The organism is Cupriavidus sp. FW305-27 (assembly GCF_058787995.1).
Genome location: NZ_JBYTAG010000008.1, coordinates 1 through 57671, shown reverse-complemented (window position 1 = coordinate 57671; position 57671 = coordinate 1). Strand labels below are relative to the sequence as shown.

Here is a 57671-nt window from a genome sequence, read left to right as displayed (position 1 = left end):
ACGGCGGCCCTGGTGGTATTCCTTATGCACTTGGCGGCTGGCTGATCTTCTGCGTCTTTGCATACCTGGCATCGCGCCCCAGGCTGCGGCTTGCATTTATGGCATATGGAGTCGGGCTATTGCTATGTGTCTTCGACATGCTTAAGGGTGCGCGCGGTATTCCGATGGCCCAGATCATTTGCCTGACCTGGCTCCTGGTAACAACACAACAAATCAAGGTGTCCTTGTGGAAAGCGGGCTGTGCCGCAATGGGCCTGGCGGTAATGGCAGATATCGTGGGCCGCGTGCGTGTGGGTATGCCCATCGGGACCGCCATTTCGTCTGACCCGTTCGAGGCCCTCCTTGGTTTCTTCTATGGACAGGGCGTCAGCCTGATCTTCGTGGTTTCGACGCTGAAGAACCTGGCATCGTTCGCCCCCGTAATCGATGGCCTGCGCTCTACGTTTGCGCTGTTCGCGGATGGGTACCATCGCATGCTCGGTGACCTCCCAGTGGGACAAACGCTGGACTTCGCCCACCAAACGGCGAGCTTGGCGCACCGCGTATCTTTCATCGTCGACGCCGAGATGTACTTGAACGGAAAGGGCATGGGAGGCTCGGCGGTAGCCGAATCCATGCTCTATTCTCCGTTGTTCGGCCCGTTGGTTGCCGGACTGTTCACAGGCGGCTGCCTGCGGCTGATATACCGGGCGGCCAAGGCATCGCCACGCGGCCTCTTTGTCTTCGCGGCCACACTACCCTTCTTCCTGCTGCTGCCGCGCGAGAACCAGCTGTTCTTCGTGGTCCCGTTGCTCAAGGCACTGCTGTTCGTCGGAATCGTTTACGTTATTGCCAAACTCCATGTCAGACAGCCAGCCTAAGGTTACGGTAGTGGTGCCTACCTACAAGCGCGCCCATCTGCTCCCGGACACCATCCCATCTTATCTGCAGCCGGAAGTCGCGCAGCTTGTCCTGGTGGATGACTGCTCGCCCGACAACACGACTGAAGTGGCAAAGCAGCTCATGCAACGCTACCCGCAGATCACCTATCTGCGCAATGAGGTCAACGGCAAGCAAACCACTTCAAAGAACCGGGGCAAGGCGCTGGCGCAAACGGAATTCGTCTACTTTGGCGACGACGATTCCATCCTGAGTCCGGGGGCACTCGGTATCCTGCTCCAAACCGCCACCGAGACATCGAGCGATATCGTCGGCGCCTCGGCGCTATACCTGCGCGACGACAAAGACAGTGAAGCCGCCGTCCTGGCACGCCGCAGGCTGGCCGGCAATGTTGACGATATCGTCCAGCTGAACCGGCTGCAGTTCGACTTTGCCGCCGTGACGCGCCAGCCGATGGAGGTTCCCGTGTGCCACGCGTCGTTCCTGATTCGTGCCGAGGCTGCCAGGGCCATCGACTTCGACACGGGCTATGTCGGCAACTGCTATCGCGAAGAGACCGACTTCCTCGTACGTTGCCGCGCGCGCGGTCTGAGGATTTCCTATGAGTCGCGCGCCGTGCAGATCAATCTGCCGCCTTCGCAGGCCACCGGCGGAGCGCGTGGGCGCGGACGCCTGTCTTACGAAGGCTACGCTCTGTACAACACAGCGCGATTCCTGCTGAAGAACCGCAAGACGCTGAAACAGGCGGACGCCCGTTGCAATGTCGCACTCATGCTCGGCTGGTACGTTGGGGGTCGGATCAGCGCAGTGCTTTCTCGCGTCAACGGGGCGATCGCCCGCCGAGCTTTCCGGCGGAGCTAGGCCAGGTAGATGCCCTCTTCCACCGCCGTTGGCGGCGGAAGACAGTCATGGCCGCGACGCACTAGCCAGGAGTGCCTCGATTTTCTCGGCAACATTCGGCGGCACAGGATCTTCCACTCGCCGAAATGCCAACCCCCGATCCATGCCCGGCAGTGCCGCAAGCACGTCCACCGCAATCTTCACACTACTCGAAACAGCGGCTAGCACGGCATTCATCCATTGTTGGCGCCTCGCGAATGTTTGGAGCTGGACCTGCAAAAGGGCCCGGCGCGCAATAAGCGTAGAGCGGACGCTGTAGTGGCCTTGTCGATATGCGAGCAGCGTTTCGTCCAGGCACGCGAACCGGCTTTCAGTGCAACTTCTCAGCAGCAGCTCCTGGTCCTCTGCCCGCCTGACTTCAGGAATGCGATACCGATGCTTGCGGAACCAGGCCACCCGTCCCATCCATGTTGGGTGAGGCAATGGGAAGCCGCGCCACGGACGCGCACAGATTGCTTCGTGCGTTTGTCGGAACGGATGAAAGCCAACGATGGACCCGTCATTCCTGAAGATCGCCACGCGACAGCCAAGCAGGTCGATATCCGCATGCCGTTCCAGGAAATCGAACTGGCGCCTCAACCGCTCAGGGAAACTCAAATCGTCGGCATCCATTCGTGCAAGGTACCGACCTCGGGCCAGATCGAGTCCCTGATTCAGTCGTTCAGCCAGACCCAGCTGCCTTCCATCTGAAATGAGACGAACGCGCGGGTCCTTGAGCCCTTGTATGAGCGTTACCGTGTTGTCGGTGGAGCCATCATCAAGGACGACCAGTTCAAAATCGTCGAATGTTTGATCGAGAATGGATCTCACCGCCGAGACTATGGTCTTCGCACCATTGCGAACAGGCAGCAGCACGGTGATCGAGATAGCTTGCTCAGGCATCATTGTCGCTTTCATACTCGGCGGTGCCAACCCATATCGCCAGCGATGGCGTCCCACATCGAAGACAGCCCTTGGTTGAAATCCTCCTCAGGCTTCCAGCCCGAGCAAGCATGGAGTTTGGTGCAGTCAAGCACGTTAGCCGACACGTCAAACCGCCGTTCCGGCTCGAAACGGATTCGCACCGGTAGATTGCATTTCGCAGCCAGCGGCTCGATGGCGCGCAGCACTTCGCGATTATTCCGGCCAATACCGGAACCAAGGTTGTAGACCTGGCCAGCATCGCCGCCTTGCAGTACCGCCATGATGCCTCGCGCCACGTCCGCCACGTGGATGTAGTCGCGCACGGTCCCCGACTCGCCGAATACCGTCACTTCCTCCTGCTTGAGAATGGAACCCATCGCCGTCGCAATAAAGCCTTGACCAGTAAACGGCCGCTGACCGGGACCGTATGCATTGGCGGGTCGCACGATGCTTACCGGGACGCCGTGCACTCGATGAAACATCAGGGCGTACTTCTCCTGCGTGAGTTTCGTGATTCCATAGGGCGAGACCGGGTTGGTGACGCTGGTTTCCACCAGTGGCAGCGTGTCGGCGTGTCCATAGACCGTGCCGCCCGAGGACACGATCACCATCTTGCGCAATGCCAACTGGCGAGCGGCTTCCAGCAGCCCGACCGTTGGGGGAAGATTGGCGAGGATATCGAACACGGGGTCGGCATAGCTGGTCTGCGGCACGGTGGCATATGCGAGATCAACGACCTCGTCGACGTCAGCAAGCCGCTCGCCCCAGGCAATATCGCCCTGCCCCACAGAGAGGTATCGAGCCGCGGCCGGCAAGGTAGCAGGGCGCTCGGCACGACGGCCAAGCACCAATACCTCCCGCCCGGAAGCGAGCAGCTCGCGAACGAGCCGGGCGCCGATAAATCCGGCTCCGCCAATCACACAACAACGCATGGTCGCTCTACCCTCAATACTGGTCTTCGTTCGACTGAATCGTGGCGTTCATCCGCCAGAAGGCTCTGAGATTCTTTCCGGCACTTGCACCGCTTCCGTACCGCGCAAGATCGCCTCATAGCGATCGGCAATGCGCGCCCACGTGAACTGCTCCTGCCAGCGATTGCGCGCCACTGCGCCGAGTTCCTCGAGTTGTGCCGCAGCCTCCATCAGGCGCTTCATCTCGGCACCGAACTGTGCGGCGTCGGCGCGTGTGTAGCCACGCTCATCCTTTGGCGCGGGACAGATCACACCACCGCCGGTCCAGCGCGCAATCTCCTCAGCGTTACCAACGGGCACAGACAGGAACGGCGTGCCAGCAGCCGCGGTCTCGAACAGCACAAGCGGCGAATATTCAATGTTCGAGGCAAACACGAACAGGTCGGCATTCATGTAGGCCTGCACCAACTCCTGCCGCCCCAGATCGACCTTCAGCACCTGCTTGTTTGATTGCCGGCTGGCCCGCTCCACCCAATACCGGATCGGATCCGCTGCCTTGCGCATGCTTTGCGGCAGCCAGTTGAGGTGACCCGCCGCTTCCAGCTGCGCAGCGGCAAGTGCATACACGCGCGCTCGGACGCCAGTCCAGCCTTCGCGACGGATGACGCCGAACGAGCGCCATGCAAGTCCGGAGACCCGACGGACACGCCGCCCGAGAACACCGAGCGCTCTCTTCGCAGCGATGGCAACAGCGGACGATGCGTCGGCACCGCCCATTCCGGCTGACGGTTCGGTAATCACCACGGCCGGTGCCGGCGGCGGATTGCCATTCAGGATCAGCGTGACCTTCCGGCGGCCATTACGCAGCCTGGCAAACGCTTCGGCGATCTCCTTGTGTCCCTTGACACCCGTGATGCTGCCGACAGTCAAGAACACAAAGCTGTCAGGGGGAATGTTGTGCCGGCTGCGAAAGGCTTTGTCCTTCTCCACCGAAAATTCGACCTCGCAAGCTCCGTTCGGCAGGATGCTGCAATGCTCCAGACAATGCTGTCGCGCGAAGTCGATATCGCGATAGCGCTCCGCGTAGAAGATCAGATGATCGAACTTCCGAAGTACATTGGGCAAGGCCTCGAAGTATTCGGCATAGGCTGGCTCGTACAGCCCGGAAAACCCACAAGGAATGAACACCTTGCGCGTGCGAATGCGATCAAGGACTGGCCACAGGGCGTCGAACGTCCACTGCTGGGCTGCCTTGATCATGATGGCATCACCATCGAATGCTGTCACGAAGTCGCGGTAACGATCCACTTCGCCATGCATGCCGCGCACCGTGTTGCCGGTCACGCCGAATTCTTCGATGTGAACGCCGTTATGCTCGGAGAAGTCCCGTTCGGCCAGGCGTGTCGTAGCAACCGTCACGTGGTGACCGCGTTGCACAAGCCGCTCGGCCAACTGACGCATGACTTCCTGGACCCCGCCCACGCTGGGGTAGTAGAACTCGCAGCAGAATAGTATCCGCATTACATCGTCCCCTGATTTCGGGTCAGCGAGGCAGGATGCCAATCCGGCGTCCGAAATTGCGCACCGCGCGTGCGATTGGCCGAGCCCAGTTCATGTTGTGCTTCTGGATCAGGTATTGATGCCGCAAGCTCTGGATGCGAGCTTCCGTTCTCTGCGGCACGTCCGACTGCGGAGATTGCGCCGCAAGTTTCTGTCCGGCACTGCGCACGGCCTGGCACATGCGCTCGATATCAGGCCGCGGAGACAGCCGATGCAGCGCCGAATGCGTCAACGCCGCGACATCCAACACGTCCCGCGACGGTTCTCGCTGACCCAGCACGGCGGCGATATTCTCGGCACAGATCAGCACCAGACGCTCCACAAACGGGTTCGGGCCCGTACGTGACATGCTCGCCGGCACTTCCCGATATACCAGCAACCGCTCGGCCAGATTGGCCACGCGCCCCTGGCGTGCCATGCGCGACCAGAGTTCATAGTCCTCAGGCGGCTGACGTGCCGGGTCGGTGGTATATCCACCCACCGCCTCGACCGTGGACTTGCGCATCATGATCGAGCTATGCACGAACGGATTATTGAACAGAAGCTCGAAGCTCAGCGCGCCATGATCGGTCGGATGGTCGTGAGCGCGTTCAGTCGCCGAATCACCGACCCAGATCTGCGCAGCGGTGCCCAGCAGGCCGTGGTCCGGATATTTTTCCAGGAAATCCACCTGGCGAGCGAAGCGTTCGGGGTGTGACAGATCGTCCTGATCCTGACGCGCAATATAGCGACCACGCGCCAGACCAATGCCCCGGTTGAGCGTTCCGGCCAGGCCCATGTTGTCCTGATGAAACAGCCGGATGCGTGGGTCGCTCAGCGATTCGAGCACGCTGGCCGAGTTGTCCTTCGAGCCATCGTTGATGATGATGAGCTCGTAGTCGGTAAAGGTCTGCGCCAGGATGCTGTCCACAGCCTTCTCGACGTCGGTGGCGCCGTTGTAGACCGGCAGCACCACACTGATCAGGGGTGTCGTCATAGTCGGATCCACGAAGCTGGAATCAGGTCGCTCGTATCGTGCGATGCCCCGCTGAACCAATGATGCGGCGCCACCACGATCTTGTCCGCATGCGGGTTGAGCCAGGCCCCCCACCAGCTGAACGAGCTGTTGGCAATCACGTGATGGCGACAGGCCTTCATCAGCGCCATGTCCCAGACACCACGGTCAGCACCGTTCACATCAACCAGCGTGACCGCATGGTCAAGCTTAAAGTTCTCGCTGACCCAGGCATGATCATCGGAGAACACAAAGAAGTGCGGCGCCGAAACCCGCGCGGCAACGTAGTCAACCGCTGCACGGTAATAGTCGAGCGAACACACGCCGTGATACTGCGCCGTCTGCGGATTGTTCACATAGTCGCCGCGACGAATGTGCAGCGACACCGCACTGGCGCCCGCTTCGCGAACCTGTGCGGCGATCTTCTCGTTTGCCGCATCGACCGGCTCCCTGAGCATGAACTCCTGCCGCAGCAGATCGGCAATGCCCGCGAAGTAACGCTCACTCTGCCAGTAACCATCCAGGTAGACGGGAGGCGTGGCCTGCTCGATGCGCGCGTCGTAGGTGAACGACGCTTCCTTGAGCTGGTTCGCGGGACGGTCGAATCCAAGCACCTTGCTGACGCGATTGAACAGTGTTGGCGCCTTCGCCTTGACGCCAGCACAAGCCAGCTCTTCTTCCGTGGCCAGGCGCGCCTGGATCGACAACTCGCCCAGCTCGTAGCGGCGCAGGTCGTAGTGCGCGAAACCGCTGGCGTCCAGCAGCAGCGGCACGCCAAGACGATGTGCAACGGCACGGCCCGTGGCGTACTGGAACATCTGGTTTCCGAGACCGCCGATGAGGTTGGCAATGACAGCTTCCACAAATTACCTTTCAGTCAGTTCTCCAGCGCTATCGCGCCAGATTCTTCAGGCGCCATTCACGGGCCTTCATGACGGCGTAGACGAGCGGATAAAAATGCGTTCCCCGTACCGCTTTGAGCATATCGTTCGTGTAGCCTTGGAAAAATGTCAGAGGGCACGATCGCTCCAACAAGCTTTCCGGGACAACGATCTGCGTCGGTGCCCCACGTTGATCCGTGCTACGCGGATCGCGCTTGAAGAAATGCACTTCTGACACCACATCCACACCTGCCATACTCATGGCAGCAAGGTTAAAGCACATATCGCCACCCCAGTCGAGCGTAAAAGGGAATCGGCGGTGCGCCTCCTTGCACAGTGGCGTCCTGTAGATGCTGTAGATCAGGTTAGCCTTCCCATGAAACTCCGGAGACCAGACGTAACGCGCTATCGTCCTGAAGTTCGGCTTGCCCGTAAAAAGGGGGATGTCAGGGCAACGCCTGATGATCTGGCCGAATGTATCGATGACTTCCAGCCCGGTGAACGCCATCCCGAGACCGGGATCGCGCGTAAGGCGACCGATACAACTTGAAACGAACTCGGTTCCCCATACGTCATCCGCAGCGGCCCACATGAAATAGGGAGCATCCGCCCGGTCGAGCACAAATTTGAAGTTGAGTGGCGCGCCGATATTCTCTGGATGCCGGATATAGTTGATCCGGCCGTCATTTCGGGCAAACTCCCGACAGATCTCTTCAGTGCTGTCCGTGGATCCATTGTCGGCAATAAGCAATTCCCAGTCCTGGAAAGACTGTGACGACAATGATCTCAAGGCATCTCCAATGAACCTTGCTCCGTTGTAAACGGGCATGCCGATCTTGAGGGAAACTGAGTTACTTTTCGACAATTTATATCGCCTGCCTTTAGCGTTGTTCACTGGCGCCGCCAACGCGCCTTATCGACAAAGATTGAGTTGATTCTTGTATCCGCGTACAGAAGATAGCCGCGAGATTCCAGATACTCGCCAATCCCCCCGATCTTTACCCCGTCAAAGTTCTCGCTGAAGGTTATCGTTTCCACGCAGACAACGACAGGCCGGTAGCGATCGAAATCGATCGCCCTGACAATCTCCAGATCCAGTCCTTCAACGTCAATGGAGATAAAGTCCGGCGCGGCGCCGGCAAAGTACTCCTGGATGATGTCGTTCACATCTCTCAGTGGCACCTCGATCACGTCCGCAATCTCGTGCGTGCCCATTGCCACACACCGGTCCGCTTCCTCTCTGCTGAAGGTGTTAAGGGTTGGCACCGACATCACATAAAACGGCAGCACCCCCGCACTTCCCACACCAACACCAACATTCAGGTTGATGTCGGAGGGCCTTTCCACGAGAAATCTCTCGTGGAGTGACGGATCTGCCTCGACATTGACGCCACGCGAGCCGGTCCGGTAGAAATGATGCGTATTGCTATAGCGCCTCGGGTGATGCGCACCAAGATCCAGATAGGTTGGATGCTTGATCTGGATCGCCCCGAAAATGAAGTCGACAATCATGTCCTCGCCGGATTGCGAGAACGATTCTTTCATTTCCTGCTGCGCCGCCCGCCGCGCTTCGACGTCTGCACGCTCAGCCCGTGCCTGCGCTTGCCTGCCGTCCGGCCGAATCAACTCCCCCAGCGCAGCCAGAAATGGCTTACGTAACACCTGTCTGCGCTCTCGCGGACCGCTACCCCGCGGGTTCGAGTCAGCCAGGTCACGGATGCCTTGCCTGAACCACTCCGGCATGAGATCGTCGTTGACCTCCCGGCGCGGTTCCAGGTCGCAAAGCACTTCGGGGAAGACTCTGAGGTGACCACGACAGACACTTCGCAGCAACGTTGCAGGGAGGTCCGCAAGCTGCCGGCACTCTTGATAGAAGTCTCGCAGCCACGAGGTCCGATGTACGCCCAGCAGAACGGCAGCAGTAGGCGTCTTCATGAATGCCAGCAGATTCTGGCGACGAGGCCTGCCTCCACCCAGAACTGGCATCGGCACACCTTGCCCTGCCACGCTCGCCCCAGCCATCGCCGTACCGTGGGAACCCATTTCGGCAACGCAGCGCTCCAGAAACTGCGGGCGCCATCGCAGATCATTGCAGGCAAGCGTGAAAAACTGGCCGGTGGCATTGGCAAGCAGCACCGAAAATGCCGTCTCGGCGTCGACTTCGGCCTGGTTCTGGCAAGGCACGTACTGGATGCGACTGTCTTGTGCCTGGCTGGCCCGCAAGTAGTGAACGAGCGCCGGCCCCGGCACCGATCCGCCGGTTACAAGAATCTCAAGATTCTGATGCGTTTGCTGCCGCAAAGCCCCCAACAGATCGTCAAGGATCTCAATGGAGGTTGAGGCCAGAATGCCCACGCTGATCAATGGGCCTGATGCAATGGTCACCACAAGGATTTCTCTGTAATTAGGCCGGTTCTGAAAAACGTCCTCATCGACCCGCGACCCGCTTCAGGAAGCCATCGGGAGCTACCGTAATAAGAAGCTTGTTTTCGATCGTCCGGTCTATTTCAAAAGCCAGTGGCGCGCCATCGTCGTCCTCACGCCCTTCCGCGCCGAGCCGACGCAGGTATTCGTAGACGGCAGTCTTTGGGTTGTCCCCCTTGCCCCACGGCCGGTCGGCAGAGGCCGCGTCTGGCAAGTCTTCGACCACCGTATCGAATACCACGCAATAGCTGTCCATGCTGGTCAACGGTGCATAGGCCTCCAACTCCTGCAGCACGTGATCATGGGTATGGTTCGAATCGAGGCACACCAGCACCCGCTCGTATCCCTGGGCCATATCGTGCACCTTGCGCACGATCGCCGGATCCACCGACGATCCCTGAATCATGTCGATACGATGGGACATCGGATGGGCCTCCATGGCCTGCCGGTTATGCTGGCGGATATCGATATCGATGCCGATGACACGACGGCGGCTTGCCTTCGGATCCAGGACCGTTCCGTTTTCCACGGCCTCGCAATAGTCGAGCAGCGCGAGCATCGATGCGCTCATGATCAGCGAGCCGCCATGTGCAATGCCCGTCTCGATGATCAGGTCCGGCTTGACCCGCCAGATGATTTCCTGCATTGCCACGATATCCTGCGGATACTGGATGATCGGGCGCGACATCCAGGCATAGTGGTACGAATACTCGTACATATTCGCCAGGTTGAACCACTGACGCGTCAGCTGCCGCAGCGATTCATCCGCCGCACCTTTTTCGATCAGCTCTGCGTTGCGTCGCTGGAATTCTTCAATCGGCCCCATCTTTCACCTCTTTGATTGATATACGCACTTCATATTTCTTGCCTCCGTCGTGGAAATAGCAGGAGGGATTGCCCGCGAAGGTCCGCGCCCGGAGAAGATTCAGCAGCTCGCGACCCTGGTAGCTCTTGTCGAGGAATATCTCACTTGCCGGATCCAGTTCCTTCGCCAGGTGGAAACTCCCGGCCTTCAGGTCTTGCGGCCGCGCAGCGTAGTTACCGGTCATCAGGTCTTCGTAGTGCGCTTCGAACAGCGCAACCATCGCGCGTTTGGCGGCGTGATAAAGCGAACCGCCATCGTCTTCCCAGCTCTTCTCAATCCGGCTTTGGAAGAGAATATCGCCCTGGTCTACGGCTTCATTCACCAGATGCAGGGACACGCCAAACGGGGTGTCCTCTACGATAGTCCAGAAGTTGTAGTGCTTGCCGCGGTTATATGGCAGCCAGCTGGGATGGAAATTGACAACGCCGCGGCGAGGTATCTCTATCAAGCTCTTCGGCAGAATTCTGGGCCACCAGGCGAGGATCATCAGGTCGACATCACCCAGTAGTTCCCTCGCCGTGGCGTCTGTAATCCCGTCGGCGCAGATCACCCTGCACTGGTGCGTCCGGCACAGCGCAGCAATCTCGTTGTCACCCGTCGTGACAACGTAGCGGATATCTCGCGGGTGGTTCTCCAGCACGTAACGAACGGCCGCAAGACCGACGTCCTGGTCTGCCAGAAAACCCACTGTACCGTCGCGGGGGAGCTTATCGGTCATGGAAATTCGTCAGCACCGTTGCCACCCGCTCCACCTCCACCTCACCCATGTCGTGGTAGCTGGGGAGGTTAATCGCTCGCGGGGAGACGCTATGCGCAACCGGCGTGTCGACATCGGTGGGCACGCCCTCTACGCCAAGCTTGCTCAGCGGCCAGAAGAAAACGCGGCCATCGATATTCTCCTCCTTGAACATGCGAAGCAGCGCATCGCGATCAAGACCAGCCTGCTGGTCGAACACCAGCGTCGGCATCCAGTAGCTGTTGGTCGTGCCGGCATGCTCGACATTCATCCGTGTTACCGATGCCAGAGGAGCCAGCGCTACCTTGTACAGCGCAAAAATGTGCCGCTTCTTCTCCACCAGTTCCTCAATGCGCTCAAGCTGTGCGCAGCCTATGGCGGCCTGGATGTTCGACATCTTGTATTTGAAGCCCACACGCTCGGACCAGAACTGCCGGGTCTCGCCCCGTGCCCGGCCGTGATTGCTGAGCGTGAGCACCCGCTCGTACAGCGCCGGGTCATTCGTCACGAACATCCCACCCTCACCGGTGGTCAGGGTCTTGGTGCCGTGGAACGAGAACGTGCCAAAAGCGCCGATCGAGCCGGCACGCTTGCCGCGATAGACCGATCCAAACGCCTCTGCGGCGTCTTCAATCACAGGAATGCCATGGCGACGACCGATCTCCAACAGACGGTCCATTTCGCAAAGGCTGCCGTATATATGCGTGGCGATAATGACCTTCGTCCTGGACGTAATGGCCGCCTCGACCTTCTCCGGATCCAGGCACCACGTATCCGGCAAGATGTCGACAAGGACCGGCGTCGCACCCAGGTGCACGACCGGTGACACCGTCGCAATCCAGTTGATATCCGCGAGAATCACTTCGTCGCCACGCCCGACGCCCAACGCTGCCAGCCCCATGTGCATCGCCCCTGTACAGCTCGACGTGGCAATGGCGTAAGCCGTACCCAGGTGCTTGGCAAAACCGCGTTCGAACTTCTCGATATACGCATAGCATTGATCGCCCCAGCCATTGGCTGCGGCGTCGGTTGCGTATTTCAACTCGAGTTCAGTAATCGAAGGCTTGGTGTAGTAGATACGGGACACGAGATTCCTTTCAGAAGACCTGCATCGCTGGAACGGCCACCGCGAACTTGCCACCCCACTCGCGGATATACGCAAGCTGGCTGGTCACTTCGTCGGCGATGTTCCAGGGCAGGATCAGTACGAAGTCCGGCTTTGCTTCCGCCAGGGCTTCGGGGGGTGCGATCGGAATGTGGCTACCCGGCAGGAACTTGCCTTGCTTGGACGGTGCCGCGTCACACACGAAAGACAAAAGATCGGGCTTGACGCCTGCATAGTTCAGCAGCGTGTTGCCCTTGGCGGCCGCGCCGTAGGCAGCAACCGTCTTGCCCGCGCGCTTTTGCTCGATCAGGAAGGTCAGCAGGCCATCCTTGACCGCATTCGCACGCGCCTGGAACGACTGGTAGACCTCGCCGCCAAATTCGCTCAGGCCGCTCTGCGCTTCGGCCGCCAGGATGCGGGCCGGAGCCTCGGTATCCTGGCGTCGATCATCGGCATGACATCCATAGACGCGCAGGCTGCCGCCATGGGTGGGCAGTTCCTCGACATCGCAAACGCGCAAGCCGGCCATTCGGAAGATGGCGGCTACCGTGGCAAGCGACAGGTACGAAAAATGCTCGTGGTAGACGGTATCAAACTGCACCTGCTCCACGAGACGCATCAAGTGCGGGAATTCCAGCGTGATCGTGCCGCCTGGCTTCAGTGCGGCCTGCAGACCCGCGGTGAAATCGTTGATATCTGGCACGTGAGCGAAGACGTTATTGCCGATGATCAGGTCGGCGCGCTTGCCCTGCTCCACCAGCTTGCCGGCCAGTGCCTTGCCGAAGAACTCCTGCAGCACCGGGATACCAAGCTTCTCGGCGGCCTGCGCGGTGCTTGCCGTCGGTTCGATCCCCAAGCAGGGGATGCCGGCCGCCACGAAGTTGCGCAGCAAATAGCCATCGTTCGACGCTACTTCGATCACCAGGCTCTGGCTATCGAGCGCCAGCCGTTTGGTGACCATGTCGGCGTAACGAGCCGCGTGCTCAAGCCAGCTGCGCGACACCGATGAGAAATACGCATAGTCGCCGCTGAACAGTTCGTCGGCGCGCGCATAGTCTTCCGTCTGCACAAGTCCGCACTGGTCGCAGACAAACAGCTTCAACGGAAAATAGGTTTCTGGCGCGCGCAGTGCTGCCTCGCTCAGGTAGGCATTGCTGGGCGGTGCGAAACCAAGGTCCAGAAAGACGTTGGTCAGGAGGTTTCCGCAATGGCGGCACTTCATAACTTGATTCCGGAGTAGTCGCTGGTCAAAAGAGGATGCGAGCGGTCGCGCTGCGACAGATCGGCCACGGGCAGCGGCCACTCGATGCCGAGTTGCGGGTCGTCATGGCGTACGCCGCCTTCAGCCTGCGGCGCGTAATGCGCGGTATGCAGGTATAGCAGTTCGGACTCAGGCTCCAGCACCTGGAATCCATGTGCGCAGCCTTCGGGGATCACGAACATACGTCCGTTCTCCGCCGACAGTTCTACGGCATGCCGCCTCAGGAAAGTGGGCGATCCTTGGCGCAGATCCACTGCCACATCCCATACGCGCCCGCGCAGGCATCGCACCAGCTTCATTTCCGCATGGGGCGGCAACTGGTAGTGCATGCCGCGCACGGCGCCGACCTGCGCGGTGCGCGAATGGTTGGCTTGGACAATATGCCGTCCACCGAGCACGTCGGCCAGCTCCTTGTCGCAGTACAGGCGCTGGAAGGCGCCACGGTGATCAGCAAATGCCTGACTCGTGACGACCATCACGCCTTCGATCGGTGTCGCTTCGATATTCATGGCTGACACCAAGCCAGGCCGGCATCGCGCGCCGCCTGCACATACCGGTCGAGTTGCTGCGCGCTGATCACGGCGCCATCCGCCAGGTAACCGCGATACCAGGCGACCGTTGCCGACAGCGCATCGTCGAAGCCCCACACCGGTTGCCACTTGAGCCCGGCTCGTGACTTGGCGCTATCGAGATACAGCAACCGCGCCTCATGAACGCTGGCGTTGTTGGCGATGTGCCAGCGCATGGCGGGCCACAACGAGGCGATACGTTCCATGACCGCCTGGACTGGACGGTTGCCTTCTTCGGCGGGACCGAAGTTCCACGCTTCGGCCACGTCGTGCTGGCGCGCGAGCAGACGCTGGCCCAGCAGCAGGTAACCACTGAGCGATTCGAGTACGTGTTGCCAGGGGCGTGTAGCGGCCGGCGAACGGATCTCGACCTCCGTGCCATCCGTCACAGCACGCACCACATCGGGTATCAACCGGTCTTCCGACCAGTCGCCGCCGCCTATCACATTGCCCGCCCGTGCCGATGCCAGAACCGGCGCATCCGATCCGTGGAAGAACGACGCACGATAGCTGGCGACAAGCAGCTCCGTGGCAGCTTTCGACGCGCTATAGGGGTCGTGCCCGCCCAGGCGATCATTCTCGCGATAGCCCCAGACCCACTCGTGGTTCTCGTAGCACTTGTCGGATGTCACCACCAGAACGCCCTGCACCGACGGAGTCTGCCTGCAGCATTCCAGCAGGTTCGCCGTTCCCATGACATTTGTGGCCCAGGTGTCGACAGGCTCCCGGTATGAGCGGCGCACCAGCGGCTGCGCGGCCAGATGGAATACGATTTCGGGCTGCACATCCGCGATCACGCGCGCCAGCGCATCCTTGTCGCGGATATCCACGTGATGCGAGGCGATGTCGAGGCCGAGCAGGTCCCAATGGTTCGGCGACGTCTCAGGCGGCAGCGCGACGCCGGTCACGTTGGCGCCGAGTCGCGACAGCCACAGTGCCAGCCAGCTGCCCTTGAAGCCCGTGTGCCCGGTCAACAGGACGCGACGGCCACGATAGACATCGCCAAACTCGATCATGCCCACACCTTCCACAACGGATTCGACTCCCACATGTCTTCCAGGTGGTTCTTGTCGCGCAGCGTATCCATGGCCTGCCAAAAGCCGTTGTGCTGATATGCCATCAGCTCGCCTTCATGCGCCAGGCGCTGCAACGGCGTCGATTCCCAGCTGGTACGGTCGTTCTCGATATAGTCGAACACCTTCGGCTCAAGCACGAAGAAGCCGCCATTGATCCACGCGCCGTCGCCGGCCGGCTTCTCCTGGAAGTTGCTGACGGTCGAGCCGTTCAGGTTCAGCGCGCCATAGCGGCCGGGCGGCTGGATGGCCGTCACGGTGGCCAGCTTGCCGTGCTGCTTGTGGAACTTGAGCAATGCGCCAATATCGAGATTGGTCACGCCGTCGCCATAGGTGAAGCCGAACGTGTCGTCGCCAACGTAGTCGCGCACGCGCTTGAGACGACCGCCGGTCAGCGTCTCGGCACCGGTGTCGATCAACGTCACGCGCCATGGCTCTGCATAGCGCTCGTGCACTTCCATGTGATTGCGCGCCATGTCGAACGTCACGTTGGACATGTGCAGGAAGTAGTTGGCGAAGTATTCCTTGATGACGTAGCCCTTGTAGCCCAGGCAGATCACGAAATCGTTGATCCCGTAGTGGGAATAGATCTTCATGATGTGCCACAGGATCGGCTTGCCACCGATTTCGATCATGGGCTTTGGCTTCAGGTGCGATTCCTCGCTGATGCGAGTGCCCAAGCCGCCCGCAAGAATGACGACCTTCATGCCGATGCTCCGATTTGCCATTGCAGGCGCGGGCGGATCACGCCGGGGATGGCCTGCATGTAGCCGTTGCGATAGGTGGTGTCAGAGAGGTCGTCGGCCACCTGGAATATAAGTGCATTCGGAATATTGGCGTGCACCTGCTGCCCAAGGTTGAACGATGTGATCGCAATCTGTGCAGAGTAAATGCCGTCGTTGAGCAAATGCGCAGGGACGACACACTCGGCAACGTATCGCCCCGCGTCAACCTTGTTCACCTGGTCGTTTGGTGGCGATACGATGCAAACCATTAGACCGTCGAGCGTACGAATGTGGAAGTTCGGCACGAACTCGTTATCGCATGCATGTTTTACCGTGTACGTCATGCGAATGGTTGCGGCAGAGCCAATAGGCACAACACCGGCTTCGTGCGCGCCGCTGGCTACCAGTTCGACCGCATCCACCTGCACGAGGTCGTCGCCGTTGTCCCTATCCGGCACGAACGTCGAGATCAGTTCGGGCCGCGTTTCTTCCACGCCCTCCGTGCTTTGCACCATGTACTCATCAACCACTTCCTGCGCAGGTCCCATGCGCTTGATCTGCCCCCTCTCAAGGTAGATCGCGCTGCTGCAGAACTGGCTGATCGCCGATGCGGCATGGCTGACAAACAGGACCGTCCGCCCTTCTTCACTAAAGCGCCGCATCTTGTTCATGCACTTCTTCTGAAACCGTGCATCGCCCACCGCCAGCACTTCGTCCAGAATCAACACCTCGGGATCCAAGTGTGCAGAAACGGAAAATGCCAGCCGCACATACATGCCGCTGGAATAGTGCTTGACAGGCGTATCCAGGAATCGCTCCACTTCGGAGAACGCCACGATCTCGTCGAACTTCTTCCGAATCTCGCTGCGCGGCATGCCCAAGATAGCGCCGTTCAGAAATATGTTTTCCCGGCCAGTTAATTCCGGGTGGAAACCGGTTCCCACTTCCAGAAGGCTAGATACGCGGCCACGTATCGTGATTCGCCCATGTGTCGGCTCGGTAATACGGCTCAGGATCTTGAGCAGTGTCGATTTGCCTGCGCCGTTGGCACCGATGATGCCTACGCGTTCGCCCGTCTTCACTTCAAACGAAATATCGTTCAAGGCGTAGAAATCTTCGGTGGGCTCGACTTCGCCGTTCGGCAGGACAGGAACCTGCCTGCCATTACGGCCCAGCATGCGAGCACCGATCGATCGCACGCCTCGTTCAAGGGCGGCGCGAAGAGACTCATCACGATTGGTGCGCTGGTGCGCAATCGTGTAGCACTTGGAAAGATTCTCGACGTGAATGGCAATGGTCATATTCAGATTACATCCGCAAAAGTGGATTCCGTTTTGCGGAAATACCAGATTCCGGTCACGACCAGCGTCACGCTCATGACCGCCGAGATCAGCAGACCTGGCCAGTACATGCTGAAGTCACCGCCAAGGATCGACCAGCGGAAGCCATCGATGACACCCACCATCGGATTAAGCGAATACACAAGACGCCATTTCTCGGGCAACACCTGGCTGCTATAGCCAACCGGCGACACATACACGCCAAGCTGCAGCACGAACGGAATCAGGTGGCGGAAGTCGCGGAAACGCACATTGAGCGCGGCCGTCCACAGTCCCAGGCCAAACGAGACCAGAATCGCCAGCAGGATGAAGAGCGGCACGAACACGATTTGCCACCCCGGCATGAAGCGATGCCAGGCCATGACCACGAACAGCAATACGAACGTAATCAGAAAATCCACGATCGATACCGTGATCGACCCAACCGGCACAATCAGCCGTGGAAAGTAGATCTTCGAAATCAGATGGGAGTTGCCGACCAGGCTGTTGCTGCATTCGCTCAGCGCACTCGCGAAGAAGAACCACGGCAACAGCCCCGTAAATACCACTAGCGAATACGGCACGTCCCCCGACGCCAGGTTTGCCACCTTGCCAAACACGAAGGTGAACACCAGCATGGTCAGGAACGGCCGGATCAGGACCCAGCTCGTGCCCACCACGGTCTGCTTGTAGCGCACGATGATGTCGCGCCAGACCAGGAACATCAGCAGTTCGCGATGGCGCCAGAAGTCACGCCAATAGTCCTTGGCGGCACGTCCGCTTTCTAGATAGGTAACGTTGTCTGCCGTACTCATATTGCTCGTTGGTCAGGTGCTGCCATGCAGCCTCTTCCGATGGGTTATTGCGCCTTGGCGTAGTGCTCGACGAACCACGCGTAAGTTTGCGCCACGCCTTCACGCAATTCGACTTGCGCCTTCCAGCCAAGCGCGCTCAGCCGGGTGACGTCCATCAGCTTGCGCGGCGTGCCATCGGGCTTGCTCAGGTCCTGCACGATGCGTCCCTGGTAGCCCGTCACATCCTTGACGATATCGGCGAGCTCGCGAATCGACACGTCGCTGCCAACACCCACATTGACGAAGCCTTCGTCCGAGTAGTTCTCCATCAGGAACACCGCGGCTGCACCCAGATCGTCCACGTGCATGAACTCGCGACGCGGTGTGCCCGTGCCCCAGACCACCACTTCCTCGTCGCCACGTGCCTTGGCTTCGTGGAACTTGCGCAGCAGCGCCGGCAGCACGTGGGAGTTCTCCAGGTCGAAGTTGTCGCCCGGACCATAGAGGTTGGTCGGCATCAGCGATATCGCATCGAAGCCGTACTGGCGGCGGTATGCCTGGCACATCTTGATCCCTGCAATCTTGGCAATTGCGTACCACTCGTTGGTCGGCTCGAGCTCGCCCGTCAGCAGGCAGCTTTCCGGCATCGGCTGCGGCGCGAACTTCGGATAGATGCACGATGAGCCGAGGAACAGCAGCTTGCGCGCGCCGTTCTTCCACGCCGAGTGGATGACATTCGTCTGGATCGCAAGGTTGTCGCGGATGAACTCGGCCGGATAGGTGTTGTTGGCATGGATGCCGCCCACCTTTGCCGCCGCCAGGAACACATACTCGGGACGCTCGATCTCGAAGAATGCCTCCACGGCGGCCTGGTCGGTCAGGTCGAGTTCCGCATGCGTACGTTGCACCAGATTGTCGTAACCGGCCGCGCGCAGGCGGCGCACGATAGACGAGCCCGCCAGGCCGCGGTGCCCTGCCACATAGATCTTGGCTTGAGGATTCATCGCGTGCTTACTCGTGGTAATTGAAAGCCTTGAAGCCCGCTTCCTTCACGAGGCTATCGCGGCGTGCCAGGTCGAAGTCGGCTTCCACCATTTCACGGACCAGCTCTGCAAAGGTCGTGCGCGGCGTCCAGCCCAGCTTCTCGCGGGCCTTGGTCGGATCGCCCAGCAGCGTCTCCACTTCGGCGGGACGGAAATAGCGCGGGTCCACGCGGATGATAGTCTGGCCCACGGCAACCTTCAGGCCAGCGGCGGCGGTCTTTTGCGAATCCACGCTGTCGACGATACCGATCTCGTTGACACCTTCTCCTTCGAAGCGCACCGTGATACCGAGTTCGGCAGCGGCAATGCGCACGAAATCGCGCACCGAATACTGCACACCGGTAGCAATGACGAAATCCTCGGGCTGCTCTTGCTGGAGCATCATCCACTGCATTTCCACGTAGTCGCGGGCGTGGCCCCAGTCACGCAGGCTGTTCAGGTTACCCAGGTACAGGCAGTCCTGTAGGCCCAGCGCGATGCGGCTGATGGCGCGCGTGATCTTCCGGGTGACAAAGGTCTCGCCACGCAGCGGCGATTCGTGGTTGAACAGGATGCCGTTGCAGGCATACATGCCATACGACTCGCGGTAGTTCACGGTAATCCAGTAGCCATAGAGCTTGGCCACCGCGTACGGCGAACGCGGGTAGAACGGCGTGGTTTCCTTTTGCGGAATTTCCTGGACCAGGCCGTAGAGTTCTGACGTCGACGCCTGGTAGAAACGCGTCTTCTTTTCCAGGCCCAGGATACGGATCGCCTCAAGCAGGCGCAGCGTGCCAAGTGCATCGCTGTTAGCCGTGTATTCGGGGCTGTCGAACGAAACCGCCACGTGCGACTGCGCGCCGAGGTTGTAGAGCTCGTCCGGCTGCACCTGCTGGATGATGCGGATCAGGTTTGTGGAGTCGGTCAGGTCACCGTAATGCAGGATGAAATTGCGGTGATCGACGTGCGGATCCTGATACAGATGGTCAATACGATCCGTATTGAACAGCGATGCGCGGCGCTTGATACCATGCACCTCATAGCCCTTGTTCAGCAGAAACTCTGCGAGGTAGGCACCATCCTGACCGGTAATCCCTGTAATAAGCGCGACCTTCTTCATTGCGTATCCTGTTCTTAAGTTCTGCCATAGGTATCTTCGAAGCGGACGATGTCGTCCTCCTCGAGATAATCCCCACACTGGACTTCGATCATGACCAGCGGCAACTTGCCCGGGTTTTCAAGCCGGTGGCGGTTTCCTGCCGGAATGTAGGTGGACTCGTTCGTATTGATGAGCATTTCCTTCTCACCATTGACGACCTTTGCCATGCCACTCACTACGATCCAGTGCTCGCTACGGTGGTAGTGCATCTGGAGCGACAGCGATGCGCCCGGCTTGACTTCGATGCGTTTGATCTTGAATCGCATGCCGCCTTCGAGCACGGTATAGGTGCCCCACGGGCGATGTACCTTGCGGTGAATCTTGCTGGCCGAATGACCCTGCAAATTCAGCTGGCGAACGATCTCCTTCACTTCCTGCGCGCGCGACTTGTCGGCAATCAGCAGAGCATCGGCCGTGTCCACCACGATCAGATCGTTGGTACCGACCAGGCTGACCAGCCGGTCTTCGCTGCGCACATAACAATTCGCGGAATCGTGCAGCAGTGCTTCGCCTTCCACCTTGTTGCCACAGGCGTCTGCATCGCTCATGTCGCTGATCGCGCTCCATGAGCCGACATCGCTCCAGCCAATTTCGCAGGGCACTACGGCGACATCGGATGACTTTTCCATCAACGCATAGTCGATGGAAATATTCGGCGCCTGTTCGAAGGTCTGCGCATCCAGCGTACGCTGGGTGAGCTTCTCTCCGCGCAATTGTTTCGACGCCCCCATGCACGCGCGTACTGCTGCCAGCACGTCAGGCGCATGCATTTCGAGCTGGCTCAGTACCGTGCCGGCGCTGAAGCAGAAAATGCCCGCATTCCAGAAATGCTGGCCGCTGGCGCAATATTCGGTGGCCTTCTCCAGCGACGGCTTTTCAACGAACCGCTGCACCTTCGAACCGTCGGCCTCGATATAGCCATAGCCGGTTTCCGGACCTTCCGGACGAATGCCGAGCGTCACGAGCTGTCCCTGCGCCGCCAGGACGCGCGCCTGCGCGATGGCATCCGCAAAGGCGGCCTGATCCTTGATGACATGATCGGCGGCAAGGATCAGCAGCGTGGCATCGTCGCCATGGCGTTCGGCCACATCGATGGCCGCTGCAGCGATGGCTCCCGACGTGTTCCGTCCGAACGGCTCCAGCAGATACGAAGTCGCCAGGCCAGCGTCATTCACTTCGCGATACTCGTCCTCGGTCTTGAAGAACAGTTCGCGATTCGTCACCGTCAGGACTTCGGTGACGTCGGGCAGTGCAGCGGCCCGCAGAAACGTCTTCTGCAACAGGCTGTGTGCGCCTGCCAGCCGGATAAACGGCTTTGGATGAAGCTCACGGGACACCGGCCACAGTCTGGTACCCGCCCCACCCGAGAGAATCACAGGAACAAAAGTCATAGAAATCGCAAGCTCCAGCGTCCGGCTATTCCAAAATCCACTCATGATCCATGCCACCTTGCCGTCCGGCTGGCCATATTTGCGTGGATCGCTGCCAATTCATACGTTATCTGCCCCGACTAGACCAGGGCATGAATCACATTCCGATAATGCTCAATAATAAATTTCTCGTCGAAACTAGACTGCATCTTGGCACGACCGGCAACACCCATACGACGCCATCCTTCACGGTCGCGCTCCATCATCGCTTCCATCTTGGCGGCCAGGTCTCGCGGATCCCGCTCCCGGCATAGCAGCCCTGTTTCTTCGTGATCCACCACATCCACGCACCCGGGTACCGCAGTGGCTACTATCGGCCGTTCCATGGCAGCGGCTTCGAGTAGTGCGCGGGGAATGCCTTCCCGATAGGAAGGCAACACCACGCAACTGGCCGCACCGATTACGGGGCGAATGTCCCGGACCGTGCCCAGGTATTCAACGACGCCTTCCTTCACCCAGGCATCGACCTGGCTTTGCGGTATCGCACTGGGACTCTCGCCACCCGCCGGGCCCACCATCTGAAAGCGCACGTGCCGGTATTTGGCTTTCAACGCACGCGCGGCGGCCACATATTCGCCGACGCCTTTGTCCCACAGCATCCGCGCAATCAGCAGGAAGCAGAATTGATCGGGTGCCGACTCATTCACGTCCGCAACAGGGGCGAAGAAATCGAGATCGATGCCCTCACCTGGCAATACCGTGCACTTCTTTCCGTCCACAAGGCGTGCCGATACGAAGGCCAGCCGGTCTTCCTGATTGAGAAACCAGACTTGTCCTGAAAACCGGAGTGCAATGCGATACAGCATTTTGCTAAGGATCGACACCAGCCCCTTGTTGATGAATACGTATCCCAGTCCGGTAGTCACCGCGATCGAACGGATGCCAGCCAACCGCGCCGCAATCGAGCCATAGATGTTTGGCTTGATGGTGTAGTGAAAAATCAGCGCCGGCCTCACGCGCAGGTAGAGGGCCAGAAGCGTGGCCACCAGCCGGATGTCCTGAAGAGGATTGCGGCCCTGGGCGGACATCGTCAGCGGATGGACGATACACCCCATTGCCCTCAGCGCAGCGACCTCCGGATCCTCTGGCGCCACCACATGAACTTCGTAGCCATCGCGGATCAGCGAGGCAAGCAACCCCCGGCGGAACTGGTACATCGACCACGCAGTGTTTGCACAGAACAGGATGGCCCGGCGCGCCTGTACGTCACGGATTGCTCCGTGTGTGAGCGTACGATGTCGATCACCGGATTGTCGCAAGCAATCTTGTGTCACGACGTCACCCTAGAACGGGCTCGCGACGTGGCGCAGCAGCGGCGCTGCAGCATCGCGGGCATGCAGGATCAGGCCTTTGGTAGCCGGCCAGGCTATGCCGACGTCGGCATCATTCCATGCGATTGCAAATTCGAACTGCGGATCATAGTAGTCCGTCATCTTGTACAACACGTCTGCATAGTCGGATGTCACCATGAAGCCGTGCGCGAAGCCCTCCGGAATCCAGAGTTGCCGGAAATTCTGCGCCGACAATGTCACACCCACCCACCTTCCAAAAGTCGGCGAAGCCTTGCGAAGGTCCACTGCAACATCAAATATCTCGCCGGCCATCACATGCACCAGCTTGCCTTGCGGTTTGCGTGTCTGGTAGTGGAGCCCCCTGAGCACGTTACGCACGGACCTCGACTCATTGTCCTGGACGAACTTGCGGCGAATGCCGGTTGCGCGCTCGAAGACGCGCTCGTTGAAGCTCTCCAGAAAATGACCGCGTTCATCCTGAAACACTCGAGGCTCAAGAATCAGAACATCGGGGATCGAGGTCGGCGTAGCCGTCAGGCCAGGCTGCTGATCCATTACCTGTATCCCTCCGCCAGCAGGCTGTGCAGATACTGCCCGTACGAGTTCTTCGCCAAGCCATTGGCCATCTGCTCGACTGCCTCCGCACCGATCCACTTGTTTCGAAAGGCGATTTCCTCCGGACACGCAACCATCAGCCCCTGCCGCTTCTGCACGGTGGCAATGAAACTTGCCGCCTCCAGCAGCGAGTCATAGGTGCCCGTATCCAGCCAGGCATAACCGCGCCCGAGGACCTCGACCTCGAGTTGCGCCATTTCAAGATAGCATTTATTCACGTCAGTGATCTCGAGCTCGCCACGCGCAGATGGACGAATATCGGCCGCGATATCGCAAACTTGATTGTCGTAGAAGTACAGCCCGGTCACCGCGTAGTTGGAGCGGGGCTCCATGGGCTTTTCCTCGAGTGACAGCGCACGAAACTCGTCGTCGAACTCGACCACGCCATAGCGCTCGGGGTCATGCACGTGGTACGCAAACACAGTGGCGCCAGCTTGCCGGGATGACACTTCCTTCAATTGCCGAATCAGGGCATGGCCATGGAAAATGTTGTCGCCCAGGATCAGCGTCGACGGATCATTTCCAACGAAATCACGGCCAATGATGAAGGCCTGCGCCAATCCGTCCGGTGATGGCTGTACCGCGTACTGCAGGTTAAGACCCCATCTGGAGCCGTCTCCGAGCATCTCGGTAAAGCGCGGCGTGTCTTCCGGTGTCGAGATGATAAGGATGTCGCGAATACCCGCCAGCATCAACGTCGACAGCGGATAGTAGATCATTGGCTTATCGTAGACAGGCAGCAGTTGCTTCGACACCGATCGGGTGATCGGGTAGAGGCGCGTACCGGAGCCTCCGGCCAGAATAATTCCTTTGCGCATGGGTAGTATCAGGAAAGGATCTGATCGATCAGGTAATGCACGCCCGATCGCCACTCTGGAAGGTGAATGTCAAACGTCTCGCACAGCTTGCGTGTATTCAGACGCGAATTGGCCGGCCGCGGCGCAGCACGCGGGAGGGCTGTCGCAGGAATCGCCTCGATTCCATCCGGATCAACCTTCAGCACCACTCCCCTGCCGGCCGCATACCGCAACACTTCGGTGGCGTAGCCATGCCACGATGTCTCGCCTGCGGCTGCCAGGTGATAGATGCCCGACGGAAACGCGGCACGGTTTCCGTGCAGCCACGCCCGATCGATGATGCGAGCAGTCACATCGGCGACCAACGATGCCGTCGTGGGGGCACCGAACTGGTCGTTAACCACACGCAGCGTATCGCGCTCGCGGCCTCGCTGAAGCATGGTCCGCACAAAATTTTCGCCGTGCGCGCCCGCGAGCCAGCTAGTGCGCAGCACAATTGCCGGAGCACCCGCCCCGGCAACCGCCCGCTCACCTGCGAGCTTGCTCTTGCCATAGACAGACAGCGGTCCGACATCATCGGTTTCCTCGTAAGGCTTGTCACCAGTGCCGGAAAAAACGTAGTCCGTGGAATAGTGCACCAACAGACTGCCCAGCGAGCGCGCCTCCTCAGCCAGCACCCCGGGTGCCACGCCGTTTACAGCGAATGCGAGCTCGGCCTCGGATTCGGCCTTTTCCACCGCCGTATAGGCAGCGGCATTGACAATGACGGCAGGACGCATCCGACGCACCAGCGCCCGTACGGCATCGGGTTCGCCGAGATTGCATGCACCACGATCCAGCGCAATAACATGACCAAGGGTGACCAGACTGCGACGCAGTTCGAAACCGACTTGCCCGTTGCTTCCTGTTACAAGAATAGTAGGCGCCTCGGGTTGCTTATGCAGCATATTGCTTGGCCACCCAGTTTCGGTACTCGCCCGAGATCACGTCTTGCACCCATGCCTGGTTAGCCAGATACCACAGCACCGTCTTGCGCAGGCCAGTCTCAAACGTCTCGGCAGGTCGCCAGTTCAGTTCGCGCTCAAGCTTGCGGGCATCGATGGCGTATCGGCGATCATGGCCCGGCCGATCCTTCACGAACGTGATCTGATCGCGATAGGAACCCGCAGCCTTGGGCTTCAGTTCGTCGAGCAGATCGCACAATGTATTCACCACATCAAGGTTGGTTTTTTCATTCCAACCGCCGACGTTGTACGTTTCACCCAGGCGGCCCCGTGCAAGCACTTCGCGGATGGCGGCGCAGTGATCCCCCACATACAGCCAGTCGCGCACATTCTGGCCGTCGCCGTACACGGGTAGCGCCTTGCCCGTCAGCGCGTTGGTGATCATGAGCGGAATCAGCTTTTCCGGGAAATGATATGGGCCGTAGTTGTTCGAACAGTTCGTTGTCAGCACCGGCAGACCGTAGGTATGGTGGTAGGCGCGGACCAGGTGGTCGGCGGCGGCCTTCGACGCGGAGTACGGGCTATTCGGAGCGTAGGGAGTTGCTTCGGAAAACTGAGGATCCTGCGGCCCCAGAGAGCCGAACACCTCGTCGGTGGAGACATGCAGAAAGCGGAAACCGGCGTGCGCGGTCCCGTCGAGCCCCCCCCAATAGGCGCGCACGGACTCTAGCAGCGTGAATGTTCCTACGATGTTGGTCTGTATGAATTCAGCCGGACCGTGGATGGACCGGTCGACATGGCTTTCCGCAGCGAAATGCACAACCGCACGCGGCTTGTACTCTGTCAGCAGACGATCCAGGGCGGCACGGTCACAGATATCCGTTTGGGCAAAGACGTGGCGCGCATCGCCGTCCAGCGATGCCAGCGTCTTGAGATTGCCGGCATACGTCAGCTTGTCGACGTTGACAATGTTGTCCGCCCCTGGCTGTGCCAGCCAGTTAAGGACAAAATTGCCACCGATAAACCCCGCCCCGCCCGTGACCAAAATGTGCGACAAAATGTTTGCTCCCTGCCTTCGATATGTTTCGAGTTGCCGACAAAAGTCGGCCGTCCGCCCGTTCCTATGATGGCTGGCGGAATCCTTAAGTCCTTGTGGAAGTGGCGATATTCTATCTGACCCCGAGCCTCTCCCCCGGCCCAATACCTAACTTTTTGTAGCGTCTTGTAACGATTCGCCGAATCAATTATGTGATCTCTGAAGAATGCGTGTTCTGGCACTTCCGCCGCTCATCCACAAATATCTGGCAATTCTCAATGCCTGTTAATCGACCCTTGACAGATACCCCCTTCGCCGTCGGCGACCTTCAGAGCTGCGCCCCTTCGCTTGACTCTCTTCTTGGGGCTCTGCCACCAGATGCACCTCTCCGCTTAGTGGGCGACCTGGTAAACCGCGGGCCGGCCTCACTAGCAACGTTGCGCACCATCCGTGCCATGGGCCCCCGGACTGAAACCGTCCTCGGCAACCACGACATCCACCTCCTAGCCGTCGCCGCCGGCGTCCGCAAAAAAGGCAAATCCGACACCCTCGACGACATCCTCACCGCCCCCGATTGTGAGGATCTACTCACCTGGCTCCGCCACCGCCCCCTCGCCCTGCTAGAAAACAACTTCCTCCTAATCCACGCCGGCGTCCTCCCCCAATGGACCGCTGCCCAAGTCATCGACCTCGCCCGCGAAGTCGAAGACCAACTCCAAGGCCCCAACTGGCAAGGCTTCCTCGCCGACATCTTCGGCAACGCCGCCGACCGCTGGCACGACGGCCTGCGCGGCATTGATCGCCACCGCGTGGTGGTCAATGCCCTCACCCGGCTGCGCTACTGCACTGTCGATGGCGTGATGGACTTCAAGACCAAGGAAGGCCTGGGCAAGGCGCCGGACGGGTTCATGCCGTGGTTCGACGTGCCAGGGCGGCGTACTGAGGATGTGACGGTGGTATGCGGCCATTGGTCGACGCTGGGCCTGGTCATGCGGCCGAATCTGATGGCGCTGGATACTGGCTGCGTCTGGGGTGGCAAGCTGACGGCGGCCCGGTTGGCACAGGATCCTGCCGAACGGACCGTCGTTCAGGTTGATTGCCCGCAATATTGTGACCCGCTGGCCTGACTGGCAATCCCGCGTTGGCGGGGACGACAGGACGGCTAGCTGATGGCAGCGGAGCTTGGCTGGGGCACGCCGCCGGGCTCGACGGGGTGGTTCAGCCGCCGGGCCGCGGCGGCAGCGTGTTCCGGCGCGCCCTGGCTGAGGTGGGCGACCACCTCCCTGGCGGAGTTCGCAAGCTCGCGGCGGTCGCCCGAGGCCGGCACCAGCGCAGGTCCGATTACCAGCCTGGCCTTGATCCTGGGTGCGCGCAAGACCGCTTCCAGTGACTGCAGCAGTGTGGTCTCGCCGATGTAGGCGGCGGCAAGCGTTGGTTGACCCGTAGTGGCATCGAGGTAGTTCAGTCCGAGGGGCTGCACGGGCAATCCACCAGAAATCGGTGCCTGCATCAGGTTGGCGTGGAATGGCAGCACCTCGGTGCCGTCAGTCGTGGTGCCTTCCGGGAACACGCCGACGAGGTCGCCCTGCAGCATCACGTCGGTGATGTCATGCAGCACGCGGTGGGCGTCACGCTTGCGCGCCCGTTCGATGAAGATCGTTCCCGTCTTCCCGCACAGCCAGCCGATCAGCGGCCAGCTGCGGATCTCCGACTTGGCGACGAAGCGCACCGGCTGCCAGCTGTGGATGACGTAGATGTCCAGCCACGAAATGTGGTTGGAAACCACCATCGCACCCTGGCGGCCGGCGCCGTGCGGCGCTGCGCCGGTGGCGTCCACCACCTCGACCTCCACCCCGCAAATCCGCAGCAACCGCCGCGACCAGCGGCGGATATGCCACTCGCGCGTGCGCACGCCCAGCCACGGGAACAGCAAGGCGCAGGTCACCAGCCCGCGCAGCAGGTGCAGCACCAGCGCGGTCTTGCGCAGCCAGATCATGCGTGGGCGTGGTTTCCGTAGACGACTTGCCCGCCGACCAGAGTCATGCGGACCTTGCCTTCCATCTCGTAGCCGAGCCACGGCGAGTTCTTGCCCTGGCTCTTGATGGAGCGGCGGTCGACCTTCCAGACCTGCCTGGGGTCGAACACGCATACGTCTGCGGCGCTGCCGACGGCCAGGGTGCCGGCCTTCAGGCCGATCACGCGGGCGGGCTCGGCGGTGATGCGGCCCAGTGCCAGGGCCAGCGGAACCTTGTGCTCGGCGGCCCAGCGCACGGTCAGCGGCAGCAGCAGTTCCAGGCCGGTTGCGCCCGGCGATGCCTCGGCGAACGGCAGCAGCTTCTCGTCGTCGTCGACCGGGGTGTGATCGGAGCACAGGGCGTCGATGGTGCCGTCGGCCAGCGCGGCGACGATGGCGTCGCGGTCGCGCGGGCTGCGCAGCGGCGGCGAGAAGCGCATCTGCGAGTTGAAGTAGCCGATATCCATGTCGGTCAGCGAGACATGGTGGATGTTGACGTCGCAGGTCACGGCCAGGCCTTCGCGCTTGGCCTGGCGCACCAGTTCCAGCCCGGCGGCTGACGACAGCCGGCACAGGTGCACGCGCGCGCCGGTGCTGCGCATCAGTTCGAAGATGGTGTGCAGGCGCACGGTTTCGGCGATCACTGACACGCCGGACAGGCCCAGGCGCGACGCCACCGCGCCGCTGGCGGCGACGCCGCCGCCCAGGAACGGGTCTTCCGGGCGCAGCCAGACGGTGAAGCCGAAGGTCTTGGCGTATTGCAGCGCGCGCAGCAGCACCTGGGTGTTGTGCACCGGGGCCTCGGCCTGGCTGAAGCCGACGCAGCCGGCCTCTGTCAGCTGGCTCATCTCGGTCAGGGTCTCGCCTTTCAGGCCCAGCGTCAGCGCGCCCAGCGGGTACACGTGGGTCTGGTTCAGGGTGCGGGCGCGGAATTTCAGCATTTCGACCAGGCCGGGCTCATCGAGCACCGGATCGGTATCGGGCGGGCAGACCAGGCTGGTCACGCCGCCGGCGGTGGCGGCGGCCACTTCGGATTCGAGCGTGGCCTTGTATTCGTAGCCGGGCTCGCGCAGGCGCGCGGACAGGTCGACCAGGCCGGGGCACACGATCAGGCCGCTGGCATCGATGGTCTTGTTGGCGGTGAAGTCCGCCGGGGCGCTGCCCACGCCGACGATCTTGCCGGCGGCGATGTAGAGGTCCTGCGCGGCGTCGGTGTTGCTGGCCGGATCGATCAGGCGGCCGCCCTTGATGTGAATCTTCATAGCTTGGCTTGTCGTGTCGCTTGGCTGGTTCAGTGTGTTCTGGCTCGTGTCGCTCGACTGCATCATTCGTCGCTATTTCCCGCCACGATGCCCATCACCGCCATGCGCACGGCGATGCCGAAGGTCACCTGGTTCAGGATCACGGACTGCGGCCCGTCGGCCACGGCGGAGTCGATCTCGACGCCGCGGTTCATGGGGCCCGGGTGCATCACAATGGCGTCGCGATTGGCCAGTGCCAGGCGCTCCGGCGTGAGGCCGTAGGCCTTGAAGTATTCCTGCGCCGACGGCAGCAGCGCGCCGCTCATGCGCTCGTTCTGCAGCCGCAGCATGATGACCACGTCCACGCCCTTCAGGCCCTCTTCCATGTCGTGGAAGACGCGCACGCCCATCTGCTCCAGCCCCGACGGCAGCAGCGTGCGCGGGCCGATGGCGCGCACTTCGGGCACGCCCAGCGTGGTCAGCGCGTGGATGTCGGAGCGTGCCACGCGCGAGTGCAGGATGTCGCCGACGATGGCCACCGTCAGGTTGGTGAAGTCCTTCTTGAAATGCCGAATCGTATACATATCCAGCAGGCCTTGCGTCGGGTGCGCGTGGCGGCCATCGCCGGCATTGATCACGTGCACGTGCGGCGCGACGTGCTCGGCGATCAGGTAAGGTGCGCCCGAGCTGGCATGTCGCACCACGAACATGTCGGCTGACATCGCCGACAGGTTGTTGATGGTGTCCAGCAGCGACTCGCCCTTGCTGGTCGACGAGGCGTTGATGTTCAGGTTCAGCACGTCCGCCGACAGCCGCTTGGCGGCGATCTCGAAGGTGGTGCGGGTGCGGGTGGAGTTCTCGAAGAACAGGTTGAACACGCTCTTGCCGCGCAGCAGCGGCACCTTCTTGACATCGCGGTCTGAGTCGGACAGCGATACGAACTGGCTGGCGGTGTCGAGGATGTGCGTGATCATGTCACGCGACAACCCCTCGATCGACAACAGGTGCTTCAGTTCGCCGTTCTTGGTGAGCTGCGGGTTGCGGAACGTCTTGGTCATGGCTGGTCGGGCGCGGGCAAAAAACGGAGGTGGTCTGGTCTCGGAGCTGGGGGTCAGGCGCGCACGGGCGCGCCTGGGGCATGCGGGCCGGTTCAGCCGGTGGCGGAATCGGTAGGTTCGGTCGCAAACGCGAATTGTGCGCCGGCGCCCTCGCCCTGGCGCGACAGCACCAGCGTGGTGCCGGGCGGCAGCGCCATCTCGGCGGCAGTCAGGTCGGCGGCAATCGGCAGCTGGCGCCCGCCGCGGTCGACCAGCACGCCCAGCGCCACGCGCGCGGGGCGGCCGTAGTCGAACAGCTCGTTGACGGCGGCACGGATGGTGCGGCCGGTGGCCAGCACATCATCGATCAGCAGGATGTTGCGGTCATCCACCGAAAACGGCAGCGTGGTCGGCTGGGCCTGGCTGTGCAGGCCCTTCTTGGCATAGTCGTCGCGATGGAAGGCAACGTTGATCACGCCATGCTCGGGCAGCTTCAGGTCAGCGGCCAGCCGCGCGGCGATCCACGCGCCGCCTGAGTAGATGCCGGCCACCGACCAGCGCGCGCGCTCGGCCTCGGGGATCAACGCCTGGGCCTGGTCCAGCAGCTTGCGGTACAGCGACTCGGCGTCGGGAACGGAAATCTGCGTCATAGCGGGAATTGGTCGAAGTACTGTTGCAGGATGATGCGGGCGGCCTCGGCATCGAGCTCGCCGCGGCGGGCGCCGGCCATCGACGCGGCGCGCGAGGTATAACGCTCGTCCACCCACTCCACCGGCAGGCCGAAGCGGCCATTGAGCTGGTTGCCGAAACGCCGCGCCAGCTTCATCGAGGGCTGCTCGCCGCCTTCGGGGTTGACCGGCATGCCGACGATCAGCTGCACCGGGTTCCACTCCTGGATGAGCGCCGCCACGGCCTCGAAGCGGCCTTCGACGGTGATATTGGGGAGGATGGTCAGCGCACGCGCCTCGCGCGTGATGAAGTTGCCCAGCGCGACGCCGATCTTTTTTTCGCCGTAGTCGAATGCCAGGACCGTGCCGTCGCGGGGCAGTTCACGCCCCACGGCATCATGCATGCCCGGCCTCGCCGGACAGCATGGTGAAGTCGATGCCCAGCAGCCGGATGGCGGCGGCGAAGCGATCGTCGGGCGGCACGCTGAAGATGATCTCGGGGTCGGCCTGGACCGTCAGCCAGCCGTTGCGGCTGAGCTCTTCCTCCAGCTGGCCGGCGCCCCAGCCGGAGTAACCCAGCGTCAGCAGGAAGCGGTGCGGGCCGCTGCCGTTGGCCACGGCCTCGAGGACGTCCTTGGAGGTGGTCATCTCCAGCCCGCCGGGCACGGCCAGCGACGACACATAGACGCCCACCGGGTCATGCAGCACAAAGCCGCGCTCGGTCTGCACGGGGCCGCCGAAGTAGACCGGCTGGTGCGCGACTGGCTGGATTTCAAGCTTGAGGTCGATCTTGTCGAACAGCGTGGCCATGTCGATGTCGATGGGCCGGTTGATCACCAGCCCGAGCGCGCCACGCTCATTGTGTTCGCAGATATAGACGACGGAACCCGAAAAGGTCGGATCGGCCATGCCAGGCATGGCAATCAGGAACTGATTGGTCAGATTGATAGGTGCTTCGGGCTTCGCCATGCCTTGCATTTTATCAAATCGCCGGGGGTCTTCCGGAAAAGATTGGCGGACGCTGCAGTGCAGCAATGAGCGCCCGGCCACGGTCTGGGGTTGCAGTTTGGCTCAATCCTTGCGGGTCAGTGCGGCCAGCTCCTGCGCCGTCAGCCAGCGCCACTCGCCTTCGGCCAGGGCCGGATCGAGCTGCAGGCCGCCAATGGCGCTGCGATGCAGCGCGCTGACATGGTTGCCGGCCGCCGCCACCATGCGCTTGACCTGATGGTACTTGCCTTGCACCAGGGTCAGCCGCAGGCTGCGTTCGCCGGTGATCTCGCACGCTTCCGCAGCGATCGGCGCCGGTTCGTCGAGCAGCTGCACGCCACTGCACAGCGCTTCGGCCTGCTCCGGCGTGACCGGCTCGGCAGTCGTCACTTCATAGATCTTCGGCACCTTGCGCTTGGGCGAGGTCTGGGCGTGGATGAACTGGCCATCATCGGTCAGCAGCAGCAGCCCGGTGGTGTCGTGGTCGAGCCGCCCCACGGCCTGCACCTCGCGCTGGCGCAGCGGCACCGGCAGCAGGTTGTAGACGCTGGGATGATGGCGCGGGCGCTGCGAGCATTCGTAGCCGGTGGGCTTGTTCAGCATCAGGTAGGCCTTGGTGCAGGCCAGCCATTCCTCGCCGTCGACGGTGAGCCGCAGGCCGTCGACTTCAAACTGCGCGCGCGGGTCTTCGCACAGTTCGCCGTTGACTTCGACCAGCCCGGCGGCGATCAGGTCGCCGCAGTACCGGCGCGTGCCAAAGCCCTGGGATTGGAGGATGCGGTCGAGAGTCATGGAATGGATGGTGGTAGGGATGGATGGTGACGCGGCTGCTGGGTGGCAGGCCGGATTGCTGCCGCAGTTTGCCTGCGGTCGGTGCACCCCACTCCCGCTTGCGGGAGAGAGGGAGCACACAATCGGTTAGTTTACGCGCAGCCTGAAATCCTCAGGCCGCCAGCATCGCGCTCTCGCGATAGTGCCGCTGCGCGTCGTCGAAGCGCTCGGTTTCCTCAAAAAGCCGCGCCAGCGCCAGGTGCGTGCGCACCCGCAGGCGGCGCTGCTGGTCGGGCTCGGCATATTTCAGCGCGCGCTCGAAGCTGGACTGGGCCTTGCCCCATAGCTTCTCACCCAGGCACAGCACGCCCAGCGTGTAGTAGAGATCGGCGTCGGCGGGATGCGCGGCCAGCCATTTCTCGGCCTGCTGGATCTGCGGCAGCGCGTGGCCTGGCACGGCGCAATCGGCATAGCGCAGCACCAGGCGGCTGTCCCAGTTGACCTTGAGCGCGTCTTCGATGATTCGGCGGGCTTCGTTCTGCCGGCCCAGCGCCGCGAAGTAACGCGCCGCGGGTTCGGCGATACGGGTGGCGCGGCGCTCGTCGGCGGACAATGAGCGCCAGAACTCGGTCAGCGCGTCGGCGTCGTGGCGGCGTTCCTCCAGCATGGCTTCGACGGCCATCTGCTTGAGCCGCAGCGCCAGCACCGGATGCAGCGCGTTGCGCTTTTCCAGCGAGCGCGCCAGACGCAGCACCTCGGTCCAGTTCTTCAGGTGCTGGTGCGCGCGCAACGCGATGCGCTGCACGTGGATCTGGCGCGCGCCCTGCGACTGCAGCTGGGCGATGGTCTCCAGCGCGCCGTCGGCATCGCGGGCATCGACCAGCAACTCGGCCATCGACACCAGCCGCGCCTGCTCGCGCTCGGGGTCGGTGACCTGCGCCATCCAGGCGTCGCGCCGCTCGGTTTCCTGCATCCGGTGCGCGGCGCGGGCGCCGATCAGCGCGGCGGTCTGGGCCTGGTCGTCCCAGGACTGCGCCTCGCGCGCGGCGCGCTCGGCGCGGGCGAAGCGGCCGGCAAACAGGTTTTCGATCGACTCGCGCAGCGCCGCCTGTGCCTTGCTCATGCGGCTGCGCTCGCGGTAGGCGGCGGCGCGGCGCGGCATGTCGGCCAGATGGCGGACGGTGGACATCACCGTCCACACCACGAAGAACAGCAACAGCAGCAAGGCCAGCGCCAGGTTCAGCGACAGCTCGACGCGATACGGCGGATAGAACAGCACCACATTGCTGTGGTTGAACTGCGTGAACAGGGCCAGCCCGACGGCGCCGCCAAACAGGACCGCAACCCAGAACAGAAGGCGCATGGGCTTACTCCTTCTTCAGGGCATGCAGCGCGCCCAGGCTTTCGGACATGGTGGGCAGCTGCACCGTGACCGCGCCGGCCTGCGCCTGCCGCAGCAGCGTCAGCACCCCCTGCACCCGGCGCGACTTGGTATCGAAATAGCGGCTGATCATCGCCTGCGCGGCGGCCAGGTCGTTGCGGAACACGGGTTCGTTGCGCGACAGCAATGCCAGGCGCGCGTTGAGCAGGCGCAGCTTGACGTTCTCGCGCAGGAACCAGCCCTGGTCGCCAGACAGCAGCAGCGCCTCGGCGTCGTCGACCTTGCGGATGCGGACCACCTGCGCCAGTTCTTCGCGCAGGTAATCCCACAGGCGCGTGAACCAGCCCGGGCCCGCGCCGTTGGCGGCGGCCGGCGCGCTGGCACCGTTGGCCGCGGCACCCTTGCGGGCGTCGGCCTCGCTGCGCTCCAGCATGCGTTCGCTGGACAGCAGCGGCAGTGAGTCGACCTGGTTGATGGCCTCGTCCAGTTTAATTGCAGCGCCGGTCAGGTCGGTGTCGGGCACCGCCTTCATGCGCGCGACGTCGCGCGCGATCGCGCGGCGCAGCAGGTTGTATTGCGGCTTGTCGGCGCGCGCCAGGCGCGCGTCGGCGCTTTGCAGCGCGGCCAGCGCCACCTGCACGTTGCCGGTCAGCTGCAGTTGCTGGCCGGCACTGGTCAGCAACTGCTGGATCTCGGCGATTTCCCAGTCGTCGCGGTTGCGCATCAGGTCCTGGTAGACCTGTTCCAGCGCCACCTGCTTGTCGCGGGTCTCTCCGACCTGGTTCTCCAGTGCGCCGACCTTGGCCTGCAGTTCCTTGACCGTGTCCTGCGCGTTGCGGGTCAGCACGCGCGACTCCTGCACCAGCGCATCGTTGCTTTGCTGGCGGCGCGCCAGCTCGCCGGTCAGGTGGTCAACGCGCTGCTGCAGCCACCAGAAGCCGCCAGCCGTCGCCACCACCAGCACGGCGACGAGCGCCCACAACGCAGCGGACCGCCGTGAGGCTGCACTGGGAGCAGCGGGGGTAGCGGGGCCCGGCGCGGACGCTGCTTGCGCCGATGCTGCGGAGGCCGCCGTGGGCGGCGGCGTAGCGGAGGAGGACGTGGTTTCTTGCGTCACGCGTTCGACCTTCGTTGACGTTGCGGGAACTGCTGCGTCCGGCACGGGGGCCGGCGGCGCTTCGGCTGTGGCGCTGGGCGGGCCGGCTTCGATTGACGCGCTGGCCATGCTTGCCGGCGCGGGACCGGCATGGGCATCGGCCCACTGCAGGCACGCCGCCAGCAGGCCGGCATCGCCCGGGGCGGCGCGCAGGATATGGGGGAAGCCCAGCGCCAGCGCCTGTTCGGCGATTCTCGCATGCGGCGCGATGCACTGCACCTGCCGCAGGGCAGCGTCTTCCTCAGGCGACAGATGCTGGCGTGCCAGCGCGTCAAGGTTGCGCACCGCTTCAGAACTGGTTAGGAGCCACGCATGCGGCGCCGCGCCAGGACGCAGGTTGTCGCGCACGGCCTGCCACTGCATGGCGCTGGGTTCGGGCAGCGTGCGCTGGTAGGCCTCGACGGCCTCGACCTGGGCGCCGGCCTCGCGCAGGCGGTCGCCCAGCCAGTCGCGCCCGCCGTTGCCGCGGATGATCAGGACCGGCTTGCCCGCCAGCGCGGCGGGATCGAGCTGGGCCCACAGGGCCTCGGAGTCGAAGCGCAGCGCTTCGGCCTCCGGTGCGGCGTCATCGGGGCCCTGCCCGTTTGCAGCAGCGCCCGCGGGCGCGATCACCCGGCACGCGGGCGGCGCGATGCCGCGCTCGGCCAGGGCCGCGACGCTGGCCGGCCCGACCACCGCCACCGGCACCTGCGCCGGCCATTGGGCCACGCCCTGCACGCCGGCCAGTGCGTCGAGCGCGTAGGCAATGGCATTGGGACTGACAAAGACCACCAGCGCAAAGGTGTTCAGCCGCGCCAGCGCCGCGCGCAGCGGCGCGTCGTCAACGGCCGGGCCGATGCCCAGCAAGGGAAAGCTGAGTACGTCCAGGCCCGCGGCCTGCAGCGCCTCGGTCAGTTGCCGGGACTGCCCGGCGGGTCGTGTGACAACGACGGTCGGGCTGGGCATGGGGCAGCCTCAGGCAGGAGCTTGGGAGCCGGCGGGATCGCCAGAATCGGCCAGTGCCGCGAGGATGGCTTCGGCACCCTGCGCCAGCAGGTCGCGCGCGCAGGCCTGGCCAAGCGCTTCGGCAGCAGCCAGGTCAACTGCCGGTCCGGACGCGGCAGCGCGGATGGCGCGCGTGCCATCGGGCAAGGCGACAAAGGCGTCCAGCTTCAGCTGATCGCCTTCCCAGCGCGCATGGGCGGCCAGCGGCACCTGGCACGAGCCGCCCAGCATGCGCGACACGGCGCGCTCGGCGCTCACGGCCAGCGCCGTCGGCTGGTGGTTCAGGGGCGCCAGCCATTGCGCAAGTTCAGGCCGGTTGGCCAGGATCTCGATGCCGAGGGCGCCCTGGCCTGCGGCCGGCAGCGACACCTCGATCGGGATCAGCGCGCGGATGCGCTCGCCCAGGCCCAGGCGCTTGAGGCCGGCGGCGGCCAGGATGATGGCGCCGTATTCGCCGCGATCCAGCTTGCCCAGCCGCGTGTCCAGATTGCCGCGCAGCGGCTTGATCACCAGCTGCGGATAGCGGCTGCGCAGCGCGGCCTCACGGCGCAGGCTGGAGGTGCCGACCACGGTGCCGGCCGGCATCTCGTCCAGCGAGGCGTAGGCGGAAGACACCAGCGCGTCGCGCGGATCCTCGCGTTCCATCACCGCGGTCAGGGCGAAGCCTTCGGGCAACTCCATCGGCACATCCTTGAGCGAATGCACCGCCAGGTCCGCCCGGCCTTCGTCCATCGCGAACTCCAGTTCTTTGACAAACAGACCCTTGCCGCCGACTTTGGACAGCGTACGGTCTAGAATCTGGTCTCCGCGCGTGGTCATGCCAAGAATGGACACGTCGCACGCGGGATAGTATTGTTGCAATGCAGCACGCACATGTTCTGCTTGCCACAGGGCCAGACGGCTCTCTCGGGAGGCAATGACGAGCTTTTGCGGAAGATTGCGAGACACGACAGCGGTAGAGGAAGACAGGGTGGCAGACGACATGCGTCAATGGTAGCACGCGACCCAATAGTCCCTCCGCACCAATAGATAAGCTAGAAGCAGAACGAGGAGATTGCATGACGCAGCATGCTGCGCGCCCCAACGGCCGGCGGACCGCCCCGGCTGCGAAAGACCAAAGCCCTGCCCTCGGCGCCGCCCAGGGTGACGCAAACGGCGCATCCGCCGCCGAACCGAAACGCCCCGCCAGCCGCAGCGGGACCAAACGTTCCCCCAAGCCCAAGCTTTCCATCGTGTCGAGCAACGGAACCACCATCGCCCCCACCGCCCGCCGCACCGCCGACAAGGACGTGCCGCTGCGCGAGGACATCCGCTTCCTGGGCCGCCTGCTGGGCGAATGCCTGCGTGAACAGGAAGGCGACGCCGCCTTCGAGGTGGTCGAGACCATCCGCCAGACCGCGGTGCGCTTCCGCCGCGAGAACGACCGCGCCGCCGGCGCGGAGCTGGACCGCCTGCTCAAGCGCCTGTCGCGCGACCAGACCAACCAGGTCGTGCGCGCGTTCAGCTATTTCTCGCACCTGGCCAATATCGCCGAGGACCAGCACCACAACCGCCGCCGCCGCGTGCACGCGCTGGCCGGCTCGCCGCCGCAGGCGGGCAGCCTGGCCCACGCGCTGGAGGCGATCGACGCCGCCGGCGTGACCGGCAAGCAGCTGCGCAAGTTCCTGGACGAGGCCCTGATCGTGCCGGTGCTGACCGCGCACCCGACCGAAGTCCAGCGCAAGAGTATTCTCGACGCCGAGCGCGAGATCGCCCGCCTGCTGGCCGAGCGCGACCTGCCGATGACCGCGCGCGAGCGCGACCACAACACCGCGCAGCTGCGCGCCAAGGTCACCACGCTGTGGCAGACCCGCATGCTGCGCGATTCGCGCCTGACGGTGGCCGACGAGATCGAAAACGCCCTGTCCTACTACCGCACCTGTTTCCTGCGCGGCATCCCGCAGTTGATGAGCGAGCTGGAGGAAGACATCGCCGCGGTGTTCCCGACCACGCGCAAGCGCAAGGGCACCCCGGGCGCGCAGCCGGCGCCGCTGGCGCCGTTCCTGCAGATGGGTTCCTGGATCGGCGGCGACCGCGACGGCAACCCCAACGTCACCGCCGAGACGCTGGAGCATGCCGCCAGCCAGCAGGGGCAGATGATCATCGACTGGTACCTGGATGAAGTCCATGCGCTGGGCGCGGAGCTGTCGATGTCGACGCTGATGGTCGACGCCAGCCCGGAACTGCTGGCGCTGGCCGAGCGCTCGCCCGACCACTCCGAGCATCGCGCCGACGAACCCTACCGCCGCGCGCTGATCGGCATCTACGCGCGCCTGGCCGCAACCAGCAAGACGCTGACCGGCCATGCCGTGCCGCGCCGCCCGGTGGCGCCGGCCGAGCCCTATGACAGCGCCGAGGCCTTTGCCGCCGACGTGCAGGTGGTGGTCGACTCGCTGCGCGCCAACCATGGCCAGGCGCTGGCCAATGGCCGTATCGAAGCGCTGGCGCGCGCCATCGGCGTGTTCGGTTTCCACCTGGCGTCGGTCGACATGCGCCAGGTCTCGGACGTGCACGAGGCGGTCATCGCCGAGCTGTTCGCCGCCGCCGGCATCGCCCCCGACTACGCCGCCCTGCCCGAGGCGCGCAAGCTGGAACTGCTGCTGGCCGAACTGCGCCAGCCGCGCCTGCTGACGCTGCCATGGCATGAGTATTCCGAGCAGACCCGCAAGGAACTGGCGATCTTCGCCGCCGCGCGCGAGCTGCGCGCGCGCTATGGCAAGCGCATTGCGCGCAACTACATCATCTCGCACACCGAGACGCTGTCGGACCTGGTCGAAGTGATGCTGCTGCAGAAGGAATCCGGCATGCTGCAGGGCACGCTGGGCAGCAAGACCGACCCGGCGCGCATGGAGCTGATGGTGATCCCGCTGTTCGAGACCATCGAGGACTTGCGCAACGCCGCCGGCATCATGCAGTCGCTGCTGGACCTGCCGGGCTTCGACTCGGTGATCGCGCACCATGGCGTCGAGCAGGAAGTGATGCTTGGCTACTCGGACTCGAACAAGGACGGCGGCTTCCTGACTTCCACCTGGGAGCTGTACAAGGCCGAGCTGGAACTGGTGCAGCTGTTCGAGCAGCGCCAGGTCAAGCTGCGCCTGTTCCACGGCCGCGGCGGCACCGTCGGCCGCGGCGGCGGCCCGACCTACCAGGCCATCCTGTCGCAGCCGCCGGGCACGGTGAACGGCCAGATCCGTCTGACCGAGCAGGGCGAGATCATCAACAGCAAGTTCGCCAACGCCGAGATCGGCCGGCGCAACCTGGAAACGGTGGTCGCCGCCACGCTGGAAGCCTCGCTGTTGCCGCAGCAGAACGCACCCAAGGACCTCGACATGTTCGAGGCCGTGATGCAGCAGCTGTCGGACCGCGCCTTCACCGCCTACCGCGACCTGGTCTACGAGACCCCGGGCTTCAAGGACTACTTCTTCGCCACCACGCCGATCACCGAGATCGCCGACCTGAACCTGGGTTCGCGCCCGGCCTCGCGCAAGCTGATGGACAAGAAGAACCGCCGCATCGAAGACCTGCGCGCAATCCCGTGGGGCTTCTCGTGGGGCCAGTGCCGGCTGCTGCTGCCGGGCTGGTACGGCTTCGGCAGCGCGGTCAAGTCGCTGCTGGACACCGCGCCGGACGACAAGGCGCGCAAGCTGGCCGTGACCACGCTGCGCCGCATGGTCAAGACCTGGCCGTTCTTCTCGACGCTGCTGTCCAACATGGACATGGTGCTGGCCAAGACCGACCTGGCCGTGGCCTCGCGCTATGCCCAGCTGTGCGACGACGCGGCCCTGCGCCGCACCGTGTTCAACCGCATCAGCAAGGAATGGCACCTGACCTGCGAGATGCTGACACTGGTCACCGGCCACCAGGAACGGCTGGCGGACAACCCGCTGCTGGCGCGCTCGATCAAGAACCGCTTTGCCTACCTCGACCCGCTGAACCACTTGCAGGTTGAGTTGCTGAAACGCTACCGCTCGGGCAAGGATGGCGACGACATCCGGGTGCGGCGCGGCATCCACCTGACCATCAACGGCGTCGCGGCGGGCCTGCGCAATACGGGCTGATTGGCGTCAGAGTCCTGCCGGTTTGCGCCCCTCTCCCGCGTGCGGGAGAGGAGCCAGGGAGAGGGCCGGCGTGTGCCAAGCACGATGCCGCCAATTCAGCCGCCCAGCAGCCTCAGCGCCGTATACACCGCCATCCCCACCACGATCATCCCCACCATCTTCCGCGTCAGCAGGTAGAACAGCGTGGCCGCAATCCCCGCCATCAGCTTGTCGTTGGAGAACGCCACCGTGAAATGCCCCTGCCAGGTCATCAGGTCCGGCAGGATGATCGCCGCCAGCGCCGCGGCCGGTGCATAGCGCAGCGCCCGCGCGATGCGGTCGGGCACGGTGACATGCTCGCCGGCCATCAGGAACAGCGCGCGCGTGACGATGGTGACGACCGCCATGCCAAGGATGGCAATCCAGATTTCAAGATGGCTCATGCGCGGTCTCCCGGCGGCGTTTCCGGCGCGGCGGCGTTGGTGACCTCGGGGGCCTTGGGCTTGCGCCGGCGGATGCCGCGCAGTGCCGCGCGCGCGGCCAGGTCGTCGCTGGCCATGCCGGCGGCAATCGCGCCCACCACTGCCACCACCAGGCTGAGACGGTACGGCAAATCGAAGCAAAGCAGCGCCAGCACCGCCGACACCACCACTGCCAGCAGCGTCGAGCGCGAGTTGATGGTGGCGATCATCACCGGGATCAGCGCCATGGTGCCGGCCAGCCCCAGGCCCCAGCTGTCGGGGAACAGACTGGCCAGCACGATGCCGATGATCGACGACAGCTGCCACATGCAGAAGTTGGTCAGCGCCATGCCCCAGAAGTAGCCTTCCTTGCCGGGCTCGTAGCCGGGCGTGCTGTACTTCTGCAGGAAGTAGACGAAGTGCAGGTCGCCGTTGAACGAGCCCAGGATGGTGCGCCGCCATAGCGGCATGTAGCTGAAGTGCGGCTGCATGCCGGCGCTGAAGATCACAAAGCGCAGGTTGACCACGGCCGCAGTCAGCCAGATGGTCCACAGCGGCAGGCCCGCGGCGAACAGCGGCAGCACGGCCAGTTGCGCCGAGCCGGCATAGACCAGCAGCGACATGCCGATGGCTTCGGGCACGGTCATTACGGATTTGCTCATTGCCACGCCGGTCACCAGGCCCCAGGAGAAGACCGCGGGCAGGGACGGGGCAAAGTAGCGCGCGCCGTCGATAAAGCCGGCGCGTTCGGCGGGTGCGAAGCGATGCCAGAGGCGCAACCACACCGGGGGTTGTCGGGAAGTCATGTCAGAGGGCGAGGGGGCAATGCAGGCCCGGGGCCGAGGGCCGGCCCGGAAGGCTGCCGCCGCAGGACGCGGCCGGCACCCTGGCATTATAGGGGCGGATCGGACGCTGGTAAGCGTCCGCTTAACAAAATGCGGCCGCGGCGTTGGCGCCAGGCCACGGCGCCGCGCCGCGGCCTGCCCGGCGCGGACTCAGGGTGCGCCGCGGTACACCCATTGCAGCAAGGCGTCGTGTGCTTCCAGCGCCTGCGCGGCATTGGGATGGTTGATCATGCTGACCACCACGTAGCGGCCGCCGTCGGCAGCATCCACATAGCCGGCCAGCGCGCGCACGTCGGCCAGCGTGCCGGTCTTCAGGTAGCCGTTGCCGGCCGCGTTGGCGCGCGTCAGGCGGTTGCGCAGCGTGCCGTCGACGCCCAGCACCGGCAGCGAATCGATCAGCACCGGCCCCACGTTGCTGGCCGCGGCCTGCTGCAGCAGGCGCGCCATGTCATAGGCGCTGATGCGTTCCTCGCGCGACAGGCCCGAGCCGTTGTCCAGCACCAGGCCGGGCATGTCCAGCCCCTGGCGCGCCAGCCAGCGCTGCACCACGCGGATCGAGCGCCCGGTGCTGGCCGGGCCGCCGCGGTCCATTTCTGCGCCGATGGTCAGGAACAGCTGGCGTGCCATCACGTTGTTCGAGAACTTGTTGATGTCGCGCACGATGTCTGCCAGCGGCAGGCCGTAGTGGCGCGCCAGCAGCACCGCGCCGCGCGGCACCTTGCCGCTGCGCAGCGCGGGCATATGGGCAAAGCGCCCGCCGGCGCGCTGCCATTCGGCGACGAAGCCGCCCCATGTGAACTCCGCATGCGACAGCGTGGCGATATTGAGCACGTGCTCGCCGCAGTCGCTGGCATAGTCGCCCGAGAACGACGCCAGCACGGTGCCGTCCGCCTGCGGCAGCACGCTCGGGCTGGCGCTGGACTGCCAGTCGCCGCAGCGGCCGTTGGTCAGCGTGAGCCGGTTGTCCAGCTTGAGCTGCGCCAGCTCGGGCGTGACGCTGACTGCCACGGTCTGGCTGGCCGGGTCCGGCGTCAGCGTGAATGACAGCGTCTTGAACGCATACAGCAGCGCATCGGGGCCGACGTTGTAGGCGCGCTGCACTTCGCCGTCGATGGTGCCGTTGCCGTCCAGGCCATCGGCAAAGTAGCTGCGGTCCAGCACCAGGTCGCCGTTGATGCCGGTAGCGCCCCCGGCGCGCGCCTTCGCCACCAGCTTGGCCATTTCCTCGGGCACCAGCTTGGGATCGCCGTGGCCGCGCAGGTAGACGTTGCCGTTGACGGTGCCGTCGAAGCCGGGCTGAGCGTCGGCATAGAGCGAGGTCTGCCAGCGGTAGTCGGGCCCCAGCAGCTGCAGCCCGGCAAAGGTGGTGACCAGTTTCATGGTCGAGGCCGGGTTCATCGGCTGCTGCGCATTCCAGCTGGCGCGGGCGGTGCCCGCGCCCAGCCTGACCACGTAGAAGCTGGCGGCCGACGCCGGCACGCCGGCTCGGCGTAGCGCCGCGGCCACCGGGGTCGGCACGCCGGCGCTCACCAGTGCGGGATCGGCAGCGGTTTTTGCGGCGGTGGCGGCCTTCGCCGCTTTTGCCGCCTTGACCGTCTTGGCGGGCGCCTTGGCTTGCGCCGGGGTGGGCGCGGGACCGCCGGCCAGCAGCACGGCGGCAAGGATGGGCGAGAGCAGTGGCGACAGGCAGCGCAGCAGGGCGCCGGGTCGCGATGCAGTAGGCGCGGCGATTGTTCTTGGCATGGCGGCCATGTTAACGCATGGCCGCGGGCCGGCAGATGACAGTCTTGCCGACTGCCCTCAGCCGGCCCGCGGCGGCGCCAGCCGAGCCAGCAGCGACTTCAGCGTGGCCTGCTCGGCCTCGCTCAGCGCCGAGCCGACGTGCGCGTCGTGCGCCACCACCGCCTGCGTGGCGGCTTCCAGCGTGCGGCGGCCGGCTGCCGTCAGCACCAGGCTGTAGGCGCGGCGATCGCCGGCTGCCGGGCGGCGTGCCACCAGGTTCATCTCTTCCAGCGCGTCGACCAGCAGCACCGCCCCCGAGCGCGCGATGCCGAGGATCTGCGCCAGTTCGGTCAGCTTCAGGTGCGGGTTGCGCGAGATGATGATCAGCGCCGAAAAGCGCGGCGGCGTGATCTGCCATTGCGCCAGCGACAGCACGAAATCTTCATAGATGCGGATCTGCGCGCGGCGGATGGCGTAGCCGATCAGATTGTCGAGCACGCCATAGTCGATGTTCGGCACATGCGGGTCGAAACCGGCATCGGCACCGCCGCTTGCGGCCGGATCCGGCGCAAGCGGGTCTCGCGCCTTGCGCCGCGCGGACGCGGCGGTGGTGCTGCGCGGGCGCGGGGGTGCGGCGGGCGGTGTGCCGGATGCGTCGGGATTCATTTCAGCAGTTTCCAGTTGCCGTTGTCGATGGTCAGCATAACCCGCCCGCGCTGGTCGAAGCCATAGTGGTCTTGCCCACTGTAATTCAGCACGCCGTGCGAGACCACGATGTCGCGCTCGGTCTCCAGTGCCTGCCGCAGCGCCTGGCGGAATGCCGGCGTTCCCGGCCTGGCGTGCCTGAGCGCCACCGGCACGATGCGCTCCAGCACCAGCCCGGCGTCGTAGGCGTGGGCGCCGAACTGCGTGCGGCTGTCGGCCCCGTATTGCTTCTCATAGCGGGTGACGTAGTCCAGCCCCGGCTTGCGCACCGGGTCGCCCGCGGGCAACTGCTCCGGCACGATCACCGGCCCGGCCGGCAGGATCGCGCCATTGACCATGCGCCCGCCGATGCGGATCAGGTCCTTGGTGGCCGCGCCATGGGTGTGGTAGATGGTGCCGCCGTAGCCGCGCTCGCGCAGCGTGGTGTGCGGCAGCGCGGCGCCGGTGCCGGCGCCGGCGATCAAAATGGCGTCGGGTTTGGCGGCAATCAGCTTGATGGCCTGCGCGGTCACGCTGGTATCGGCGCGGCCGTAGCGCTCGGTGGCGATCAGGCGGATGCCGTTGGCGCTGGCGGCGGCGGTGAAGTCCTTCAGCCAGGTCTCGCCGTAGGCATCGGCAAAGCCGATAAAGCCGATGGTCTTGACGCCGTTGGTTTTGGCGGTGGCGGCCACGGCATTGGCCATCAGCCGCACCGGCTGCGCCAGCCGGAAGGTCCAGCCACCGCGCCCGGGCTTGAGTTCGATCGGCGAGAACGCCAGCTGCACGGTCTGGGCCTCATCGGCCACCTCGGCAATGGCGATCGACGGCGCCACCGCGGACGAGCCCAGGATGATGTCGACCTTGTCCTCGGAGACAAAGCGGCGCGCCACCTTGGCGCCCTGGGTGGGGTCCGAGGCATCGTCCAGCACGATGTAGCGTACCGCTTCGCCGCCGATCTTCTGCGGCAGGTAGGCCAGCGAGTTCTTCTGCGGGATACCCAGCGACGCCGACGGGCCGGTGGTGGACAGGCTGACGCCGACGGTGATGTCGGCCAGCGCACTGCCGGCGCTGAAGGCGAGGGCCGCGGCCAGTGCGAGGCGGGCCAGCTTGGTGGTGGTCAGGGGCGCCATGGTGTCTCCTCTCTCGATGGTCTTGTTCTGCATTGTCAAACCTGCCGGATCCTACCGCCTGCCCTGCATCGACTGCCGGTCGAATCCCGCCAGCTGCTTGTACCGCAGCGAGATCGCCTCCAGTTCCGCGCGCGGGATCACCTGGTCGATGTCGGCAAAGCCCTGCGGCGCGCGTTCCTCGGCCAGCTGCATCACCTGCTCGGGCCCGTTCATGCGGTTGCGCAGCACGATTCCGGCGGTGCGCGGCAGGCGCTCGGCCTCGTATTCGCGCAGCGCGTAGCCGGTGTCGGGCGTGCCGAGCAGGCTGTCGAGCAGGTAGCGCGCGTCCAGGATCGCCTGGGCGCTGCCGTTCGAGCCGATCGGGTACATCGGGTGCGCGGCGTCGCCCAGCAGCGTGACGCGGTCGAAGGTCCAGCGCGGCAGCGGGTCCTTGTCGACCATCGGGAATTCGTAGATCGCCTCGGCACCGTCGATCAGCGCGGGGATGTCGATCCAGTCCCACCGCCAGTCGGCAAACGCGGCGCAGAACACGGATTTGTCGACCTGCTTGTTCCAGTCGCTGCGCGGCGGGGTGTCGGGCACGCTGTCGGGCACGCGCAGCTCGGCGATCCAGTTGACCAGCGAGCGGCCCTGGCGGCGCAGCGGCTCCGAGATCGGATAGGCCACGAACTTCTGGTCCTGGTGCCCGGCCATGAACATCGAGCGGCCGTCCAGGTAGGGCGGCGCCTCGGTGACCGCACGCCACAGCAGGCGGCGCGAAAAACGCGGCAGGTCGCCGGTGGGGTAGAAATGGCGGCGCACCGCCGAGTGGATGCCGTCGGCGCCGACCAGCACATCGGCGCTGGCCTCGACCTCGGCATTGTCGCTGCGGCGGCGCAGGCCAAAGCGCGCCTGTCCGCCCGCGCCGGTGTCCAGCACGGTCTCGAAGCCATGGCCGGTATGCACGGCGCCGGCGCCCAGGCGCTCCACCGCGGTACGGTGCAACAGCATCTGGAATTCGCCGCGATGGATCGAGAATTGCGGCCAGTCGTAGCCGGCCGCCAGCCCGCGCGGCTCATGCCAGATGCGCTGGCCGCGCTTGTTGTAGTACGAGAGCGACGAGGTCTCGATGGCGATATCCGCCAGCGCGTCGCGCAGTCCCAGCTCGGACAGGATACGCACGGCGTGCGGCAGCAGGTTGATGCCCACGCCCAGCGGGCGCAGCGTTTCGCTGGCCTCCCAGACCTCGGCCTCGATGCCGTGGCGGTGGCATAGCAGCGCCAGCGTCAGTCCGCCGATGCCGCCACCGGCGATTGCGATCTTCATGGTGTCTCCCCCGCGTGCAGGATGCGCCGGTACGCAAGCGCGGGCGCGCTGCCTCCGGTCGAATTGGATTTGTTATGGAGTATAACAATTCGACCGGATGCGACAAGATGGGGAAGACCCCGGAGTGACGCCTCCGGGGTCGGGAAAAACCCGCGCTCAGCCGAGCGCGGCGCCTTCCGGCTTGGCTTGTGCCTGCAGCGAAGGCACCGGGAAGACGATGTCGTACAGCCAGTTGTACACCAGCGCGTAGACCATGTAGAAGCCGGCCACGGCGAGGTCCATGATGAGCGCATCGACCAGGCTGATGTCCAGGTACCAGGCCACCGACGGCAGGAACACCACCAGCAGGCCCAGCTCGAACAGCACGGCGTGCAGCACGCGCACCGGCACCGACTTGCGCAGCTGGCCGGTGAAACGCAGCATGCCCTTGTCGAACAGCACGTTGTACAGGTAGTTCCAGCCGGTGGCGATCAGCGAGGCGACCGCTCCGATCACGCCCATCTCGTGCAGTTCGTAGCCGAAGGCCCAGCTGGCCAGCGGCGCGAAAATCAGCAGGCCGACCACCTCGAAGCCGACGGCGTGGCGAATCCGGTCCCAGGTCTTGCGCATCGTTGTTCTCCTTGCGTGTCAAACGCGATGGGAGCTAGTCTATCTGCTGGGCAGGGATTGCCAAGTTGGATACTATCTGTAAAACAGATAGATAAGCATGGAAAGTTATTTATGAGCCTCTCCATCGAGCAATTGCAGGCATTCGTCGCGGCGGCTGACACCGGTTCGTTCTCGGCCGCCGCGCGCCGGCTGGGCAAGGCGCAGTCGGTGGTCAGCGCGGCGGTGTCCAACCTGGAAATCGACGCCGGCAACGCGCTGTTCGACCGCTCCGCCCGTTACCCGGTACTGACCCCCGCGGGCGAGCGGCTGCTGGCCGAGGCGCGCGTGATCCTGGAGCGCTGCGAGCACTTCCGCGGCGTGGCCAAGAGCCTGGGCGAGGGCGTGGAGACGCGGCTGGTGCTGGCGGTGGACGAGCTCTATCCGGAAGAGACGCTGGGCATGCTGCTGGAAGAGTTCTCCAGCCGCTTCCCGGCGGTGGAGCTTGAGTTGCTGTTTCCGCTGATGGAGGACGTCAGCCGGCTGGTCCTGGAGGGCGGCGCCGACCTCGGCATCATGTGGCGGCAGGAGGTGCTGCCACCGGCGCTGGGCTTCCATGCGCTGGGCTGGGTGCCGATGCAGATCCTGTGCGCGCCCGAGCATCCGCTGGCCGGCCAGCGTGTGGACTGGGAGGAACTGAAGCGCTATCGCCAGCTGATGGTCGCCACCCGCTCAGACAGCGAAGAGAAGATGCGCCTGCGCGTGGCCGCGGACGTGTGGTGGGTGGAAAGCCAGTGGGTGATCGTGGAGCTGGTCAAGCGCGGGCTGGGCTGGGCCTTCGTGCCGTGGCACGTGGTGGCCAATTCGCCGGCCGCGGCGCGGCTGGTGACGCCGCCGCTGGCATTCCAGCAGCAGGACTGGCCGGTGGCGATGGAGCTGGTCTGGCACAAGCAGCGGCCGCTGGGCAAGGCTGCCACCTGGCTGCGCGAGCGCATCTGCCAACAGCCGCTGCCGCGCGCGCCTGCGGCTAGCGCTGGCTGACGGCCTGGTTCGAACCGGCCTGTGCCGGCGCAGCCTCCGCACCGGGCGCATGCCAGCCGCCGCCCAGCGCCTTGATCAGTACCACCGCCGCCGTGTACTGGCGGCCGGCGATCGACAGCGCGGTGCGCTCGGCGGTATAGGCGCTGGTCTGCGCCGTCAGCACGTCGAGCAGGCCAGCGGTGCCGGCGCGGTAGCGGTTGTTCACCAGCACCAGCGCCTCGCGCGCCGAGCGCAGCGCGTCGTTCTGCACCACCGCTTCCTGTTCCAGCAGCCGTTGCGCGGCGAGGTTGTCCTCGACTTCCTGGAACGCGCCCAGCACGGTCTGGCGGTAGTTGGCCACGGCCTGGTCGTAGGCCGCCACCGCCTGCGCCTTGGCCGCGCTGCGCAGCCCGCCGTCGAACAGCGTGCCGGCCAGGCCGCCGCCGATCGACCAGATCCGGTCCGGCAGCGACATCCAGCGCGCCAGCGTGCTGGCGGTCAGGCCGCCGCTGGCCGACAGCGACAGGGTCGGATAGTAGGCCGCCTGCGCCACGCCGATCTGCGCATTGGCCGAGGCCATGCGGCGCTCGGCCGCGCCGATGTCTGGGCGGCGTTCCAGCAGTTGCGACGGCACCGCGGCCGGCACGCGCGGCAGCGCGGTGCGGAAGTCGTCGGCGACCAGCGTCAGCGCCGCGGGCGGCTTGCCCACCAGCACCGCGATGGCGTGCTCCAGCTGCGCGCGCGTGATCTGGATGTCGATCTGCTGCGCCTGCGCGCTCTTGAGCTGGGTCTCGGACTGCAGCACGTCCGAGCGCTGCGCGGTGCCCGCCGCATACTGATTCTGCACCAGCTGCAGCGACTTCTGGTAGTCGGCCACGGTGCGGTCCAGCAGGGCCTTCTGCGCATCGGCCACGCGCAGCAGGAAGTAGCTCTGCGCCAGCGTTGCCTGTGTCGACAGCAGCGTCGAGGCCAGGTCGGCCTGGCTGGCTTGCGCGCTGGCCTCGCTGCTTTCCACCTGGCGCCGCACGCGGCCCCAGACGTCGATTTCCCAGGTTGCGCCCAGGGTCGCGCTCTGCCCGTTGAGCGTGCTGCCGCTGGCGCCGCGCGCGCGCGAGGCGCCGGCCTGTGCGTCGACGGTCGGGAAGAAGCCGGCGCGCGCGGCCTGCAGCGACGCCACCGCCTGGCGGTACTGCGCCTCGGCGGCCTTGATGTTCTGGTTCGAGATCTGCACCTCGGACATCAGCGCGTCGAGCTGCGCATCGCCGAACACGGTCCACCAGTCGGCGCGTGCCAGCGCATCCTGCGGCTCGGCGGGCTTCCAGTCGCCGGTCCAGGCGGGGGTGGCGGCATCGGCTTCCTTGAAGGATGCGGAAACCGGCGCGTCGGGGCGCTGGTAGTCGGGGCCGACGGCGCAGCCGGCCAGCAGCAGCGCGCAGGCCAGCGACACCGGCAGGGCATGGGTCAGGAGGCGGGAAAGAACTGTCATGTCGAGTCTTCGCAAATCTAGACGGCGGCCGGCTGGTCAGGCGTGCCGGCACCACGGCGGCGCTGGCGCCAGGCCTTGACCTTCAGGCGCCAGCGGTCCAGCGTCAGGTAGACCACCGGCGTGGTGTACAGCGTCAGCAGCTGGCTTACCACCAGTCCGCCGACAATGGAGATGCCCAGCGGCGCGCGCAGTTCGGCGCCGTCGCCGCGGCCGATTGCCAGCGGCACCGCGCCCAGCAGCGCGGCCATGGTGGTCATCAGGATCGGGCGGAAGCGCAGCAGGCAGGCGCGGTAGATCGCGTCGCGCGGCGACAGGCCATCGCGCCGTTCGGCATCGATGGCGAAGTCGATCATCATGATCGCGTTCTTTTTCACGATGCCGATCAGCAGGATCACGCCGATCAGCGCGATGATGCTGAAGTCGGTCTTCGATGCCAGCAGCGCCAGCAGCGCGCCCACGCCGGCGGAGGGCAGCGTCGACAGGATCGTCAGCGGATGCACATAGCTTTCATACAGCACGCCCAGCACGATGTAGATCGTGATCAGCGCCGCCAGGATCAGGATCGGCTGACTCTTGAGCGAATCCTGGAACGCCTTGGCGCCGCCCTGGAAGTTGGCGCGCAGCGTCTCCGGCACGCCGATGCGCGCCATCTCGCGCGTGATCGCGTCGGTCGCCTGCGACAGCGAAGTGCCCTCGGCCAGGTTGAACGAGATCGTCGAGGCCGCGAACTGGCCCTGGTGGTTCACGCCCAGCGGCGTGCTGGACGGGGTCACGCGCGCGAACGCCGCCAGCGGCACGCGGTTGCCGTTGCCGGTGACCACGTAGATGTCCTTGAGCGCATCGGGCCCTTGCAGGTATTCCTGGCTCAGCTCCATCACCACGCGGTACTGGTTCAGCGGATGGTAGATGGTGGACACCAGCCGCTGGCCGAAGGCATCGTTGAGCACCGCATCCACCTGCTGCGCGGTCACGCCCAGGCGCGAGGCCGCGTCGCGGTCGATGATCACCGAGGTCTGCAGGCCCTTGTCGTTGGTATCGGTGTCGATATCCTCCAGCCCCTTCAGGTTCGACAACGCGGCGCGCACCTTGGGCTCCCACGCGCGCAGCACTTCCAGGTCGTCCGACTGCAGCGTGAACTGGTACTGCGAGCTGCTCTGCCGCCCGCCGATGCGGATATCCTGCACCGACTGCAGGAACAGGCTCGCGCCCGGCTCCTTGGACAGCTTGCCGCGCAGCCGCGCGATGATGGCGTCGGCCGATTCGTTGCGCTCCGACAGCGGCTTGAGCGTGACGAACATCTGCCCGGTATTGCGCTGGGAACCGCCGGTAAAGCCGGTCACGTTGACCACGGCGGGGTCGGACTGGACGATCTTGATGAAATTGTCGAGCTTGCCGCGCATGGCCTGGAACGAGGTGGCCTGGTCGGCGCGGATAAAGCCGATCAGCCGGCCCGTGTCCTGCTGTGGGAAGAAGCCCTTGGGAACGATCACGTACAGGTACACGTTGAGTGCGATGGTGGCGATCAGCACCAGCCACACCAGCGGACTCAGGCGCAGCGCCGTGGACAGCGAGCGCGCATAGCCGTCGTGCAGCCACTGGAACATGCGCTCGGTGGCACGGAAGAAGCGGCCCTGCTTCTCCGGCTCGGGCGGGCGCAGCATCCGTGCGCACATCATCGGCGTGGTGGTCAGCGACACCACCAGCGACACCAGGATCGCCACCGACAGCGTGATCGCGAATTCCTGGAACAGCCGGCCGACGATGCCGCCCATCATCAGCAGCGGGATGAATACCGCGATCAGCGACAGGCTCATCGACAGCACCGTGAAACCCACTTCGCGCGCCCCGCGCAGTGCCGCGGCAAGCGGCTTCATGCCTTCCTCGATGTGGCGCGAGATGTTCTCCAGCACCACGATGGCATCGTCGACCACAAAGCCGGTGGCGATGGTCAGCGCCATCAGCGACAGGTTGTTCAGCGAGAACCCGGCCAGGTACATCACCGAGAACGTGCCGATCAGCGACACCGGCACCGCCACGCTGGGGATAAGGGTGGCGCGCACATTGCGCAGGAACACGAACACCACCATGATCACCAGCGCCACCGAGATCATCAGCGTGTTCTCGACCTCGCGCAGCGAGGCGCGGATGGTGGGCGTGCGGTCCATCATCACGTCCATCGAGATTGCCGCGGGGATCATCTTTTGCAGCTGCGGCAGCATCTCGTTGACGCGGTCGACGGTCTCGATGATGTTGGCGCCGGGCGAGCGGTTCAGCACCAGCAGCACCGACGGCTTGCCGTTGGCCGAGCCGGCGTTGCGGATGTCCTGCACCGAGTCGACCACATTGGCCACGTCGCGCAGCCGCACCGGCACCGCGAACGAGTTGGGGCCGCTGGTGGCACTGGTGCCTCCGGTGGCGCCGCTGGTGATGGTGGTGGTGCCGCTGCTGGTGGTCAGCGTGGTCACGGTCACGCCGTTGACCACCTTGGTGCTGACGCCGCCGCTGGCGGCGGCGTTGGCGGTGCTGGCAATCAGCGCGCCCGCCGACGTCGACGAGAAGGTTCCCGGCGTGGCAAAGCGGATGATCAGCGGCATGTAGTCTTCCGCCTTCATCGCCTGGTCGTTGGCGTAGACCTGCCAGTTGCTGGCGGCGTTCTCCAGCGTGCCCAGCGGCCGGTTGGCGTTGGTCGCGCTGATGGTGTTGCGCACATCCTCCAGCGAGATGCCGTAGTTGTTCAGCGCGGTCGGGTTCAGCTCGACCCGCACGGCCGGCAGCGAGGCCCCGCCGATGGTGACCTGGCCCACGCCATCGACCTGCGACAGCTTCTGCGCCAGGATGGTCGAGGCCGCGTCGTACAGCTGCCCGCGCGTCATGGTCGGCGAGGTCAGCGCGATGATCATGATCGGCGCATCGGCCGGGTTGACCTTGCGGTAGGTCGGGTTGTTGGGCAGGCTGGTCGGCAGTGTCGCGCGCGAGGCGTTGATGGCCGCCTGCACGTCGCGCGCGGCGCCGTCGATATTGCGCGACAGGTCGAACTGCAGCGTCACCCGGGTGGAGCCGAGCGAACTGCTCGAAGTGATCTCGGTCACGCCGGCAATGGTGCCGAGCGCGCGCTCGAGCGGCGTCGCCACGGTGGCGGCCATCGTTTCAGGACTCGCGCCTGGCAGCGACGCCGATACCGAGATGGTCGGGAAGTCCACCTGCGGCAGCGGCGACACCGGCAGCAGCCGCAGCGCGGCCAGCCCCGCCAGCAGGATGCCGAGCGTCAGCAGCGCGGTCGCGACGGGGCGGTGGATGAAGGCAGCCGAGAGATTCATCGTTACACCGGCTCCTCGCCCGTGCCGCCTTCCTCCGGATCACCGAAGCGCCGCTTGCGCCAGCCTTTCACGCGCGTGGCCACGCGGTCGAACGCCAGGTAGATCACCGGCGTGGTGAACAGCGTCAGCACCTGGCTGACCAGCAGGCCGCCCACCATGGTCACGCCCAGCGGCCGGCGCAGTTCGCTGCCGATGCCGGAACCCAGCATCAGCGGCAGCGCCGCCAGCAGCGCCGCCATGGTGGTCATCAGGATCGGGCGGAAACGCAGCAGGCAGGCCTGGAAGATCGCATCGCGTGGTTTCATGCCGCCCTCGCGCTCTGCCTCGAGCGCGAAGTCGATCATCATGATCGCGTTCTTCTTGACGATGCCGATCAGCAGGATGATGCCGATGATCGCAATGATGCCCAGGTCCTGCCCCGCCAACAGCAGCGCCAGCAGCGCGCCGACGCCCGCCGATGGCAGCGTCGACAGGATCGTGACCGGGTGGATGGTGCTTTCATACAGCACGCCCAGCACGATATACATCGTCACCACCGCGGCCAGGATCAGCCACAGCGTGTTCGACAGCGACGCGCGGAAGGCCAGCGCGGCGCCCTGGAAGCTGGTCTGCATCGAGATCGGCAGGCCCAGCTCCTGCTCGACCCTGGTGATCTTGTCGACCGCGGCGCCCAGCGATTCGCCCGGCGCCAGGTTGAACGAGATCGTCGCCGCCGGGAACTGGCCCTGGTGGTTGATCACCAGCGGGCCGGTGCGTTCGGTGATGCGCGCGAACGCGCCCAGCGGCACCTGGCCGCCGGAAGAGGAGGGCAGGCGCAGGTCGGCCAGCGACTGCGGATTCTTGCGGAATTCCGGCATGGTCTCCAGCACCACGCGGTACTGGCTCGACTGCGTGAAGATGGTCGACACCAGCCGCTGGCCGAAGGCGCTGTACAGCGCGCTGTCGATCACCGCGGTGGTGATGCCGAAGCGCGCCGCGGCGTCGCGGTCGATATCGACATAGGCGCGCAGGCCGTTGTTCTGCTGGTCGCTGGTGACGTCGCGCAACTCGGGTTCCTGGCGCAGGCGTTCCACCAGCTTCGGCACCCACGCGGCCAGCGTGGCGGGATCGGGGTCCTCGACGGTGAACTGGTACTGCGTGCGCGAGACCTTGTCCTCGATGGTCAGGTCCTGCACCGGCTGCGTGTACAGCGACACGCCGCCCAGTTCGTGCACGGCCTGCTGCAGGCGCTGCGTGACCACGTCGATGGGGTCGCGCTCGCCCTTGGGCTTGAGGTTGATCAGCATGCGCCCGGCGTTGAGCGTGGTGTTGGTGCCATCCACGCCGATGAACGACGACAGGCTTGCCACTGCCGGGTCCTGCATCACCACCTTGGCCACGGCCTGCTGCCGGCGCGCCATGGCGTCGAACGAGGTGGTCTGGGCGGCCTCGGTGATGCCCTGGATCACGCCGGTGTCCTGCACCGGGAAGAAGCCCTTTGGCACCAGCAGATACAGCAGTCCGGTCAGCACCAGCGTGGCCACGGCCACGACCAGCGTCGCTTTCTGACGATCGAGCACCCACTCCAGCGCACGGCCGTAGCGCTCGATCACGTTGTCGAAGAAGCGGCCGCTGGCGCGGTGAAAGCGCGACAGCTTCTCTTCCGGCACATGGTGCAGCAGGCGCGCGCACATCATCGGCGTGAGCGTCAGCGATACCACTGCCGAGATCAGGATCGACACCGCCAGCGTGATCGCGAATTCCCGGAACAGGCGCCCGACCACGTCGCCCATGAACAGCAGCGGGATCAGCACCGCCACCAGCGAGAAGGTCAGCGAGATGATGGTGAAGCCGATTTGTTTCGAGCCCTTGAGCGCCGCCGCCATCGGCGAATCGCCCTTCTCGATGTAGCGCATGATGTTCTCGATCATCACGATCGCATCATCGACCACGAAGCCGGTGGCAATCGTCAGTGCCATCAGCGTCAGGTTGTTGATCGAGAAGCCGGCCAGGTACATCACGCCGAAGGTGCCCACCAGCGACAGCGGCACCGCCACGCCCGGGATGATGGTGGCCGGTATATTGCGCAGGAACAGGAAGATCACCAGCACCACCAGCGCGATCGCCAGCAGCAGCTCGAACTGCACGTCCTCGACCGAGGCGCGGATGGTGGTGGTGCGGTCGGTCAGCAGCTGCACGTGGACCGAGGCCGGCAGCGCATTCTGCAGTTGCGGCAGCAGCGCCTTGATGCGGTCCACCACTTCGATCACGTTGGCACCGGGCTGGCGCTGGATATTCAGCACGATCGCGGGCTTGTCGTTGGCCCAGGCGGCCAGGCGGCTGTTCTCGGGGCCGTCGACGATCTCGGCCACGTCGGTGATGCGGATCGGCGCGCCGTTCCTGTAGCCCAGGATGATCTGGCGGTATTCGTCGGCCGAGCGCAGCTGGTCGTTGGCGTCGATGGTGGAGGCGCGCGCGGGGCCGTCGAAGCTGCCCTTGGCGCCGTTGACGTTGGATGCGCCAATGGCGGTGCGCAGGTCGTCGATCGACATGCCCAGCGAAGCCAGCGCGGCCGGGTTGGCCTGGATGCGCACCGCGGGGCGCTGGCCGCCGCTGATGGTGACCAGGCCCACGCCCTGGATCTGCGAGATCTTCTGTGCCACGCGCGTGTCGACCATGTCCTGCAGCCTGGGCAGCGGCATGGTGTCCGAGGTCATGGCGATGGTCATGATCGGCGCGTCGGCCGGGTTGACCTTGCTGTAGACCGGCGGCATCGGCAGGTCGGATGGCAGCAGGTTGCTGCCGGCGTTGATGGCGGCCTGCACCTCCTGCTCGGCCACGTCCAGCGGCAGCGTCAGCTCGAACTGCAGCGTGATCACCGAAGCGCCGCCCGACGAGGACGACGACATCTGCTTCAGGCCCGGCATCTGGCCGAACTGCCGCTCCAGCGGCGCGGTCACCGACGAGGTCATCACGTCCGGGCTGGCGCCAGGATAGAGCGTAGTGACCTGGATGGTCGGGTAGTCGACCTCGGGCAGCGCCGACAGCGGCAGCAGCCGGTACGCCACCAGCCCGGACAGCAAGATGGCCAGCATCAGCAGCGCCGTGGCGACCGGGCGCTCGATGAAGAGGCGTGAGGGGTTCATGCGCTGTCCTTACTGCTGCGCGCCGCCGGCGGGCGGGGCGCTGGCGCCGGCCTGGCGGTGGCGGCGATGTTCGCCGGCCGCGCCGGGGGCCGCGGCCCCGCTGGCGTCGGCGTGCGCGCCGCTGGCACCGCCGCCGTCCCGGTTGCGGCGGCCGCGCCCGCGCGGCTGGCTGGCCGGCACCACCGCGGCGGCGCGCGCGGCCGGGTCGACGGCCTCCACCGTCATGCCTTCCTTGAGGCGGTCGGCGCCGTCCACCACCACGCGCTGGCCGGGCTCCAGGCCCTTGAGCACGGCATTGCGGCTGCCGTCGCCCGGGCCCAGCGTGACCACCTGCACCTTGACCTTGCTGCTGTCATCCACGGTGTAGACGAAGGTACCCTGCTGGCCGCGCTGGATCGCCGCCACGGGGATCACGGTGGCGTCCCTGAGCGTATCGACGCGCGTGCGCACGTTGACGAACTGGTTGGGGAACAGCATGCCGTCGGCGTTGGGGAAGACCGCCTTGAGCTTGACCGTGCCGGTGGTGGTGTCGATCTGGTTGTCGGTGGTCAGCAGCGTACCTTCGCCGAGCTGGTTGCGCACCTGGCGGTCCCACGCCTGCACCGGAAGTTCTTCGCCGGCGTTGAGCTTCTTCAGCACCGAGGGCAGGTTGTCCTCGGGGATGGTGTACATCACGGCGATGGGCTGGATCTGCGTGATCAGCGCGATGCCGTTGGTGTCGCTGGTATTGACGATATTGCCGGGGTCGACCTGGCGCAGGCCGATGCGGCCCGACACCGGCGCGACGATCCTGGTATAGCCCAGCTGCAGGCGCGCGTTGGCGACATTGCCCTGGTCGGTCTTGACCACGCCCTCGTACTGGCGCACCAGCGCGTCCTGGGTATCGACCTGCTGCTTGGAGATCGAGTCCTGGCCCAGCAGGGTGCGGTAGCGCTGCTGGTCGAGCCTGGCGTTCTGCAGCAGTGCCTGGTCGCGCGCGAGCTGGCCCACGGCCTGGTCCAGCGCCGCCTGGAACGGGCGCGGGTCGATCTCGGCCAGCACGTCGCCGGCCTTGACCATCTGGCCTTCCTTGAACAGCACCTTGAGCAGCGGGCCGGACACCTGCGCGCGCACGGTGACGTTGGACACCGGGGTCACGTTGCCCAGGCCGTTGAGCACCACATCCATATCGCGCTTGGCCACGGTGGCGACCACCACGGGCGAGCGCGGCATGCCGGGGCCGCCGGCGCCACCCCGCGCGCCCGGGCCGCTGGCGCCCCGCTGCGCGCCTGCAGCCCCGGCCGTCTCCTGCGGCGCCTGGCCGCGATGGGCGTACCAGTACCAGGCGCCCCCCGCGAGCAGCAGCACCAGCACGCCGGCGGTCAGCCGGCGCCGGCCGGTGCGCCGCGGCGGAGTGCCCTCGGGCGCAGGCGAAGACGGGGTCGGGGAGGGGGTAGGCTGGCCTTGTTCGGGGTTGGACATGTCCGCAAAACCTGGGGGCGG

Annotated in this window: 50 protein-coding genes (1 of these 50 running past the window's edge); 5 read left to right on the top strand and 45 right to left on the bottom strand. The window is 64.5% G+C overall.

Annotated features, from left to right (window positions below):
• A protein-coding gene (wzy, locus tag AC3WRI_RS05635; RefSeq protein WP_492292764.1) for an O-antigen polysaccharide polymerase Wzy crosses the window boundary here: on the top strand, positions 1-860 show its 3' portion. 493 nt of this gene lie to the left of the window's left edge; 860 of the gene's 1353 nt are visible here — the last part of the coding sequence; the start codon falls outside the window, past its left edge; the stop codon is at positions 858-860.
• 13 nt (positions 861-873) lie between these two features.
• A complete protein-coding gene (locus AC3WRI_RS05630) occupies positions 874-1740 on the top strand; it encodes a glycosyltransferase family 2 protein (RefSeq protein WP_492292762.1) in 867 nt (288 codons plus the stop codon).
• A 45-nt stretch (positions 1741-1785) separates the two neighbouring features.
• Here the strand turns inward: AC3WRI_RS05630 and AC3WRI_RS05625 are convergent, their stop codons facing one another.
• From AC3WRI_RS05625 to rfbB, 24 genes are all read right to left on the bottom strand, one after another.
• Positions 1786-2664: a glycosyltransferase family 2 protein gene (locus AC3WRI_RS05625; protein WP_492292760.1), complete on the bottom strand. Its 879-nt coding sequence runs from the start codon at positions 2662-2664 to the stop codon at positions 1786-1788.
• Positions 2665-2672: 8 nt separating this feature from the next.
• Entirely contained in the window at positions 2673-3602 is a 930-nt protein-coding gene (locus AC3WRI_RS05620) for an NAD-dependent epimerase/dehydratase family protein (RefSeq protein ID WP_492292758.1), read from the bottom strand.
• A 60-nt stretch (positions 3603-3662) separates the two neighbouring features.
• Positions 3663-5054, bottom strand: a complete 1392-nt coding sequence (locus AC3WRI_RS05615) for a glycosyltransferase family 4 protein (protein WP_492292756.1) — start codon at positions 5052-5054, stop codon at positions 3663-3665.
• 82 nt (positions 5055-5136) lie between these two features.
• On the bottom strand, positions 5137-6129 hold the full coding sequence (locus AC3WRI_RS05610; protein ID WP_492292754.1) for a glycosyltransferase family 2 protein: 993 nt from the start codon (positions 6127-6129) through the stop codon (positions 5137-5139).
• Complete coding sequence (locus AC3WRI_RS05605) at positions 6126-7010, bottom strand: alpha-1,2-fucosyltransferase (protein ID WP_492292752.1); 885 nt, start codon at positions 7008-7010, stop codon at positions 6126-6128. Before AC3WRI_RS05605 ends, AC3WRI_RS05610 begins: the two co-directional genes overlap by 4 nt.
• Positions 7011-7038: 28 nt before the next feature.
• The gene (locus AC3WRI_RS05600) at positions 7039-7857 is read right to left on the bottom strand and encodes a glycosyltransferase (protein ID WP_492292847.1); all 819 of its coding nucleotides are present in this window, start codon (positions 7855-7857) and stop codon (positions 7039-7041) included.
• A 62-nt stretch (positions 7858-7919) separates the two neighbouring features.
• Positions 7920-9416, bottom strand: coding sequence for an FkbM family methyltransferase (locus tag AC3WRI_RS05595; protein WP_492292750.1), 1497 nt, complete (start codon positions 9414-9416; stop codon positions 7920-7922).
• Positions 9417-9456: 40 nt separating this feature from the next.
• Entirely contained in the window at positions 9457-10278 is an 822-nt protein-coding gene (locus tag AC3WRI_RS05590) for a cephalosporin hydroxylase family protein (RefSeq protein ID WP_492292748.1), read from the bottom strand.
• Positions 10265-11035 (bottom strand): formyltransferase family protein, encoded by a 771-nt coding sequence (locus AC3WRI_RS05585; RefSeq protein WP_492292747.1) that lies wholly within the window; start codon positions 11033-11035, stop codon positions 10265-10267. The genes AC3WRI_RS05590 and AC3WRI_RS05585 overlap by 14 nt, the downstream gene beginning before the upstream one ends.
• Positions 11025-12140: a DegT/DnrJ/EryC1/StrS family aminotransferase gene (locus AC3WRI_RS05580; RefSeq protein WP_492292745.1), complete on the bottom strand. Its 1116-nt coding sequence runs from the start codon at positions 12138-12140 to the stop codon at positions 11025-11027. Before AC3WRI_RS05580 ends, AC3WRI_RS05585 begins: the two co-directional genes overlap by 11 nt.
• A gap of 10 nt (positions 12141-12150) precedes the next feature.
• Positions 12151-13380 (bottom strand): methyltransferase domain-containing protein, encoded by a 1230-nt coding sequence (locus tag AC3WRI_RS05575; RefSeq protein WP_492292845.1) that lies wholly within the window; start codon positions 13378-13380, stop codon positions 12151-12153.
• Complete coding sequence (rfbC, locus tag AC3WRI_RS05570; RefSeq protein ID WP_414247633.1) at positions 13377-13928, bottom strand: dTDP-4-dehydrorhamnose 3,5-epimerase; 552 nt, start codon at positions 13926-13928, stop codon at positions 13377-13379. The genes AC3WRI_RS05575 and rfbC (AC3WRI_RS05570) overlap by 4 nt, the downstream gene beginning before the upstream one ends.
• Positions 13925-15004 carry a CDP-glucose 4,6-dehydratase gene (gene rfbG, locus AC3WRI_RS05565; RefSeq protein WP_492292743.1) on the bottom strand — a complete coding sequence of 360 codons (1080 nt, stop codon included), beginning with the start codon at positions 15002-15004 and terminating at the stop codon, positions 13925-13927. The genes rfbC (AC3WRI_RS05570) and rfbG overlap by 4 nt, the downstream gene beginning before the upstream one ends.
• Positions 15001-15768, bottom strand: a complete 768-nt coding sequence (gene rfbF / locus AC3WRI_RS05560) for a glucose-1-phosphate cytidylyltransferase (protein WP_492292741.1) — start codon at positions 15766-15768, stop codon at positions 15001-15003. Before rfbF ends, rfbG begins: the two co-directional genes overlap by 4 nt.
• The gene (locus tag AC3WRI_RS05555) at positions 15765-17087 is read right to left on the bottom strand and encodes an ABC transporter ATP-binding protein (protein ID WP_492292740.1); all 1323 of its coding nucleotides are present in this window, start codon (positions 17085-17087) and stop codon (positions 15765-15767) included. The genes rfbF and AC3WRI_RS05555 overlap by 4 nt, the downstream gene beginning before the upstream one ends.
• Before the next feature lie 2 nt (positions 17088-17089).
• Positions 17090-17920 carry an ABC transporter permease gene (locus tag AC3WRI_RS05550; RefSeq protein WP_492292738.1) on the bottom strand — a complete coding sequence of 277 codons (831 nt, stop codon included), beginning with the start codon at positions 17918-17920 and terminating at the stop codon, positions 17090-17092.
• Positions 17921-17964: 44 nt separating this feature from the next.
• Complete coding sequence (fcl, locus tag AC3WRI_RS05545; protein WP_492292736.1) at positions 17965-18903, bottom strand: GDP-L-fucose synthase; 939 nt, start codon at positions 18901-18903, stop codon at positions 17965-17967.
• Positions 18904-18910: 7 nt separating this feature from the next.
• On the bottom strand, positions 18911-20041 hold the full coding sequence (gmd, locus tag AC3WRI_RS05540; protein ID WP_492292734.1) for a GDP-mannose 4,6-dehydratase: 1131 nt from the start codon (positions 20039-20041) through the stop codon (positions 18911-18913).
• 14 nt (positions 20042-20055) lie between these two features.
• Positions 20056-21471 (bottom strand): mannose-1-phosphate guanylyltransferase/mannose-6-phosphate isomerase, encoded by a 1416-nt coding sequence (locus AC3WRI_RS05535; protein WP_492292843.1) that lies wholly within the window; start codon positions 21469-21471, stop codon positions 20056-20058.
• Positions 21472-21590: 119 nt separating this feature from the next.
• Positions 21591-22724 (bottom strand): glycosyltransferase family 4 protein, encoded by a 1134-nt coding sequence (locus AC3WRI_RS05530; protein WP_492292841.1) that lies wholly within the window; start codon positions 22722-22724, stop codon positions 21591-21593.
• A gap of 69 nt (positions 22725-22793) precedes the next feature.
• Positions 22794-23357 carry a dTDP-4-dehydrorhamnose 3,5-epimerase gene (gene rfbC, locus AC3WRI_RS05525; protein ID WP_492292732.1) on the bottom strand — a complete coding sequence of 188 codons (564 nt, stop codon included), beginning with the start codon at positions 23355-23357 and terminating at the stop codon, positions 22794-22796.
• The gene (gene rfbA, locus AC3WRI_RS05520; RefSeq protein WP_492292730.1) at positions 23357-24235 is read right to left on the bottom strand and encodes a glucose-1-phosphate thymidylyltransferase RfbA; all 879 of its coding nucleotides are present in this window, start codon (positions 24233-24235) and stop codon (positions 23357-23359) included. Before rfbA ends, rfbC (AC3WRI_RS05525) begins: the two co-directional genes overlap by 1 nt.
• A gap of 8 nt (positions 24236-24243) precedes the next feature.
• Complete coding sequence (gene rfbD / locus AC3WRI_RS05515; RefSeq protein WP_492292729.1) at positions 24244-25161, bottom strand: dTDP-4-dehydrorhamnose reductase; 918 nt, start codon at positions 25159-25161, stop codon at positions 24244-24246.
• A complete protein-coding gene (rfbB, locus tag AC3WRI_RS05510) occupies positions 25151-26215 on the bottom strand; it encodes a dTDP-glucose 4,6-dehydratase (RefSeq protein WP_492292727.1) in 1065 nt (354 codons plus the stop codon). Before rfbB ends, rfbD begins: the two co-directional genes overlap by 11 nt.
• Before the next feature lie 257 nt (positions 26216-26472).
• Between rfbB and AC3WRI_RS05505 the strand changes: the two genes are divergently transcribed.
• Positions 26473-27321, top strand: a complete 849-nt coding sequence (locus tag AC3WRI_RS05505; protein WP_492292839.1) for a symmetrical bis(5'-nucleosyl)-tetraphosphatase — start codon at positions 26473-26475, stop codon at positions 27319-27321.
• A gap of 35 nt (positions 27322-27356) precedes the next feature.
• Here the strand turns inward: AC3WRI_RS05505 and AC3WRI_RS05500 are convergent, their stop codons facing one another.
• The 10 genes from AC3WRI_RS05500 to hemC form a co-directional block, all read right to left on the bottom strand.
• Positions 27357-28190, bottom strand: coding sequence for a lysophospholipid acyltransferase family protein (locus AC3WRI_RS05500; protein WP_011615908.1), 834 nt, complete (start codon positions 28188-28190; stop codon positions 27357-27359).
• Positions 28187-29470: a dihydroorotase gene (locus AC3WRI_RS05495; protein WP_492292726.1), complete on the bottom strand. Its 1284-nt coding sequence runs from the start codon at positions 29468-29470 to the stop codon at positions 28187-28189. Before AC3WRI_RS05495 ends, AC3WRI_RS05500 begins: the two co-directional genes overlap by 4 nt.
• A gap of 62 nt (positions 29471-29532) precedes the next feature.
• Positions 29533-30507, bottom strand: coding sequence for an aspartate carbamoyltransferase catalytic subunit (locus AC3WRI_RS05490; RefSeq protein WP_010813825.1), 975 nt, complete (start codon positions 30505-30507; stop codon positions 29533-29535).
• A 92-nt stretch (positions 30508-30599) separates the two neighbouring features.
• Positions 30600-31136, bottom strand: coding sequence for a bifunctional pyr operon transcriptional regulator/uracil phosphoribosyltransferase PyrR (gene pyrR / locus AC3WRI_RS05485; RefSeq protein WP_010813826.1), 537 nt, complete (start codon positions 31134-31136; stop codon positions 30600-30602).
• Complete coding sequence (gene ruvX / locus AC3WRI_RS05480) at positions 31133-31558, bottom strand: Holliday junction resolvase RuvX (protein WP_492292724.1); 426 nt, start codon at positions 31556-31558, stop codon at positions 31133-31135. The genes pyrR and ruvX overlap by 4 nt, the downstream gene beginning before the upstream one ends.
• The gene (locus AC3WRI_RS05475; RefSeq protein WP_010813828.1) at positions 31551-32123 is read right to left on the bottom strand and encodes a YqgE/AlgH family protein; all 573 of its coding nucleotides are present in this window, start codon (positions 32121-32123) and stop codon (positions 31551-31553) included. Before AC3WRI_RS05475 ends, ruvX begins: the two co-directional genes overlap by 8 nt.
• A 102-nt stretch (positions 32124-32225) precedes the next feature.
• Positions 32226-32933: a pseudouridine synthase gene (locus AC3WRI_RS05470; protein WP_058696727.1), complete on the bottom strand. Its 708-nt coding sequence runs from the start codon at positions 32931-32933 to the stop codon at positions 32226-32228.
• 151 nt (positions 32934-33084) lie between these two features.
• A complete protein-coding gene (locus tag AC3WRI_RS05465) occupies positions 33085-34275 on the bottom strand; it encodes a heme biosynthesis protein HemY (protein WP_010813830.1) in 1191 nt (396 codons plus the stop codon).
• A 4-nt stretch (positions 34276-34279) separates the two neighbouring features.
• The gene (hemDX, locus tag AC3WRI_RS05460) at positions 34280-36394 is read right to left on the bottom strand and encodes a fused uroporphyrinogen-III synthase HemD/membrane protein HemX (RefSeq protein WP_492292723.1); all 2115 of its coding nucleotides are present in this window, start codon (positions 36392-36394) and stop codon (positions 34280-34282) included.
• 9 nt (positions 36395-36403) lie between these two features.
• Positions 36404-37417 carry a hydroxymethylbilane synthase gene (hemC, locus tag AC3WRI_RS05455; protein ID WP_058696729.1) on the bottom strand — a complete coding sequence of 338 codons (1014 nt, stop codon included), beginning with the start codon at positions 37415-37417 and terminating at the stop codon, positions 36404-36406.
• A 74-nt stretch (positions 37418-37491) separates the two neighbouring features.
• Here hemC and ppc point away from each other — a divergent pair, with 74 nt between their 5' ends.
• The gene (gene ppc, locus AC3WRI_RS05450) at positions 37492-40530 is read left to right on the top strand and encodes a phosphoenolpyruvate carboxylase (RefSeq protein WP_492292722.1); all 3039 of its coding nucleotides are present in this window, start codon (positions 37492-37494) and stop codon (positions 40528-40530) included.
• 95 nt (positions 40531-40625) lie between these two features.
• Here the strand turns inward: ppc and AC3WRI_RS05445 are convergent, their stop codons facing one another.
• The 7 genes from AC3WRI_RS05445 to AC3WRI_RS05415 all read right to left on the bottom strand — a co-directional run bounded on the left by AC3WRI_RS05445 (position 40626) and on the right by AC3WRI_RS05415 (position 47265).
• On the bottom strand, positions 40626-40952 hold the full coding sequence (locus AC3WRI_RS05445; protein ID WP_011614584.1) for an AzlD domain-containing protein: 327 nt from the start codon (positions 40950-40952) through the stop codon (positions 40626-40628).
• A complete protein-coding gene (locus tag AC3WRI_RS05440; protein WP_041687155.1) occupies positions 40949-41776 on the bottom strand; it encodes an AzlC family ABC transporter permease in 828 nt (275 codons plus the stop codon). The genes AC3WRI_RS05445 and AC3WRI_RS05440 overlap by 4 nt, the downstream gene beginning before the upstream one ends.
• A 189-nt stretch (positions 41777-41965) precedes the next feature.
• Complete coding sequence (dacB, locus tag AC3WRI_RS05435; RefSeq protein WP_011614586.1) at positions 41966-43567, bottom strand: D-alanyl-D-alanine carboxypeptidase/D-alanyl-D-alanine endopeptidase; 1602 nt, start codon at positions 43565-43567, stop codon at positions 41966-41968.
• Between the two features lie 48 nt (positions 43568-43615).
• On the bottom strand, positions 43616-44203 hold the full coding sequence (locus AC3WRI_RS05430; RefSeq protein ID WP_010812189.1) for a MarR family winged helix-turn-helix transcriptional regulator: 588 nt from the start codon (positions 44201-44203) through the stop codon (positions 43616-43618).
• Positions 44200-45351: an ABC transporter substrate-binding protein gene (locus AC3WRI_RS05425; RefSeq protein ID WP_041687157.1), complete on the bottom strand. Its 1152-nt coding sequence runs from the start codon at positions 45349-45351 to the stop codon at positions 44200-44202. The genes AC3WRI_RS05430 and AC3WRI_RS05425 overlap by 4 nt, the downstream gene beginning before the upstream one ends.
• A gap of 51 nt (positions 45352-45402) precedes the next feature.
• Positions 45403-46656, bottom strand: coding sequence for a flavin-dependent oxidoreductase (locus tag AC3WRI_RS05420; RefSeq protein ID WP_011614588.1), 1254 nt, complete (start codon positions 46654-46656; stop codon positions 45403-45405).
• 156 nt (positions 46657-46812) lie between these two features.
• On the bottom strand, positions 46813-47265 hold the full coding sequence (locus AC3WRI_RS05415) for a PACE efflux transporter (RefSeq protein WP_010812186.1): 453 nt from the start codon (positions 47263-47265) through the stop codon (positions 46813-46815).
• A gap of 111 nt (positions 47266-47376) precedes the next feature.
• Here AC3WRI_RS05415 and AC3WRI_RS05410 point away from each other — a divergent pair, with 111 nt between their 5' ends.
• On the top strand, positions 47377-48282 hold the full coding sequence (locus AC3WRI_RS05410) for a LysR family transcriptional regulator (protein WP_010812185.1): 906 nt from the start codon (positions 47377-47379) through the stop codon (positions 48280-48282).
• Here AC3WRI_RS05410 and AC3WRI_RS05405 read toward each other — a convergent pair.
• The 4 genes from AC3WRI_RS05405 to AC3WRI_RS05390 are packed head-to-tail and all read right to left on the bottom strand — an operon-like array spanning position 48269 to position 57650.
• The gene (locus tag AC3WRI_RS05405) at positions 48269-49747 is read right to left on the bottom strand and encodes an efflux transporter outer membrane subunit (protein WP_051398457.1); all 1479 of its coding nucleotides are present in this window, start codon (positions 49745-49747) and stop codon (positions 48269-48271) included. The two genes, AC3WRI_RS05410 and AC3WRI_RS05405, sit on opposite strands and share 14 nt — an antisense overlap.
• 17 nt (positions 49748-49764) lie before the next feature.
• Positions 49765-53064, bottom strand: a complete 3300-nt coding sequence (locus AC3WRI_RS05400; RefSeq protein WP_454749315.1) for an efflux RND transporter permease subunit — start codon at positions 53062-53064, stop codon at positions 49765-49767.
• Between the two features lie 2 nt (positions 53065-53066).
• On the bottom strand, positions 53067-56189 hold the full coding sequence (locus tag AC3WRI_RS05395; RefSeq protein WP_010812182.1) for an MdtB/MuxB family multidrug efflux RND transporter permease subunit: 3123 nt from the start codon (positions 56187-56189) through the stop codon (positions 53067-53069).
• Positions 56190-56198: 9 nt separating this feature from the next.
• On the bottom strand, positions 56199-57650 hold the full coding sequence (locus AC3WRI_RS05390; protein WP_136227737.1) for an MdtA/MuxA family multidrug efflux RND transporter periplasmic adaptor subunit: 1452 nt from the start codon (positions 57648-57650) through the stop codon (positions 56199-56201).
• Positions 57651-57671: the final 21 nt, after the last annotated feature.

Bases quoted from the DNA above. Each gene is read 5' to 3' on its own strand.
- AC3WRI_RS05625 (WP_492292760.1), bottom strand. From the start codon at position 2,664: ATGATGCCTGAGCAAGCTATCTCGATCACCGTGCTGCTGCCTGTTCGC.
- AC3WRI_RS05615 (WP_492292756.1), bottom strand. From the start codon at position 5,054: ATGCGTCAGTTGGCCGAGCGGCTTGTGCAACGCGGTCACCACGTGACG.
- AC3WRI_RS05610 (WP_492292754.1), bottom strand. From the start codon at position 6,129: ATGACGACACCCCTGATCAGTGTGGTGCTGCCGGTCTACAACGGCGCC.
- AC3WRI_RS05600 (WP_492292847.1), bottom strand. From the start codon at position 7,857: ATGCCCGTTTACAACGGAGCAAGGTTCATTGGAGATGCCTTGAGATCA.
- AC3WRI_RS05590 (WP_492292748.1), bottom strand. From the start codon at position 10,278: ATGGGGCCGATTGAAGAATTCCAGCGACGCAACGCAGAGCTGATCGAA.
- AC3WRI_RS05585 (WP_492292747.1), bottom strand. From the start codon at position 11,035: ATGACCGATAAGCTCCCCCGCGACGGTACAGTGGGTTTTCTGGCAGAC.
- AC3WRI_RS05575 (WP_492292845.1), bottom strand. From the start codon at position 13,380: ATGAAGTGCCGCCATTGCGGAAACCTCCTGACCAACGTCTTTCTGGAC.
- rfbC (WP_414247633.1), bottom strand. From the start codon at position 13,928: ATGAATATCGAAGCGACACCGATCGAAGGCGTGATGGTCGTCACGAGT.
- rfbG (WP_492292743.1), bottom strand. From the start codon at position 15,004: ATGATCGAGTTTGGCGATGTCTATCGTGGCCGTCGCGTCCTGTTGACC.
- rfbF (WP_492292741.1), bottom strand. From the start codon at position 15,768: ATGAAGGTCGTCATTCTTGCGGGCGGCTTGGGCACTCGCATCAGCGAG.
- AC3WRI_RS05555 (WP_492292740.1), bottom strand. From the start codon at position 17,087: ATGACCATTGCCATTCACGTCGAGAATCTTTCCAAGTGCTACACGATT.
- AC3WRI_RS05550 (WP_492292738.1), bottom strand. From the start codon at position 17,920: ATGAGTACGGCAGACAACGTTACCTATCTAGAAAGCGGACGTGCCGCC.
- fcl (WP_492292736.1), bottom strand. From the start codon at position 18,903: ATGAATCCTCAAGCCAAGATCTATGTGGCAGGGCACCGCGGCCTGGCG.
- gmd (WP_492292734.1), bottom strand. From the start codon at position 20,041: ATGAAGAAGGTCGCGCTTATTACAGGGATTACCGGTCAGGATGGTGCC.
- AC3WRI_RS05535 (WP_492292843.1), bottom strand. From the start codon at position 21,471: ATGACTTTTGTTCCTGTGATTCTCTCGGGTGGGGCGGGTACCAGACTG.
- rfbC (WP_492292732.1), bottom strand. From the start codon at position 23,357: ATGGATCAGCAGCCTGGCCTGACGGCTACGCCGACCTCGATCCCCGAT.
- rfbA (WP_492292730.1), bottom strand. From the start codon at position 24,235: ATGCGCAAAGGAATTATTCTGGCCGGAGGCTCCGGTACGCGCCTCTAC.
- rfbD (WP_492292729.1), bottom strand. From the start codon at position 25,161: ATGCTGCATAAGCAACCCGAGGCGCCTACTATTCTTGTAACAGGAAGC.
- AC3WRI_RS05505 (WP_492292839.1), top strand. From the start codon at position 26,473: ATGCCTGTTAATCGACCCTTGACAGATACCCCCTTCGCCGTCGGCGAC.
- AC3WRI_RS05500 (WP_011615908.1), bottom strand. From the start codon at position 28,190: ATGATCTGGCTGCGCAAGACCGCGCTGGTGCTGCACCTGCTGCGCGGG.
- AC3WRI_RS05495 (WP_492292726.1), bottom strand. From the start codon at position 29,470: ATGAAGATTCACATCAAGGGCGGCCGCCTGATCGATCCGGCCAGCAAC.
- AC3WRI_RS05490 (WP_010813825.1), bottom strand. From the start codon at position 30,507: ATGACCAAGACGTTCCGCAACCCGCAGCTCACCAAGAACGGCGAACTG.
- pyrR (WP_010813826.1), bottom strand. From the start codon at position 31,136: ATGACGCAGATTTCCGTTCCCGACGCCGAGTCGCTGTACCGCAAGCTG.
- ruvX (WP_492292724.1), bottom strand. From the start codon at position 31,558: ATGCATGATGCCGTGGGGCGTGAACTGCCCCGCGACGGCACGGTCCTG.
- AC3WRI_RS05475 (WP_010813828.1), bottom strand. From the start codon at position 32,123: ATGGCGAAGCCCGAAGCACCTATCAATCTGACCAATCAGTTCCTGATT.
- AC3WRI_RS05470 (WP_058696727.1), bottom strand. From the start codon at position 32,933: ATGACTCTCGACCGCATCCTCCAATCCCAGGGCTTTGGCACGCGCCGG.
- AC3WRI_RS05465 (WP_010813830.1), bottom strand. From the start codon at position 34,275: ATGCGCCTTCTGTTCTGGGTTGCGGTCCTGTTTGGCGGCGCCGTCGGG.
- hemDX (WP_492292723.1), bottom strand. From the start codon at position 36,394: ATGCCCAGCCCGACCGTCGTTGTCACACGACCCGCCGGGCAGTCCCGG.
- hemC (WP_058696729.1), bottom strand. From the start codon at position 37,417: ATGTCGTCTGCCACCCTGTCTTCCTCTACCGCTGTCGTGTCTCGCAAT.
- ppc (WP_492292722.1), top strand. From the start codon at position 37,492: ATGACGCAGCATGCTGCGCGCCCCAACGGCCGGCGGACCGCCCCGGCT.
- AC3WRI_RS05445 (WP_011614584.1), bottom strand. From the start codon at position 40,952: ATGAGCCATCTTGAAATCTGGATTGCCATCCTTGGCATGGCGGTCGTC.
- AC3WRI_RS05440 (WP_041687155.1), bottom strand. From the start codon at position 41,776: ATGACTTCCCGACAACCCCCGGTGTGGTTGCGCCTCTGGCATCGCTTC.
- dacB (WP_011614586.1), bottom strand. From the start codon at position 43,567: ATGGCCGCCATGCCAAGAACAATCGCCGCGCCTACTGCATCGCGACCC.
- AC3WRI_RS05430 (WP_010812189.1), bottom strand. From the start codon at position 44,203: ATGAATCCCGACGCATCCGGCACACCGCCCGCCGCACCCCCGCGCCCG.
- AC3WRI_RS05425 (WP_041687157.1), bottom strand. From the start codon at position 45,351: ATGGCGCCCCTGACCACCACCAAGCTGGCCCGCCTCGCACTGGCCGCG.
- AC3WRI_RS05420 (WP_011614588.1), bottom strand. From the start codon at position 46,656: ATGAAGATCGCAATCGCCGGTGGCGGCATCGGCGGACTGACGCTGGCG.
- AC3WRI_RS05415 (WP_010812186.1), bottom strand. From the start codon at position 47,265: ATGCGCAAGACCTGGGACCGGATTCGCCACGCCGTCGGCTTCGAGGTG.
- AC3WRI_RS05410 (WP_010812185.1), top strand. From the start codon at position 47,377: ATGAGCCTCTCCATCGAGCAATTGCAGGCATTCGTCGCGGCGGCTGAC.
- AC3WRI_RS05405 (WP_051398457.1), bottom strand. From the start codon at position 49,747: ATGACAGTTCTTTCCCGCCTCCTGACCCATGCCCTGCCGGTGTCGCTG.
- AC3WRI_RS05400 (WP_454749315.1), bottom strand. From the start codon at position 53,064: ATGAATCTCTCGGCTGCCTTCATCCACCGCCCCGTCGCGACCGCGCTG.
- AC3WRI_RS05395 (WP_010812182.1), bottom strand. From the start codon at position 56,189: ATGAACCCCTCACGCCTCTTCATCGAGCGCCCGGTCGCCACGGCGCTG.
- AC3WRI_RS05390 (WP_136227737.1), bottom strand. From the start codon at position 57,650: ATGTCCAACCCCGAACAAGGCCAGCCTACCCCCTCCCCGACCCCGTCT.